At 40.2% G+C, this 57,671-nt stretch carries 55 protein-coding genes and 1 tRNA gene (1 of these 56 running past the window's edge); 48 read left to right on the top strand and 8 right to left on the bottom strand.

All coding sequences use genetic code 11. The features are described from left to right. From JOD18_RS16880 to JOD18_RS24655, 5 genes are all read left to right on the top strand, one after another. Positions 1 to 1,423, top strand: partial view of a phage tail protein gene (locus JOD18_RS16880; protein ID WP_338029559.1) — the 3' portion only. The gene continues 707 nt to the left of window position 1, outside the view; only the last 1,423 of its 2,130 coding nucleotides appear in the window; the start codon falls outside the window, past its left edge; the stop codon is at positions 1,421 to 1,423. Continuing rightward, the gene (locus JOD18_RS16875; protein WP_204670289.1) at positions 1,423 to 1,605 is read left to right on the top strand and encodes a hypothetical protein; all 183 of its coding nucleotides are present in this window, start codon (positions 1,423 to 1,425) and stop codon (positions 1,603 to 1,605) included. Before JOD18_RS16880 ends, JOD18_RS16875 begins: the two co-directional genes overlap by 1 nt. Positions 1,606 to 1,640: 35 nt before the next feature. Continuing rightward, on the top strand, positions 1,641 to 1,928 hold the full coding sequence (locus tag JOD18_RS16870) for a hemolysin XhlA family protein (protein WP_204670288.1): 288 nt from the start codon (positions 1,641 to 1,643) through the stop codon (positions 1,926 to 1,928). Positions 1,929 to 1,940: 12 nt separating this feature from the next. Continuing rightward, complete coding sequence (locus JOD18_RS16865; protein WP_204670287.1) at positions 1,941 to 2,168, top strand: phage holin; 228 nt, start codon at positions 1,941 to 1,943, stop codon at positions 2,166 to 2,168. A 98-nt stretch (positions 2,169 to 2,266) separates the two neighbouring features. Then, positions 2,267 to 3,049: a M15 family metallopeptidase gene (locus JOD18_RS24655; RefSeq protein WP_275583033.1), complete on the top strand. Its 783-nt coding sequence runs from the start codon at positions 2,267 to 2,269 to the stop codon at positions 3,047 to 3,049. A gap of 75 nt (positions 3,050 to 3,124) precedes the next feature. On the opposite strand, the gene JOD18_RS16855 is transcribed toward JOD18_RS24655, so the two are convergent. Beyond that, the gene (locus JOD18_RS16855; protein ID WP_204670285.1) at positions 3,125 to 4,147 is read right to left on the bottom strand and encodes a YheC/YheD family protein; all 1,023 of its coding nucleotides are present in this window, start codon (positions 4,145 to 4,147) and stop codon (positions 3,125 to 3,127) included. A 162-nt stretch (positions 4,148 to 4,309) separates the two neighbouring features. On the opposite strand from JOD18_RS16855, the gene JOD18_RS16850 reads away from it, so the two are divergent. Then, on the top strand, positions 4,310 to 4,588 hold the full coding sequence (locus JOD18_RS16850; protein ID WP_204670284.1) for a hypothetical protein: 279 nt from the start codon (positions 4,310 to 4,312) through the stop codon (positions 4,586 to 4,588). Here the strand turns inward: JOD18_RS16850 and JOD18_RS16845 are convergent. Beyond that, a complete protein-coding gene (locus JOD18_RS16845; RefSeq protein ID WP_204670283.1) occupies positions 4,575 to 4,961 on the bottom strand; it encodes a YhjD family protein in 387 nt (128 codons plus the stop codon). The genes JOD18_RS16850 and JOD18_RS16845 overlap by 14 nt on opposite strands. Before the next feature lie 370 nt (positions 4,962 to 5,331). Between JOD18_RS16845 and lspA the strand changes: the two genes are divergently transcribed. The 11 genes from lspA (at position 5,332) to pyrE (ending at position 17,255) form a co-directional block, all read left to right on the top strand. Next, positions 5,332 to 5,805 (top strand): signal peptidase II, encoded by a 474-nt coding sequence (gene lspA / locus JOD18_RS16840; protein ID WP_204670282.1) that lies wholly within the window; start codon positions 5,332 to 5,334, stop codon positions 5,803 to 5,805. Next, positions 5,802 to 6,716 carry an RluA family pseudouridine synthase gene (locus JOD18_RS16835; protein ID WP_204670281.1) on the top strand — a complete coding sequence of 305 codons (915 nt, stop codon included), beginning with the start codon at positions 5,802 to 5,804 and terminating at the stop codon, positions 6,714 to 6,716. The genes lspA and JOD18_RS16835 overlap by 4 nt, the downstream gene beginning before the upstream one ends. A 200-nt stretch (positions 6,717 to 6,916) precedes the next feature. After that, positions 6,917 to 7,462, top strand: coding sequence for a bifunctional pyr operon transcriptional regulator/uracil phosphoribosyltransferase PyrR (gene pyrR, locus JOD18_RS16830; RefSeq protein ID WP_204670311.1), 546 nt, complete (start codon positions 6,917 to 6,919; stop codon positions 7,460 to 7,462). Between the two features lie 131 nt (positions 7,463 to 7,593). Next, positions 7,594 to 8,487, top strand: a complete 894-nt coding sequence (locus JOD18_RS16825; RefSeq protein ID WP_204670280.1) for an aspartate carbamoyltransferase catalytic subunit — start codon at positions 7,594 to 7,596, stop codon at positions 8,485 to 8,487. A gap of 219 nt (positions 8,488 to 8,706) precedes the next feature. Continuing rightward, positions 8,707 to 9,987 carry a dihydroorotase gene (locus JOD18_RS16820; RefSeq protein WP_204670279.1) on the top strand — a complete coding sequence of 427 codons (1,281 nt, stop codon included), beginning with the start codon at positions 8,707 to 8,709 and terminating at the stop codon, positions 9,985 to 9,987. Continuing rightward, positions 9,984 to 11,072 (top strand): carbamoyl phosphate synthase small subunit, encoded by a 1,089-nt coding sequence (locus JOD18_RS16815; protein WP_204670278.1) that lies wholly within the window; start codon positions 9,984 to 9,986, stop codon positions 11,070 to 11,072. Before JOD18_RS16820 ends, JOD18_RS16815 begins: the two co-directional genes overlap by 4 nt. Next, positions 11,072 to 14,272 (top strand): carbamoyl-phosphate synthase large subunit, encoded by a 3,201-nt coding sequence (gene carB, locus JOD18_RS16810; protein WP_204670277.1) that lies wholly within the window; start codon positions 11,072 to 11,074, stop codon positions 14,270 to 14,272. The genes JOD18_RS16815 and carB overlap by 1 nt, the downstream gene beginning before the upstream one ends. Continuing rightward, a complete protein-coding gene (locus JOD18_RS16805; RefSeq protein WP_204670276.1) occupies positions 14,269 to 15,030 on the top strand; it encodes a dihydroorotate dehydrogenase electron transfer subunit in 762 nt (253 codons plus the stop codon). Before carB ends, JOD18_RS16805 begins: the two co-directional genes overlap by 4 nt. Next, the gene (locus JOD18_RS16800; protein ID WP_204670275.1) at positions 15,027 to 15,938 is read left to right on the top strand and encodes a dihydroorotate dehydrogenase; all 912 of its coding nucleotides are present in this window, start codon (positions 15,027 to 15,029) and stop codon (positions 15,936 to 15,938) included. Before JOD18_RS16805 ends, JOD18_RS16800 begins: the two co-directional genes overlap by 4 nt. Next, complete coding sequence (gene pyrF / locus JOD18_RS16795) at positions 15,935 to 16,639, top strand: orotidine-5'-phosphate decarboxylase (RefSeq protein WP_204670274.1); 705 nt, start codon at positions 15,935 to 15,937, stop codon at positions 16,637 to 16,639. Before JOD18_RS16800 ends, pyrF begins: the two co-directional genes overlap by 4 nt. Continuing rightward, complete coding sequence (pyrE, locus tag JOD18_RS16790; RefSeq protein ID WP_204670273.1) at positions 16,632 to 17,255, top strand: orotate phosphoribosyltransferase; 624 nt, start codon at positions 16,632 to 16,634, stop codon at positions 17,253 to 17,255. Before pyrF ends, pyrE begins: the two co-directional genes overlap by 8 nt. A 270-nt stretch (positions 17,256 to 17,525) precedes the next feature. On the opposite strand, the gene JOD18_RS16785 is transcribed toward pyrE, so the two are convergent. Both JOD18_RS16785 and JOD18_RS16780 read right to left on the bottom strand, forming a co-directional pair. Continuing rightward, on the bottom strand, positions 17,526 to 19,331 hold the full coding sequence (locus JOD18_RS16785; protein ID WP_204670272.1) for an ABC transporter ATP-binding protein: 1,806 nt from the start codon (positions 19,329 to 19,331) through the stop codon (positions 17,526 to 17,528). Continuing rightward, positions 19,321 to 21,045 (bottom strand): ABC transporter ATP-binding protein, encoded by a 1,725-nt coding sequence (locus JOD18_RS16780; protein WP_204670271.1) that lies wholly within the window; start codon positions 21,043 to 21,045, stop codon positions 19,321 to 19,323. The genes JOD18_RS16785 and JOD18_RS16780 overlap by 11 nt, the downstream gene beginning before the upstream one ends. 370 nt (positions 21,046 to 21,415) lie before the next feature. Between JOD18_RS16780 and JOD18_RS16775 the strand changes: the two genes are divergently transcribed. Continuing rightward, positions 21,416 to 22,651 (top strand): Bcr/CflA family efflux MFS transporter, encoded by a 1,236-nt coding sequence (locus JOD18_RS16775; RefSeq protein WP_204670270.1) that lies wholly within the window; start codon positions 21,416 to 21,418, stop codon positions 22,649 to 22,651. 173 nt (positions 22,652 to 22,824) lie between these two features. Here the strand turns inward: JOD18_RS16775 and JOD18_RS16770 are convergent, their stop codons facing one another. Continuing rightward, positions 22,825 to 23,118 (bottom strand): DUF378 domain-containing protein, encoded by a 294-nt coding sequence (locus JOD18_RS16770; RefSeq protein ID WP_204670269.1) that lies wholly within the window; start codon positions 23,116 to 23,118, stop codon positions 22,825 to 22,827. A 548-nt stretch (positions 23,119 to 23,666) separates the two neighbouring features. On the opposite strand from JOD18_RS16770, the gene JOD18_RS16765 reads away from it, so the two are divergent. Next, positions 23,667 to 23,739: transfer RNA gene (locus tag JOD18_RS16765), tRNA-Val, on the top strand. Between the two features lie 782 nt (positions 23,740 to 24,521). Here JOD18_RS16765 and JOD18_RS16755 read toward each other — a convergent pair. Then, positions 24,522 to 26,231, bottom strand: coding sequence for an Rqc2 family fibronectin-binding protein (locus JOD18_RS16755; RefSeq protein WP_204670268.1), 1,710 nt, complete (start codon positions 26,229 to 26,231; stop codon positions 24,522 to 24,524). 140 nt (positions 26,232 to 26,371) lie between these two features. On the opposite strand from JOD18_RS16755, the gene JOD18_RS16750 reads away from it, so the two are divergent. The 14 genes from JOD18_RS16750 to spoVM all read left to right on the top strand — a co-directional run bounded on the left by JOD18_RS16750 (position 26,372) and on the right by spoVM (position 40,022). After that, positions 26,372 to 27,241 (top strand): YicC/YloC family endoribonuclease, encoded by an 870-nt coding sequence (locus JOD18_RS16750; protein ID WP_239588182.1) that lies wholly within the window; start codon positions 26,372 to 26,374, stop codon positions 27,239 to 27,241. 160 nt (positions 27,242 to 27,401) lie between these two features. Then, on the top strand, positions 27,402 to 27,662 hold the full coding sequence (remA, locus tag JOD18_RS16745; RefSeq protein ID WP_204670266.1) for an extracellular matrix/biofilm regulator RemA: 261 nt from the start codon (positions 27,402 to 27,404) through the stop codon (positions 27,660 to 27,662). A gap of 268 nt (positions 27,663 to 27,930) precedes the next feature. Further along, entirely contained in the window at positions 27,931 to 28,554 is a 624-nt protein-coding gene (gene gmk, locus JOD18_RS16740) for a guanylate kinase (RefSeq protein WP_204670265.1), read from the top strand. Continuing rightward, the gene (gene rpoZ / locus JOD18_RS16735) at positions 28,551 to 28,769 is read left to right on the top strand and encodes a DNA-directed RNA polymerase subunit omega (protein WP_204670264.1); all 219 of its coding nucleotides are present in this window, start codon (positions 28,551 to 28,553) and stop codon (positions 28,767 to 28,769) included. Before gmk ends, rpoZ begins: the two co-directional genes overlap by 4 nt. A gap of 124 nt (positions 28,770 to 28,893) precedes the next feature. After that, on the top strand, positions 28,894 to 30,093 hold the full coding sequence (gene coaBC, locus JOD18_RS16730) for a bifunctional phosphopantothenoylcysteine decarboxylase/phosphopantothenate--cysteine ligase CoaBC (RefSeq protein WP_204670263.1): 1,200 nt from the start codon (positions 28,894 to 28,896) through the stop codon (positions 30,091 to 30,093). A 2-nt stretch (positions 30,094 to 30,095) separates the two neighbouring features. Beyond that, the gene (gene priA, locus JOD18_RS16725) at positions 30,096 to 32,504 is read left to right on the top strand and encodes a primosomal protein N' (RefSeq protein WP_204670262.1); all 2,409 of its coding nucleotides are present in this window, start codon (positions 30,096 to 30,098) and stop codon (positions 32,502 to 32,504) included. Positions 32,505 to 32,516: 12 nt separating this feature from the next. Continuing rightward, positions 32,517 to 33,458, top strand: a complete 942-nt coding sequence (fmt, locus tag JOD18_RS16720; protein ID WP_204670261.1) for a methionyl-tRNA formyltransferase — start codon at positions 32,517 to 32,519, stop codon at positions 33,456 to 33,458. After that, entirely contained in the window at positions 33,451 to 34,803 is a 1,353-nt protein-coding gene (rsmB, locus tag JOD18_RS16715; RefSeq protein ID WP_204670260.1) for a 16S rRNA (cytosine(967)-C(5))-methyltransferase RsmB, read from the top strand. Before fmt ends, rsmB begins: the two co-directional genes overlap by 8 nt. A 17-nt stretch (positions 34,804 to 34,820) precedes the next feature. Further along, positions 34,821 to 35,576, top strand: a complete 756-nt coding sequence (locus JOD18_RS16710; protein WP_204670259.1) for a Stp1/IreP family PP2C-type Ser/Thr phosphatase — start codon at positions 34,821 to 34,823, stop codon at positions 35,574 to 35,576. Next, positions 35,570 to 37,561: a Stk1 family PASTA domain-containing Ser/Thr kinase gene (gene pknB, locus JOD18_RS16705; protein ID WP_204670258.1), complete on the top strand. Its 1,992-nt coding sequence runs from the start codon at positions 35,570 to 35,572 to the stop codon at positions 37,559 to 37,561. Before JOD18_RS16710 ends, pknB begins: the two co-directional genes overlap by 7 nt. Next, positions 37,562 to 38,443 (top strand): ribosome small subunit-dependent GTPase A, encoded by an 882-nt coding sequence (gene rsgA, locus JOD18_RS16700; RefSeq protein WP_204670257.1) that lies wholly within the window; start codon positions 37,562 to 37,564, stop codon positions 38,441 to 38,443. 1 nt (position 38,444) lies between these two features. Beyond that, complete coding sequence (gene rpe, locus JOD18_RS16695; RefSeq protein ID WP_204670256.1) at positions 38,445 to 39,098, top strand: ribulose-phosphate 3-epimerase; 654 nt, start codon at positions 38,445 to 38,447, stop codon at positions 39,096 to 39,098. Between the two features lie 27 nt (positions 39,099 to 39,125). Continuing rightward, positions 39,126 to 39,764 carry a thiamine diphosphokinase gene (locus JOD18_RS16690; RefSeq protein WP_204670255.1) on the top strand — a complete coding sequence of 213 codons (639 nt, stop codon included), beginning with the start codon at positions 39,126 to 39,128 and terminating at the stop codon, positions 39,762 to 39,764. Positions 39,765 to 39,935: 171 nt separating this feature from the next. Beyond that, entirely contained in the window at positions 39,936 to 40,022 is an 87-nt protein-coding gene (gene spoVM, locus JOD18_RS25045; RefSeq protein ID WP_420827808.1) for a stage V sporulation protein SpoVM, read from the top strand. A gap of 348 nt (positions 40,023 to 40,370) precedes the next feature. On the opposite strand, the gene rpmB is transcribed toward spoVM, so the two are convergent. Next, positions 40,371 to 40,559, bottom strand: a complete 189-nt coding sequence (rpmB, locus tag JOD18_RS16680) for a 50S ribosomal protein L28 (RefSeq protein ID WP_204670253.1) — start codon at positions 40,557 to 40,559, stop codon at positions 40,371 to 40,373. Between the two features lie 361 nt (positions 40,560 to 40,920). On the opposite strand from rpmB, the gene JOD18_RS16675 reads away from it, so the two are divergent. The 9 genes from JOD18_RS16675 to rnc all read left to right on the top strand — a co-directional run bounded on the left by JOD18_RS16675 (position 40,921) and on the right by rnc (position 49,725). Then, entirely contained in the window at positions 40,921 to 41,283 is a 363-nt protein-coding gene (locus JOD18_RS16675; protein ID WP_204670252.1) for an Asp23/Gls24 family envelope stress response protein, read from the top strand. A 37-nt stretch (positions 41,284 to 41,320) separates the two neighbouring features. Then, a complete protein-coding gene (locus tag JOD18_RS16670) occupies positions 41,321 to 42,979 on the top strand; it encodes a DAK2 domain-containing protein (protein WP_204670251.1) in 1,659 nt (552 codons plus the stop codon). A 145-nt stretch (positions 42,980 to 43,124) separates the two neighbouring features. Next, a complete protein-coding gene (gene recG, locus JOD18_RS16665; protein ID WP_204670310.1) occupies positions 43,125 to 45,158 on the top strand; it encodes an ATP-dependent DNA helicase RecG in 2,034 nt (677 codons plus the stop codon). 101 nt (positions 45,159 to 45,259) lie between these two features. Beyond that, a complete protein-coding gene (gene fapR, locus JOD18_RS16660; RefSeq protein ID WP_204670250.1) occupies positions 45,260 to 45,841 on the top strand; it encodes a transcription factor FapR in 582 nt (193 codons plus the stop codon). Continuing rightward, positions 45,838 to 46,842, top strand: coding sequence for a phosphate acyltransferase PlsX (plsX, locus tag JOD18_RS16655; protein WP_204670249.1), 1,005 nt, complete (start codon positions 45,838 to 45,840; stop codon positions 46,840 to 46,842). The genes fapR and plsX overlap by 4 nt, the downstream gene beginning before the upstream one ends. A 3-nt stretch (positions 46,843 to 46,845) precedes the next feature. Next, the gene (gene fabD, locus JOD18_RS16650; protein ID WP_204670248.1) at positions 46,846 to 47,790 is read left to right on the top strand and encodes an ACP S-malonyltransferase; all 945 of its coding nucleotides are present in this window, start codon (positions 46,846 to 46,848) and stop codon (positions 47,788 to 47,790) included. Positions 47,791 to 47,793: 3 nt separating this feature from the next. Further along, positions 47,794 to 48,534 (top strand): 3-oxoacyl-[acyl-carrier-protein] reductase, encoded by a 741-nt coding sequence (fabG, locus tag JOD18_RS16645; protein WP_204670247.1) that lies wholly within the window; start codon positions 47,794 to 47,796, stop codon positions 48,532 to 48,534. Positions 48,535 to 48,682: 148 nt separating this feature from the next. After that, on the top strand, positions 48,683 to 48,916 hold the full coding sequence (gene acpP / locus JOD18_RS16640; protein ID WP_204670246.1) for an acyl carrier protein: 234 nt from the start codon (positions 48,683 to 48,685) through the stop codon (positions 48,914 to 48,916). 125 nt (positions 48,917 to 49,041) lie between these two features. Further along, positions 49,042 to 49,725, top strand: coding sequence for a ribonuclease III (gene rnc, locus JOD18_RS16635; protein WP_204670245.1), 684 nt, complete (start codon positions 49,042 to 49,044; stop codon positions 49,723 to 49,725). 402 nt (positions 49,726 to 50,127) lie between these two features. Here rnc and JOD18_RS16630 read toward each other — a convergent pair whose 3' ends face one another. After that, complete coding sequence (locus JOD18_RS16630) at positions 50,128 to 50,349, bottom strand: DUF1128 family protein (RefSeq protein ID WP_204670244.1); 222 nt, start codon at positions 50,347 to 50,349, stop codon at positions 50,128 to 50,130. A 136-nt stretch (positions 50,350 to 50,485) separates the two neighbouring features. Here JOD18_RS16630 and smc point away from each other — a divergent pair, with 136 nt between their 5' ends. The 6 genes from smc to JOD18_RS16600 all read left to right on the top strand — a co-directional run bounded on the left by smc (position 50,486) and on the right by JOD18_RS16600 (position 57,534). Beyond that, entirely contained in the window at positions 50,486 to 54,052 is a 3,567-nt protein-coding gene (gene smc, locus JOD18_RS16625) for a chromosome segregation protein SMC (RefSeq protein ID WP_204670243.1), read from the top strand. 12 nt (positions 54,053 to 54,064) lie between these two features. Continuing rightward, positions 54,065 to 55,060 (top strand): signal recognition particle-docking protein FtsY, encoded by a 996-nt coding sequence (gene ftsY / locus JOD18_RS16620; protein ID WP_204670242.1) that lies wholly within the window; start codon positions 54,065 to 54,067, stop codon positions 55,058 to 55,060. 177 nt (positions 55,061 to 55,237) lie between these two features. Continuing rightward, on the top strand, positions 55,238 to 55,564 hold the full coding sequence (locus JOD18_RS16615; RefSeq protein ID WP_204670241.1) for a putative DNA-binding protein: 327 nt from the start codon (positions 55,238 to 55,240) through the stop codon (positions 55,562 to 55,564). 12 nt (positions 55,565 to 55,576) lie between these two features. Beyond that, positions 55,577 to 56,938, top strand: coding sequence for a signal recognition particle protein (gene ffh, locus JOD18_RS16610; RefSeq protein WP_204670240.1), 1,362 nt, complete (start codon positions 55,577 to 55,579; stop codon positions 56,936 to 56,938). A 78-nt stretch (positions 56,939 to 57,016) separates the two neighbouring features. Then, positions 57,017 to 57,289 (top strand): 30S ribosomal protein S16, encoded by a 273-nt coding sequence (gene rpsP, locus JOD18_RS16605; RefSeq protein ID WP_204670239.1) that lies wholly within the window; start codon positions 57,017 to 57,019, stop codon positions 57,287 to 57,289. A gap of 14 nt (positions 57,290 to 57,303) precedes the next feature. Then, complete coding sequence (locus JOD18_RS16600; protein ID WP_204670238.1) at positions 57,304 to 57,534, top strand: KH domain-containing protein; 231 nt, start codon at positions 57,304 to 57,306, stop codon at positions 57,532 to 57,534. The last annotated feature ends 137 nt before the right edge of the window (positions 57,535 to 57,671 follow it).

Raw genomic sequence — 57,671 nt, 5'->3', positions numbered from 1 at the left:
CAGGCAACCAGGAGAAGAAATCAGGGAAATGGTCTGGGTTGATCAACGTTTTACAGATGTCGAATCTTTAAAAGCCAGTGCTCAGGCAATGTTAGACAAGTGGAAAGTGCCACAGGTCACATGGAAAGTATCAGCTGCAGACGTGTCTAGAATCACTGGCCTGTCCATTGATAAATTTAAAGTAGGTAAAGTGGTTAGGTTGCAGTTGAATGACTATCCAGATGTTGATTTGCGAATCATGAAAGAAACCAAAAAAGATATAGCCGGAGATCCGGGGGATGTTCAACTTGAAATTGGAAATGTGCGAGAAGACTTATCCACTACTAATTCCGATCTGGAAAGGCGCCAGCAGATCAATGAATTATATTCACAAGGTGCAACGAATATTTTCAATTTCACTTACCAGGATAATTGCGATGATGAGATTCCGGCCATTATCCCATTTTATATTGACGATGATGTTGTGAACATCAACACAGTAGAACTAACTTACCGTACTAAAAAGTTTCGTGCTTATTCTCAGGCTACACATGGTGGGGGCTCTATTGTCACATCTACAAAAGATGGTGGATCTATCATTCAATCTACGGAAGATGGTGGCGGAATCGTTAAAGCTACAGGCGGCGGGGGAGCCATTGTAAAATCCACTAGCGCGGGTGGTGCGACAGTGCAGTCTACATCCAGTGGAGGTTCAACCGTCCAATCTACTACTTCTGGTGGCGGGACGACAGCGACATCAAGTAGTGGTGGGGGTACTAGCACTTCCACTCAAAGTGGCGGGGGTAGTAATCAAACTAGTTCCCAAAATAGTTCTTATCCAATAGTTGCCTTTGATAGCGGATTAGATCAAGACGGTGATCCCGCACCAGCTGGCAGGCACTTTCATAGAGTGACTGTGCCAACAACTTTGTTAAATCATACGCACAGCGTCTCTATTCCTGCACACAGCCATAGTTTTTCTACACCAAACCATACGCACAGTGTGAGCATACCAAACCATAGCCATGATGTTAGCATTCCAAATCACAGGCACGATGTGACAATTCCAGACCATACTCATGAGATAGAGTTACCTAATCACACCCATGAGATAGATCTACCAGACCATACTCATGAAATTAAGGTTCCAGATCACACCCATGAGATAGAATTACCGGATCATATTCATGACGTCAAACATGAAATTATTGAGTTGGACACTATGCCGGACACAGTAGCTATAAAAGTAGATGGTAATATCGTACCTATCACAAGCACAAGTGGAGATAGAATTGATCTAGTGGATTATATGAATAAGGACAATAGTGGTAAAATAACTCGAGGTCGTCATGAAGTTGAAATTTTACCTGCAGGATTGGCAAGAATCGAAGCAGATTTAATATTACGTGTATTTATTCAATCCCAATTAGGAGGGAATTTTTAATGGTTAAGTTAAATATAACCACGCATAGCGGCGATGATGACATTGTAGAAGTTGAAGAATATAGTGCAGTTGAAATAGCTAAACAAGTGAATGACCATGATATACATGCCATTGCCATTGGTGATATTGTATATAGCAGGATTGATGTTAAGAACATAAAACCTGTTTACGAAGCCGAGTAGGCTTATTTTTTATGACTTAATGTAGGGGGTTGGATATGACAAAAAATGAGGAGATGGGAGACATGGACGCTTGGAAGGAGAGAATGCAACAAGATGTTAGCGAACTGAAAAGCAATTACCATCTTATGAAAAAAGATGTTGAAGATTTACAGCGTAACGACATACGGCAAGACAGTCAGATTGAGTCAATGCAAGAAAAACTGAACGCTATACAAGATGATACCAATTGGATTAGACGCAAGATTACAGGTGCGTTTATAACAGCCTTAGTTACAGCTATTGTAGCCGGTATTGTAGGCATTGCGATATCTAATATATTTTAAGGGGGTGATATCATGCAACCAGCAATTGTACGATTGGTAGTATTAATCATATTGTTAGCCAATCAAGCTTTAATCACTTTGGGGTGGGAACCTTTTCCTTTTAGTGAGGAAGAAATCTATACAGGGGTATCTACTGTAGCAACTATCGTAATGACGCTATACGCTTGGTGGAAGGATAATCCAGTTTCGAGGAAAGCCCGATACAATGAGGAATATTTAAAAGAGCAAGGTCTTAAATAAAGTCAATCCAAGACGGGTTGGCTTTTTCTATTTTTAAAGGAGGAACTTATATGTCAACAGTATCAGTAAACACCTTAATTGATAGGTCAGTACGCAACATGGGAGCAGTGCACGCTGTTGTAAAAGATACAGCTATTGAAGTGATCAAAAGGGCTTATAAGGAAGGTATTAGAGTGCAAATCTCATCCGGTTATCGTTCTAATGCTGAACAACAAAAGCTGTTCAACCAAGGACGAACCACTCCAGGAAATATTGTCACCAACGCAAGACCAGGTCAATCCATGCATAACTATGGTCTAGCAGTTGATTATTTCCTAGTCAGCAAAAACGGCAAAACTGCCTTATGGGATGTCAATAAAAATTGGCGTCGTGTAGCAACTATCGCCAAGTCACTAGGATTCGAGTGGGGAGGGGATTGGTCAGGATTCAAGGACTATCCGCATCTGCAGATGACGGGCGGTTTGTCTTTATCTCAATTACAAGCTGGTAAGAAACCTAACTTAAAATCAAAGGTAGGAGGTAGCAAACCGGCACCAAGCAAGCCTAGCAAGGCTAAAATCGCTGAGGATGGTTTGTGGGGTAAAGCGACAACACGTGCATTACAGCAAGCGCTAGGCACGCCAGTAGATGGCATTATCAGCGCTCAATCTCGCAATGCTGTTACACAGGCATTAATTAGTACTGTGAGATACGGTAATGGCGGTAGCCAAATGGTACGAGCCCTGCAACGCAAAGTAGGATCAAAAGTAGATGGCTATCTCGGTCCTGCCACAATTAGAGCACTACAAAAGCACCTTGGCACACCTGTAGATGGTAAGATCAGCAATCCGTCGTTGATGGTTACACGGTTACAGCAGCGATTAAATGCAGGTACGTTTTAATTTATATTGATGTTAGCTTATGTCTATAGATATGTAGAAAACCCTCGCAGATAAGTTGCGAGGGTTCTTTTTTTATTATCTCGAATATTGAACATTCATTTTGACAGATTGGCTATATACATATCTATAATAATTAACTCTTGCTTCGGCGTCTTCTGCAAAAAAATACTTTGCTCCAGGATAAGTATTGACTTCGAACAACCACACTTTTCCGATTTTATCAATGCCTAAATCAAAGGCAAGAGCGTCAATGGAACGATTGTAAAGTGATTGGAATCTCGTAGGAAGGCTTTTGCTTAATCTGTTTAATTCTCGTTTTACAGATTCCCATTTATCATCGAATTGAGCCTTTAAAAAAGCGTTGACTTCACTCACTCCGCCACCTTGGTTTATGTTTGAAGTAATCGCGTTTCCTATGCCTATTTTGGGATAAATGCACACAGTAGACCACTTACCCTCGGCATTTTTTCGGGTATGTATTCTAACATCAAATGGATGACCTTCTCTTGTTGTAGAGTCGATATAAGGTTGACATATGTACGATCTATCAGTGATTAGTTTATTGAATTCTAAGGAAAATTCTAGTTCATTATATATAATTTCGTTCGAATCAGTTGTAATTTGATAATTTTCGTTAATCTTTTCTACCGAATACACATTTCTTCCTTGATTACTTACTGAGGGTTTTAGCAGTACTTTTCCATACAACTCCACAGCCGATTTAACGTCATTATCTGTTTCTATTGATTTATATGGAATTAGCACGTCGTTAAAATTTCCGCTCTTTTCCATCATTCGGAATACTTTTTTCTTTGATCCCAATCGTTTGGTGGTTAAAAAACCTTGTTCTTCTAAAGATTCGTATATGTGTCGGTGTCGTTCTCTCATCGGTTCGTTGTCTATCACGTCCGGATAACTCGTCTCTTTACGAATCCACTTGCCTTTAATTAAAAACTGTCCGTTAATTTTTTGCCTAGATAAATCGACATCTTCTGGTGTGAAATAGAAGAAATCTATGCCATAATGACCACACACATATGCAATCGATCTAGCTAGAAATGTCGGTTTTTCAGGAAATCTTAACATACCTACTCTCATGAAAACCCTTCCTTTCAATTGTTTACATTTATTGTATCGTATTTTTCCGATAAATACCATTGAAAATTTAATTGTTTATCTGGAATATAAAGTCGGTCAATAAAATCATGGAAGGATTTTTATGCTTTTTGTCAAATATTATGAAGAGAGGAGGGAATTGAAATGATATCACGAAAAAACAGAAATAGGTTCAGCATTGAAACAGATATAGATAGGGAAGCCGGACTTATCTTGATTAAGGCGTATGATAAGGAATTGAATCGCAATTGGTTTGTATTTGAAAATGACGTACATAAATTGAGTGAGGAACACGAGGATTTGAAACAATACATATTATTCAAGTGGCATGGTATTAAAAGTGGAAAGTATCAAGTAGAAGGTTTTGACATAGAAAACTACATTGACTTTCCACCGTTGGGATTTAAGCCTACACTTCAGTAGGCCTTTTTCCTTTTAAATCCACAGATTCAAACAAATCTTCTATAATCGTCAATACTTTCTTTCTAATCGCAGGATTATAATAACTGCGCTTTTCTTCTTTATTGTTTACGAAATAAGTATATACTGTAAAATCTCGCCTTTGACCAGAACGCTCCACTTTCAATCCATGATCTCTCATTGTTATTTTTAACACTTGTCGTTCTTCCTTCGCCATCTCTATAGCTGATTCTAACAAACGAATGTAGGGATCGCTGATACGAAATACTTGCTCATTATGAATCTTCATTAAATCGCCTTGCAGCGTCTTTATGGCCAATGACAAAAATAAATATCGGCTGATTATCTTATATTCTTCATCAGATATATACTGCATGATACTCACCCCTTACGACAAGAACGTTTGTTCTTATTATACGCTGTAAACTAAATTTAATCAATGAAAATAATTAGATTGCCCTCTCATCAGTTTTATTCATGGTATATTTAACCGTAACTACTTTTCCATAAAAAATAGGCAGTCTAATCGCTGCCTATTTGACATCTACCCACGTATTTTTTTGTCCCAACTTAGCCCCAAACTAGCCCCAAATTGATTATTTAATATGCAATATCTTGCGTTTGTGCTTTTAGGTGAATCGCATTTAAACATTGATATAACAAGGGTCAATGAATTGTTTGTTCTTTACTATACTTTTCACACTTGCTATAATGTGAAGGTGTGAATTAACTTGCGGAGGTATATTATGTGGAAAGTATACATTATTGCATTAGCTGTTATTATCGTTGATCAATTAACGAAGTGGTCTATCGTCGTTAATATGGAATTAGGAGAACGCATTCCTGTGATAGAATCGTTCTTTTACATAACGTCTCATCGCAATCAAGGAGCGGCCTGGGGAATTTTGGAGGGGCAGATGACATTTTTTTATATTATTACGGTGATTGTCATTGGTTTCATCCTTTATTATGCTTATAAACATGCAAAAGATAACAAATTCTTGGGAATAGCGCTTGGCTTCATTCTTGGAGGAACAATTGGCAACTTTATCGATCGTGTCTTTAGGCAAGAAGTGGTTGACTTCTTTGATTTCTACATTTTTAACTATAATTTCCCAATCTTTAACATAGCCGATTCCTCACTTGTTGTAGGTGTGATACTGATTTTTATCTTAACATTTATGGAGGAAAGAAATAAGAAGAAGGAGCAAACGAAATGAGCCAGTCTAAATATGTTATTCAAGAACAGGATCAAGGAGTAAGAATTGACAAGCTGCTGGTTGAAATAACAGAAGATGTGTCTCGTTCCCAAATTAAAACCTGGCTGGATCAAAAGTTAGTAACAGTCAATGGTAAACCGGTGAAAGCCAATTACAAAAGTCAACTAGGGGATGTGGTGGAATGGCAGATACCTGAACCAGAACCATTGGAAGTAGAAGCAAGAGATCTCCCCATCGATATTATTTATGAGGATAAAGACATTTTGGTTATCAATAAAACCAGCGGGATGGTCGTTCATCCGTCTGCAGGGCATCAAGAGGATACATTAGTAAATGCATTATTATATCACTGTCAAGACTTGTCAGGGATTAATGGAGTAAAACGGCCTGGGATTGTCCACCGGATTGATAAGGATACCAGTGGATTGTTAGTGGTAGCCAAACATGATCAAGCCCATGAACGGCTTGCTGAGCAGTTAAAAGATCGGAAAATCAAGCGTGAGTATCAGGCGATTGTTCATGGTGATATTCCGCATGACTTCGGGACGATCGATGCCCCGATTGGACGCAGTGAGAAAAATCGCCAGTTGATGGATGTGACCGAGAAAGGTAAGCCTGCCGTTACACACTTTGAAGTAAAAGAACGGCTGCCTGGGAATTTCACATTAATCAGCTGCAAATTAGAGACAGGACGAACCCACCAAATTCGTGTCCATATGAAATATATCGGTTATCCATTAGTTGGTGATCCAAAGTATGGGCAGCGTAAGACGATAGATGTAGATGGTCAAGCTTTGCACGCCTTTCGATTAAGCTTTCTGCATCCTATTACAGGAGAGCAGATGGAATTTGAAGCTGCACTGCCTGACAAATTTGTTAAAGTGTTGGAGAATATCCGCCAAAACTATTGACTTCAATGTCGCTTTTTGACATAATATAAACAATATCATAATGACCTTTAAAGGCAGTCCCGTGAGACTGAAAAGGAATCGGATGAGTATATGCTAGGAGTATGCTCTTAAACCCTTATTCACTTACGGTGGATAAGGGTTTTTTGTATCGAAAAGTTATCCTTAGAGGTCGATAACCAAAAGGAGTGAGGGTTTTCATGATGACCAAGAAAGCAAATGTACTCGATGCTGCTGCAATGAGACGTGCACTAACTAGAATCGCTCATGAAATCTTAGAACGAAACAAAGGGGTCGAAGGACTGATTCTTGTTGGTATCAAAACAAGGGGAGTTCCTATTGCCAAACGCCTGCAAGAACGCATTCAAGAGATTGAAGGTGTGAAGGTTCCTACCGTAGAATTAGATATCACACTTTATCGTGATGACTTATCCTATGTCGATGAGAAAAAGGAGCCGCAGCTGAATGTAAAAGAGATTAATGAACAGCTGACTGGCAAAAAGGTTATTTTGGTAGACGATGTGTTATATACTGGCAGAACGGTAAGGGCGGCGATGGATGCCGTGATGGATCAAGGCAGACCATCACAAATTCAGCTCGCTGTTTTAGTGGATAGAGGGCATCGTGAATTACCAATTAGAGCTGATTTTATTGGCAAGAATATTCCGACATCCCATAGTGAAATTATTATGGTAGAATTAGCGGAAATTGATCAGCAAGACAGTGTCAATATTTATGAAAGTGAATAAAGGACCTTTAAGCGAGTACAGAGTTGCTTGCAAGGTCGCAGCATGAGCGTGTGTGATATGACACGTTTGCCTCTCTGCGTCCTTGCAGAGAGGCTTTTTGAGTTGAATACAAATTAGAGGGGGAACAATGGATGAAGCATTTTGTGACGATGAAAGATCAATCAGAAGAAATCATACTTCAATTAGTGAAACGAGCAGATCAAATAAGTCAAAAAGGGATTCCTCCTTTAGAAAAACAATATTTCGCTGCCAATCTGTTCTTTGAACCGAGTACACGTACAAAGATGAGCTTTATTGTAGCTGAGCGCAGATTGGGAATTGAGCCACTTGATTTTATGGCAGAGACATCGAGTGTATTAAAAGGAGAGAGCATATATGATACAGCGAAAACCTTTGAATCCATCGGTGCTAATTTTATTGTGATTAGACATACTCAAGAGAATGTAGCAAGTCAGCTGGCCAGGTCACTGAATATTCCAGTGATTAATGCTGGTGACGGAACGGGTGAACACCCAACACAATGCTTATTAGATCTAGTCACGATTTATCAGGAATTACAACAATTTAAGGGTTTGAAAATAGTGATTGCAGGGGATATAAAACACAGTCGTGTCGCTAGATCGAATGCATTTGCATTATCTACATTGGGCTGTGAGGTATTACTGACAGGTAAAGAAGAATGGCGGGATGACCGTCTGCCTTACCGATATGTGACCATGGATGAAGCTGTTGAAATTGCAGATGTCTTGATGTTGTTAAGAATCCAGCATGAACGACACGATCAACATATGGTACTAGATCAGGAAAGCTACTTAAATAAATATGGCCTTACAATAGATAGAGAGGCTAGAATGAAAGATCATGCCGTTATTTTACACCCAGCTCCTGTTAATAGAGGTGTAGAAATAGATAGCAGTTTAGTAGAATGCTCACGATCCAGAATCTTTAAACAGATGCAGAATGGTGTGGCAGCAAGAATGGCAGTTATAGAATCACTTATAGAGGATGTTCAAAAAGTCCAATAAAAATGACACGGCGAATGTCGGAGTTGGCGGTAGGGGAGCTTCTACTAAGATCACCCACATCGTGTGGGTAACGTAGAAGTCAACACCTCCTGTGCAAGTCCGCTACTCACGTATTAAAAGCATACGCTCCGTGGCTCAAAGTCTGCGCCGCCTTGAACTTCTTGGTCCTTTTTACCGAACTTTTTGAACAGTCACTTATAAACTAAGGAGGAAATAACCATGAAAAAGCTTGTAAAAAATGTAAATCGTATCTTAGATAACGGAAGTATCGAACCAGTAGAGATCCTTATGGATGGCAATGTGATTCAAGCAATTGGGCAAGACTTATCCGCAGAACAGGCGGAAGTTATTGATGGAAAAGGCCATGTCGTTGTCCCTGGATTTGTAGATGTTCATGTTCACTTAAGAGAGCCTGGCGGAGAAGCAAAAGAAACGATTGCAACAGGTACAAAGGCTGCTGCCCGCGGCGGATATACGACGGTATGTGCAATGCCAAATACACAGCCAACACCAGATTCCGTGGAGGTCTTAAATCAAGTGAAACAAAGAATTAAGGATACAGCATTTATTCGTGTGTTACCATATGCCTCCATAACGCAGCGGTTAGTTGGTGAGACATTAACAGATATGAAAGCATTAAAAGAAGCTGGGGCATTTGCTTATACCGATGATGGAGTTGGTGTGCAATCCGCTGATATGATGTTACAAGCAATGGAACGAGCGGCAGCCATTAATATGCCGATCGTGGCTCATTGTGAAGAAAATACGTTAATCCATGATGGTGTCATGCATGATGGTGAAGTAAGCAAGAAACTGGGACTGCCAGGCATCCCGTCAATTTGTGAATCAGTACAAATTGCCAGAGATGTCTTGCTGGCAGAAGCGGCAAATTGCCATTATCATGTTTGTCACGTCAGTACAAAAGAATCTGTTCGGGTGATTCGTGACGCCAAGAAGGCAGGTATCCGAGTGACAGCTGAGGTAACCCCGCACCATTTATTATTAGATGAACAGGCGATCTATGAAGATGACGCAAATTTTAAAATGAATCCACCATTACGGGCACAAGAAGATAAACAAGCATTAATTGACGGCTTATTAGACGGCACTATCGACTTTATTGCAACCGATCATGCCCCACATACCGAGGCAGAAAAGGCAAATGGAATGGGAGAGGCACCATTTGGGATAGTGGGATTTGAAACAGCTTTTTCCCTATTACACACTCATTTAGTCAAGAAAGGTGTCTTTAGCTTAAAACAATTAATTGATTGGCTGACGGTAAAACCTGCCGATACATTTAACTTGCCATATGGCCGCATCGAAGTTGGTCATTCCGCTGATTTAACATTGCTTGATTTAGAAACAGAAACAACAATTGATAAACAAACATTTGAATCTAAAGGGAAGAATACACCTTTTGACAGCTGGAAAGTAACAGGAAAACCAGTTATGACCATTTATCAAGGGGACAAGGTCTACGAGGAGGTAACAGAATGAAAAGACAGCTAATATTAGAAGATGGTACAATTTTTAATGGTGAGGCATTTGGCTCACTGGAAGAAAGTATAGGAGAAGTCGTTTTTAACACGGGTATGACTGGTTATCAAGAGACTTTATCAGACCCATCTTACTGCGGACAAATTGTTACGATGACTTATCCGTTGATTGGGAACTATGGAATTAATCGTGATGACTTTGAGACCATCACCCCATCCATCTTTGGCTTTGTTGTAAAAGAATATTGTGATTCGCCGTCTAACTTTCGCAGTGACGAGAATTTAGATTCTTTTCTAAAAGCAAATAATATTCCAGGTATTTCGGGTATTGATACACGAAAATTAACAAAAATTCTTCGAAAATATGGAACAATGAAAGGAATTATTACCAAGGCAGGGGCTACAGATGAGCGTGCAAGTGAAAAGCTGGCCCAAGCCATCCCTCTGACTAATCAGGTTGAAATGGTTTCCACTTTGAAACCATATGTATCCCCGGGCAGAGGCTATCGAATTGTGTTGGTGGACTTTGGGATGAAGCACGGTATTCTGCGTGAACTGACAAAGCGTAACTGTCACGTAACGGTTGTTCCTTATAACTATAGTGCTGAGAATATCATGCGCTTAAAGCCGGATGGCATTATGTTGACAAATGGTCCAGGAAATCCGAAAAATGTACCAGAAGCGATTGAGATGATTAAAGAAGTGATCCCGCATATTCCGGTGTTCGGCATTTGCTTAGGCCATCAATTGTTAGCTCTGGCATGTGGTGCGAATACAGACCGTCTCAAGTTTGGTCACCGCGGTTCCAACCATCCAGTTTATGATTTTGAAACATCACGTACTTACTTGACATCACAGAATCATGGTTATGCCGTTACTAAGGCATCGATTGAATTAACGGATTTAGAATTAACACAGATTGCTTTGAATGATAAAACGGTAGAAGGGGTAAAACACAAAGAATATCCAGCTTTCTCTGTTCAATATCACCCAGAAGCGTCTCCTGGTCCAGATGATACCAATTATCTTTTTGATCGTTTTATGAAGAACATCAAAAACTTCAAAGCACAGAAGGAGGAAGTCTAATGCCAAAAAGAACAGATATCGAAAAGATTTTAGTGATTGGTTCAGGACCAATTGTTATTGGACAAGCAGCCGAATTTGATTATTCCGGAACACAGGCTTGTCAATCGTTAAAAGAAGAAGGCTACACAGTGATCTTAGCCAACTCCAACCCAGCAACAATTATGACCGATCATACGATTGCTGATACCGTGTATATGGAGCCATTAACGGTAGAATTCCTTTCAAAAATTATCCGTAAAGAGCGTCCGGATGCGGTATTGACAACATTGGGGGGACAAACAGGCTTAAATCTGGCTGTTGCTTTAGATGAATCTGGTATTTTGGCAGAATATAATGTCGAGCTGCTAGGTTCTAAGTTAGATGCGATTCAACGTGCGGAAGACCGTGAAAAATTCAGGACCTTGATGAATGAAATCAATGAACCTGTACCTGAAAGCCAGATTGTGACTACCGTAGAAGAAGCACTGACATTTGCAGATGAAATTGGTTTTCCTTTAATTGTACGTCCAGCCTATACTCTAGGTGGAACTGGCGGCGGTATGTGCTACAACGAACAAGAATTAAAACAGATTACTCAGAATGGTTTAACATTATCACCTGTGAGTCAATGTTTGATTGAGAGAAATATTGCCGGTTTTAAAGAAATTGAATATGAAGTAATGCGAGACAAAAATGACCAAGCAATTGTGGTATGTAATATGGAAAATATTGATCCAGTAGGAATCCATACGGGCGATTCCATCGTAGTTGCGCCGTCTCAAACCCTTAGTGATCGTGAATACCAAATGCTGCGTTCAGCGTCCTTGAAGATTATTCGTGCTTTGGAAATTGAAGGTGGCTGTAATGTTCAATTAGCACTGGATCCATACAGCTTCCAGTATTATGTGATTGAAGTAAACCCACGGGTAAGCCGTTCATCTGCGCTTGCTTCTAAGGCGACAGGCTATCCAATCGCCAAGATTGCTGCCAAAATTGCAATCGGTATGACATTAGATGAAATTATGAATCCAATTACGGAAACGACTTATGCCTGCTATGAGCCGGCCTTAGATTATGTGGTAACTAAATTCCCGCGTTTTCCTTTTGATAAATTCGTGCTTGGTAACCGTACCTTAGGAACACAAATGAAGGCAACAGGAGAAGTTATGGCGATTGGCCGCAACTTTGAGGAATCATTATTAAAAGGCATCCGTTCACTGGATATCAGTGGTGAAGATTTCTATTTGGATAAGCTAGAAAATGTGGAAATAAACGAATTAAAAGAACGTCTCGTTAAGGCAGATGATGAGCGAATCTATATCCTGGCAGAAGTGCTAAGACGCGGTATGTCTGTCGAGGAAATCTTTAACTTAACGAAAATAGACCACTTTTTCTTGGATAAATTAAAAAGAATTATCGATTTTGAAACCAGATTAGCTGATATCCCGCAAAATGTGGATGTCTTGCGAGAAGCAAAAACACTCGGATTCTCTGATACACAAATTGCTCGTGTTTGGAATGTGGATGTTGATGATGTATATCAATTGCGTAAAACAGAGAATATCGTGCCCGTATACAAAATGGTTGACACTTGTGCCGCTGAATTTGAATCAGCAACTCCATATTTCTACAGTTCTTATGAAGAAGAAAATGAATCTGCAGTTTCTGATCGTAAGAAGGTCATTGTCATCGGTTCTGGCCCAATCCGAATCGGTCAAGGGATCGAGTTTGATTATGCAACGGTACACTCTGTCTTGGCATTAAAAGAATCTGGTTACGAAGCAATTATTATGAATAGCAACCCGGAAACAGTTTCTACTGACTTTAGTGTATCTGATAAGTTATATTTTGAGCCGCTAACATTAGAAGATGTTATGCACGTAGTGGAACTTGAGAAGCCAGAAGGGGTTATTGTTCAATTTGGCGGTCAAACAGCGATTAACTTGGCTGAAGGTCTGGAACGAAGAGGTGTCAAGATCCTTGGTACACCTTTAGCAGCCATTGATACGGCAGAAGACCGTGACAAGTTTGAACATTTGCTGCAAGAACTGCAAATACCACAGCCGCAAGGAAAAAGTGTGCGTCAATTGATACAAGCCAAAGAGGCAGCTGCTTCAATCGGTTATCCAGTCTTGGTACGTCCATCTTACGTTATTGGCGGCAGTCAGATGGAAATTGTTTATAATGAAGAAGAGTTAGAAAGCTACTTAGCAAAAACAAATCATATAAAGCATAAACACCCTGTATTAATTGACAAATATTTAACTGGAATTGAAGTGGAAGTAGACGCGATTAGTGATGGAGAAACAACGATTATTCCAGGTGTTATGGAGCATATCGAACGTGCCGGTGTACACTCTGGGGATTCGATTGCCGTTTACCCAACCCAGCGTCTATCAGAAGAAATTAAACAGAAATGTGTGGATACCACCATTAAAATTGCCGAAAAATTAGGCGTAAAAGGTCTGATTAATATTCAATTTGTTGTACACAAGAATGAAGTGTATGTGCTAGAGGTAAATCCAAGAGCAAGCCGTACGATTCCATTCTTAAGTAAGATTACAGGTGTAACAATGGCTAATTTGGCAACACGCTGTATTGTCGGTGAGTCCCTTGCTGATTTAGGCTATGAGAATGGATTACTTCCTGAACCAGCAACCGTTTCTGTAAAAGTACCTGTCTTCTCGTTTGAAAAACTAAGAAGTGTGGATACAATGCTTGGGCCAGAAATGAAATCAACCGGAGAAGCAATTGGACGAGACCGCACCTTGGAAAAAGCATTATATAAAGGTTTAACAGCTTCCGGTTTGAAGGTGCCAATGGGTGGTGCAGTCCTTATTACTGTAGCAGATAAAGATAAGGAAGAAGCGATCCAAATTGCCAAACGATTCTTTGAATTAGGGTTCCACCTATATGCAACAAAGGGAACTGCTAAGGCAATCCGTGATATTAACCTTCCAGTGACCGAAGTAGGAAAAGTTGGAGCAGAAGGTAAAAATGTTATTTCCATTATTGAGCAAGGCGAAGTACAAGTGGTAGTGAACTCCTTAACATCTGGTAAGAAACCTCATTCTGATGGTTTCCGTATTCGCCGGGAAGCCGTTGAACATGGTATTGCTTGTTTAACTAGTCTGGATACAGCAGAGGCGATTGTGAATGTCATTGATTCAACAACATTTACTGCGAAACCAGCAGTGGAAGGGAAGGCTATTGTACTGTGATAACCAAACAATTATTGGAAATTCAAAGCCATTTGCAGATTGCAGCGGACACATTTGAAGTCGTGTTAAAATCGCCATTGGCAGAAGAACTGCGGCCAGGCCAATTTGTGCATATTGCCTTAAAGCATCATATGCTGCGCAGGCCGGTATCGGTGGCAGGTGTAGATCTAGAGGCCGGGACATTTACGGTAATTTTCAAGATATTTGGTGAAGGTACAAGGGTGTTAAGCACGTATCAAGCTGGGGATCAATTAGATGTGATTTTGCCATGCGGCACCTATTACCCAATTGATCAGTTAGATGTAAAACAAGCCTTGATAGTAGGTGGGGGAATCGGAGTTCCTCCTCTGTACTATCTTGCCAAAACCTTGAAAGAAAAAGGGGTAGAAATCACCAGTATTCTAGGATTTCAAACAAAGGATCAAATTTTTTATGAAGAGAAATTCCAAGCAATAGGTGATACTTATATCGCTACAAACGATGGCAGCTATGGTACACAAGGCTTTGTAACAGATATTATTGAAAAAGTTAATCCAAGCTTTGATTACTTCTTTTCTTGCGGGCCAACACCAATGCTGAAGGCAGTCTCTAATCAATTAGCCGCCCATAACGGTTATATTTCATTAGAGGAGCGGATGGGCTGTGGTGTCGGAACTTGCTATGCTTGTGTAGTGCCGCTTAAAGAAGACCCACAGAAATCGAAGAAGATTTGTAAAGACGGCCCGGTGTTTAAGGCAAATGAGGTGATCTTAGGATGAGTTTAACGACAAATTTACCAGGCTTATCATTAAAAAACCCTGTCATGCCGGCTTCTGGCTGCTTCGGTTTTGGTAAGGAATACAGTCAATTTTATGATTTAAGTAAATTAGGTGCGATCATCGTGAAAGCAGCGACTGGCGAGGCTCGTTATGGCAATCCAACTCCAAGGGTCGCTGAAACAGCCAGCGGCATGCTGAATGCGATTGGTTTGCAGAACCCAGGGGTAAAAAGCATAGTGGACGAGGAATTACCTTTCCTGCGTTCATTCGATACCCCTGTTATTGCCAATGTAGCAGGAAGTACGGTCGAAGAGTATGTAAAAGTTACCAAAGAACTGAATCGCTCGGAAGACATTGCCGCAATCGAGTTAAATATTTCCTGCCCTAATGTAAAAGAAGGCGGTGTTCAGTTTGGCACTGACCCAGAACTAGCGAAAGAGGTGACTGCTCAGGTTAAGGAAGCCAGTGATTACCCCGTCTATGTCAAATTGTCACCGAATGTATCGAATATTGTCGAGATGGCTAAAACAGTTGCTGAAGCCGGTGCAGACGGTCTCTCCATGATTAATACCTTAACTGGTATGCAAATTAACTTGAAACAACGGAAGCCGATTATTGCCAATAAAACGGGTGGATTATCTGGACCAGCGATTAAGCCGATTGCGATTCGAATGATTTATGAAGTACGCCAAGCAGTAGATATTTCAATTATCGGAATGGGCGGCATCATGACAGCTGATGACGTGTTAGAATTTTTATTGGCAGGTGCCAATGCAGTGGCAGTCGGAACAGCTAATTTCCAGAATCCGATGGCATGTCCTGAAATTATAGATGCTTTGCCAGCAGTTCTGGAGAAATACGGATTCAGCTCGGTAGAAGAAGCAATCGGGAAGGGGCATATCGGATGAAGCAGCCATTTTTTGTAGCATTAGATTTTCGTACGGCTCAAGAAGCACAAGATTTTATTACCCAGCATCAACTGGAAGGAGTTCCTGTTAAAGTTGGGATGGAACTATTTTATCGTGAGGGGCGTACCATGATTGATTGGTTAAGAGCTCATGGTCACCCTATTTTCTTAGACTTGAAGCTTCACGATATCCCAACTACAGTCGAAAAGGCGATGTTTAATCTAGCAGATCTGGGCGTAGACATCGTAAATGTCCATGCAGCCGGGGGCACCAAAATGATTCAGGCAGCGAAAAGAGGCTTAGCTGCCGGTGCCAAAACGAAGATTCCAAAGTTAATCGCGGTAACAGTACTTACGTCTATGGATCAATTTACTTTAGAAAACGAGCTATATGTGAAACAGCCATTAGAAGAGGCTGTAAAGCGTCTAGCCTTGCTAACGAAGGAAAGCGAAGCAGATGGTGTGGTGTGTTCTGCCCATGAAGTACCGATTATAAAGGAGACATGCGGCGAAGACTTTTTGACTGTTACACCAGGAATTCGTCTGTTAGATTCCAGTAAAGATGATCAGCAGCGTGTGGCAACACCACAGTTAGCCAAGCAATTAGGAGCCGACTATCTGGTAATTGGCAGAAGTATTACCCAGGCAGCCAATCCAAAAGAAAATTATCAACGAGTAACAGAGGAGTGGAATAATGGTTAAAGCGACAGAGATGGCAAATGCTTTATATGAAATAGAGGCAATTCAAATTCGTCCCGATCGTTCTTTTGTTTGGACATCCGGTATTCATTCACCGATTTATTGTGATAATCGGTTAACGATGTCATATCCAAAGGTAAGAAAACAAATTGCAGAACAATTTGCGGCGCTTATTGAAGAGATGGATGAGAAGCCAGATGTGATTGCCGGCTGTGCGACAGCAGGTATTCCTCATGCAGCATGGTTAGCGGAATATTTAGATTTGCCGATGGTGTATGTGCGTTCCAAGCCTAAAGGCCATGGCAAAGGCAACCAAATCGAAGGGAAAATTCAACCGGGGGATAAGGTGATTGTGATTGAAGACCTTATTTCTACCGGAGGTTCTTCTTTGCAAAGTGCCTTAGTACTTCAAGAAGCCGGTGCAGCAGTATTAGGTGTATTAGCTATCTTCAGCTATGGACTAACCAAAGCAGATGAGCAATTTGCCACTGCGAAGATTCCATTCCAAACGATTACAAACTTTAATATTCTGGCTGATGCATTAGTAGAAAAAGGGGAAATAACCGAAGCAGAGAAACTAGATTTATTAGCATGGCGCGATGACCTTGGGAAATCATAAATGAAATATTTCCCGGGCAACCGCATAAAATAGGGTAATTCATCAAATGGAGCCAAAAATCGGCTCCGTTTTTTGTTTTGTAGTAGAAGGAAACAGATTTGGCATTGAATCTGTCGTTTTATGCAATATTTGAACATAGTGGTGAGTGAGCATTAAGTCGTGTAAATGGCCAGCAAATAGCCTGTAAATGTCATTGGTCATTAACCTCTCCCATGACTGGCCAGAAAGAGTTTGCAAGCGGCCGAAATTGGATTGTTTGAGCAACCACTACTATTGATGTAATTGATAATAATTTCCTTTCTTATGCATCAGATTTTCATGACTGCCTTGTTCAATGATTTTTCCGTTTTCTAACATAATGATTTTATCTGCCTCACGAATTGTATTTAAGCGATGGGCAATAACAAAACTGGTTCTGCCTTGCATCAGTCGTTTTAATGCTTCTTGTATACGTAATTCAGTGACGGTATCAATATTACTGGTAGCCTCGTCTAGTATTAATATTTTCGGTTCAGCTAACAAGGCACGAGCAATCGTTAATAATTGTTTCTGTCCTTGACTTATCCCGCTGCCGTCTTGATCTAATATAGTGTCATAACCATTTGGCAGCCGTAAGATAAAGTCATGGGCATTCGCATTCTGAGCAGCTTGTTCTACCTGCTGGTCTGTTGCATCTAGCTTTCCATAACGAATATTTTCCCGAATCGTCCCGTGAAAGAGAAAGGCATCTTGCAGGACAAATGCCATTTGTTTTCGCAGGCTGGGACGCTTAATCATTTTAATATCTTGACCATCCAATGTAATCGAACCACTATCATAGTTGTAAAAACGGGAAATTAAATTAACAATGGTTGTCTTGCCAGCTCCGGTATGTCCTACCAATGCTACGGTTTCACCTGGCTTTGCTTCAAAGGAAATACCGGATAAGGTCTCTTGTGAGCCATAGCCAAACGAAACGTTATTAAATACAACATGTCCTTTTGTATCTGTAATTTCATGCGCTTCTGCCTCATCTAAGTCTTCCTGGCTCTCATCCATTACTTGAAAAACCCGCTCCCCGCCAGCGATCGCAGATAATAATAAATTGAATTGGTTTGATAATTCATTCAATGGCCGGGTAAACTGTCGCGCATATTCAGTAAAGATGACAATGGTTCCTACCGTGACAAGGGCGGTATCAGAAGTAATCACAAGCAGACCGCCAACCAATGCAATCAAACCAAAACTGAGAAAATTAAGCATATTCATCACTTTAGGAATAAATCCGGAAATATTCTGAGCCCAGAAGCCGGTATTTTGTAACTCCTTATTGCGTTTTTCGAATTCACTAACGACATAGTCTTCTTGTGAGTATGTTTTAACGACATGCTGACCTGAGACAATTTCCTCCACATAACCATTGACTTCACCCAGATGCTGTTGTTGCAGTTTATACAATGGCCCTGTCCGATTGGTAATCCAGCGCATTGCTATATACATTACCGGGATAATCGACATCGCTACGACAGTCAGGATTGGGCTTAGATACAGCATCACTACAACCGTTCCCGCCAATGTTAATACACTGGAGAATATTTGAATAACAGACTGGTTTAAGGTGTTATTGATATTGTCGATATCGTTAGTCAGCCGGCTCATTAGTTCTCCATGCTGGCGCTTATCAAAATAAGAAATCGGCAATCGATGAAATTGTTCAAAAAGCTGCCGCCTTAGAGTGTGTACCGTGTTTTGAGCAATATCAACCATCCAAAAGTTTTGCAGAAACAGTGCAGCTGATTGAACAGCATAAACAGCTATTAAGCCTAGTAACAGAGGAACTAATCCTGTTACTTGTTGAGTCACAATAAAATCATCAATGGCAGTACCTACTAAATAAGGACCTAGTAGGGCAAAAATCGAGCTGATAAGTACCATAATAATTACCAATGTTAAAAGGCCCTTCTGCAAGGCGAGGTAGCGCCACATTCTAAATAAAGTAGCCTTCATATTTTTGGCCTTTTTCCTTTGATTGGCATCGACGTTGGTCAAGTCGACCCGCTCATACTGAAAGGCGGCTTTTAATGAATTATTTCGCATGTTCAACCTCCTTTTCTGCTTGTGATATGGCAATTGCCTGATACAGTTCGGATTGTTCTAACAATTGCTCGTGTGTACCAAGATCTAAAATCCTTCCTTGATCTAATAAGAGGATATTATCTGATTTTTTCATGGTTGAAATTTTTTGCGTAATAATAAATACAGTACATTGATAACCTTCCAAGGCTTGTAAGAGTTTGGCTTCCGTTGCCAAGTCAAGTGCACTGGTACTGTCGTCTAACATCAAAATTTTTGGTTTGCGAACCAAGGCTCGGGCAATAGAAATCCGCTGTTTTTGTCCTCCAGACAGATTGACCCCTTTTTGCCCGACACGGGTTTGATAGCCCTGCTCTAATTGCTCAATCGTTTCATGAATTTGTGCGTCCTTGGCCGCTTGGATGACTTCTTTCATCGTAGCATCCCTTTTTCCAAAGGCGATATTATCGTAAATGGATCCCGTAAATAATAATGGCGATTGTGGTACATATCCAATCTGATCTCGTAATTCCTTGGCAGGATAGTTATCAATTGGGACATCATCTAAATAAATCGTCCCTTTAGATGGCTGATAGAGCCTTGGTATTAATTGAAACAAGGATGTTTTTCCTGACCCAGTTGCCCCAATAATCGCAAGTCGTTCGCCTGGTAAAACAGTAAAATGAATATTTTTCAGTGTCTCTGTTTCCATGTTAGGATAACGAAAATCTACATGCTCGTAGCGGATCTTTCCTTTCATTGACAGAGAACGTCCGGTTGCAGCGGAAGCAGGTTCTTGCTCAAGAGAAAATACTTCCTCGATACGGCCGATAGATGCCTTTGTATGGGAGATAGCCATAATGATAAAGGAAAACATCGAAATCGACATTGAGACACGCAAGGCATAGTTTACCATCGTGACGACCTCGCCAACATTGGCTTGCCCAGCTATAGTTTGGGCATTCCCGAACCAAATAATAAAGATTAAGCTTACATTCATCACTAATAATAAGATAGGGCCAGTAGATTCCACGATACGAAATGTCTTCTTTGTCGTATTGGCAAGTGTTGTATTGGCTTGATCGAATCGTGCCTCTTCAAAATCTTTTCGTGAAAAGGCCTTTATAAGCCGCATGCCAGCAAGATTTTCTTGCATGACACGGTTGACCCCGTCAATCTTTTCTTGAACTCTTCGAAACAGCTTGCTTGTCACTTTCAGCACCCATAAGAGAAAAAGTATCAATAAAGGAACGGTGATCAGAAAAATAGACGCCAGGCGTGCATTGACAATAAAGGCCATGATAACCCCGCCTAATACAATTAACGGAGCCTTTGCCATAATCCGCAGTCCCATAAATATCATATTTTGAATCTGCCGGATATCATTGGTAAACCGAGTCACCAATGTGGATGTTGGATATTGGCTAAGGTCAGCAAAAGAGAATTGTTGAATCTTTTTGAATAATCCTTGTCTGATATCGTAACCGAAACCAAAACTGACATGAGAAGAGAAGAAGGAATTCAGGATACCTGCTATAAACGAAAGCAGGGCTAATCCTATCATGAGACTGCCCCAGAAGATAATATTTCCCATATCTTGTTGAACTACCCCTTGGTTAATTATTAATCCAAGAAATAATGGTAATGATAATTCCACTGATAATTCGATTAACATAAGGGAAAAAGCTACCCCTGCGGGAAGTTTATAAGCTTTTAAATAAGTTAATACATTACGCAAAGACTATCCACCTACCATCCTGTTTGAAAAATTTTTACCTTATATGGAAAATAAAAATGATGAGTATAGAAGTAAAATGAAGCTTCGATAATAGACCGAGTATTCTCTAAATTGTATGTAAGCACTTTTATTTTATTATAAGTCGAAAGGGAGTGGGGAATCCAGTATTATTATTTCGTTTATCGAAATAAATAAAGAAAAAAGGAGTGTAGCTGGCTAAAAAACGATGATGGACGTGGAGTGTATGGTTACCATGCTGCGAGTCAGCGGTTAATCCGGTTCTAAGTTTTGCAGTATAAATGCTGAGTTTAATAGCTATACTTCCATGGTCATCTTCCCGTATAATAGAATTGTTGGGAAGGTGATCGAGATGTCAGCGAAAACGAAATCGTTAACCGGGAAGAAGAGAATTGGATTAGCGCTATTACTTGCTTTATTAGGAATGATCGGCCCGTTTAATATTGATATGTATCTTCCTAGTTTTCCAATGATTGCAGATGATTTTTCTGCACGTGCTTCTTTGGTTCAGTTAAGCCTAACTGCTTGTTTAATAGGATTAGCAGTAGGACAATTAGTGATTGGCCCTATTAGTGATTCCATGGGACGAAGAAAACCATTACTTATCGGTTTAGCATTATTTGCAGTGGCTTCATTGATTTGTGCTGTCGCACCTAATATTATCGTACTGATTATTGCCAGGTTTCTGCAAGGATTCTTTGGTGCAGCCGGAATCGTGCTATCAAGGGCAATGGTAAGGGATAAATTTTCCGGTCGGGAGTTAACCCAATTCTTTGCCTTATTGATGGTTATCAATGCGGTAGCTCCAATGGTGGCACCTATTAGTGGAGGAGCGGTATTGCTTATGCCATTTGCAACATGGCATACAATCTTTTTATTTTTGTGCCTGTTTGGTATTTTTCTAGTAGCTTTGGTATGGTTTAAGTTAGAGGAGTCATTGCCTGTTTCCAGACGCCAGCCTGCTTCGATTGTCGGGACGCTCAAAACGATGGGTTCCTTATTGTTGGATAAGAGTTTTATCGGCTATGCCATAGTGGTTTGTTTTGTCCAAGGCGGGACTTTTGCCTATGTTGCCGGAACACCATTTGTCTATCAAAACTTATATAATGTGTCACCACAAATATTCAGTTTATTATTTGGTGTAAATGGTTTAGCTATTATTTCCGGGAATTTTCTAGTCGGAAAATTAAGTGACTACATATCCGAAAGAACCTTATTACGTACAGGCGTGATTGTGTCTTTAAGTGCCAATACGATTTTATTAATTATGACCATTATCGAAGGTCCATTATTTATGATCGTACTGCCCATCTTTATTCATATGTTTACAATTGGGCTTGTCTTAACAAGTTCCTTTTCTTTAGCCATGAAGGATCAAGCTAATAATGCCGGAAGTGCCAGCGCCATACTGGGGATGTCACCAATGTTGATGGGCTCGATTATTGCACCGATCGTCGGTTTAGACGAAACTACGGCTATTCCAATGGGAGCAGCATTATTTACCACCTCACTTGTTGGTTTTATTGCCTTTTTTACTTTAACAAAGCCATCGAAACAAGAAAGAGTAGAGACAGAAACAGAAGTATAATTAATCAGTTTAGAACCCGAATACAATCAGCAATTTTGGCAGGATTTGAATTTGGGGAAAAATAGTAAATGCGCATTCAAAACATGTAAAGAAGCATACTTAATGATTAAAGCCCTCACACTTGTGGGGGCTTTAACATTATCTAAGTTGACTCAATGATTTAAAATAATGGATCACTTCTCTTTATTGTTGGTAAATTCAGTAGGGTCATTTTCTTTCGCGAACTCAGTCGAGTAGTCTAAGTTTTTTCCTCTTATAATTTCTCTTTCATCTTTATCTGTAACAAACAATAAAGGCAAGCAACATAAAGCACTGATCCCTACCAATGTATAGATGATTCGGGATAGTATCGAATCTTGACCTCCAAATATGGATGCAACTAAATCAAATTGAAATAATCCAATTAATGCCCAGTTTAGTCCACCGATAATTAATAATACTAAAGCAATACGTTGTATTGTATTCATTAAAATCGCCTCCTTTTTTTAGAATAATGACCACCCTTATTATTCGTTTATTTTGCTTAGTTATACACTCCAGATTAGGTTAATAAAATTACTAAATGTCAATGACCAGATCGCTATAAAATTATCCCAAAAACAACATCGTGAAAATGTATTTGAATTTACGGAAGAGGAATGGTAAGACACATTTGAACTATTGGAAAAGGTTAAGGGTTATCTAAATGAAAAATATCAACCTGATGGATATAATATCGCTTGGAACTCAGAAGCCGCGGCAGGTCAGCATCTATTCATTGTCACCTACATATTATTCCTCGATTTAGTGACAAACCTTTGGTCGGTTAAGATTTATTAAGTTTTATCGGCACATCAGATAATAAAAGGGAAAAAACAAGGACAAGTGGGTTGAGAAATGATATATAAAATAAATAGTGACCACAAAAAATATTTCTTATTGGCCACTATGTTGTCTCTTGCTTCTCTATAGCTACTTATTGTATAATAAAACAAGTTGAATAAGGACTATTCAAACAATTATTTACTCCCATCATGATTCCGTAGCTCAGCTGGGAGAGCGCTACCTTGACAGGGTAGAAGTCGTTGGTTCGAGTCCAATCGGAATCATTTATAAAAGCAGTTCATAGAGAGACTTCCTCTCTAATTGCTCTGAGGCACATTACAATTATTAATGTGTCTCTTTTCGTTTTAAAAAATTTTTTCATATGTGAGAAGTGATAATGCAGGCGATGGATTCAAAATTAGGTACATATATTAATTAATATTTGGAGTTGTGTGACTTTTACGGGGTTATTCAAGTCATAAAAGAAGAAAAAGTACATTTTGAAAGCGTGTACAAATATTCAAGTATCGAGTTTGGAATCAAAAATGCTATAAGTTCATGTTTCTCGATCGCCTCGATGTCTAAGCAGTTTACTGCCTTTGCTGTTATGCTCCTGCATTCGATCAAAAGCCAGCTCCTTAAGGCTTGAAAAGATAAGATAACCCCGGCATCTGATCAAAAGCCCATTCCATGGTGCCTGAAGAGATCGAATAGCCTTCTTAGAGGGGGGAACAGAAATGGAGCTCTCGTCGTTACACTTTTTCAACCATATGTCATCTGCTTTTGTGTGGCGTCAAGAAAAAGATTGGTGCACCATGTAGTGTCCATTGTGCACCAGTACCTTTGCGATATTAAATTAGAAACGGAACAATTATGATGCTGAACAATCTGTTTCTTTTGTTCTATGAGCATAATGCCAGCCGTAATTCACCTCCTCAACAGAGAAGAGGGTTTATAGCTGTTAACTTATTCGGCGATATAACGAACAAGGTAGCGCACCTCTATTGCTTTTCAAGTGTCTCAAAGCTATAACGTCTGTAAGAACGCCACTGCAGACAGTTTAGCGTTATTTCTTTTTCAACTGCGCAATAAAACCAGCATCAGGTGTGACAAACAATGTTTTCTGATTATCATATGTGACAAATCCTGGCTTTGCACCATTTGGTTTCTTCACATGCCGGATTAACGTATAATCAACAGGGACAGAGGAAGAGTGTTTAGATTTACTGAAATTTGCCGCCAGCTGAGCTGCCTCTTGTAAGGTGTCTTCACTAGGATTAGTGGATCTAATAACGACATGGGAGCCTGGGATATCTTTTGTATGCAGCCATACCTCATCTTTTCGTGCCAAACGGTTAGTTAAATATTCATTCTGTTTATTATTTTTCCCAACCAAAATTTCGGTGCCGTCAGAAGATAGATAGCTTTCTGGAGTCGGCTTGACAGTTTTTTTCTTTTGTTTCAGGTTGGATGATTTTCTCTTTAAATAGCCTTGTTCCTGAAGTTCTTCCCTAATTTCCTCAATATCTTGTTCACGTGCCGACTCAATCTGTTCGATAATCTCCTCTAAATAAGCAATCTCTTTATACGTTTTTTGTTTCTCTTCTTCCACCATTTGCTTGGATTTTTTCAGTTTTTGATATCGTTTAAAAAGGGCTTGGGCGTTTTCACTGGGAGATTTATGTTCATTTAACTTAATGATTCGCGGTTTTTGTTCCGGATCATAATAGTCAATGACCTCCACCTCTTTGTCTCCTTTTTTGACCAAATGCATATGAGCCGTTAATAATTCTCCTTCAAGCTGGTAATTATCCGCATGTGCGGCTTCTTCAAGTGTTTGATCTAATTTTACTAACTTGCGTTGATTCTTTTTCAGTTCATTTGTTAAAAAGCGAGACAAGTCCCCGGCTTTCTGTTTGACACGATCTCGTTCAGCTTTGCCAGAATAAAAGCTGTCTAACATGGCGCTGATCGTTTCGAAAGCAGTTATCTCCCCGGTTTTGTTTAATAAGGGTAAGACATAGAAAAATTCCTTCTTCCCTTGGGAAATATAAGGTTGATAATGATGTTCGATAATTTGTTGCTGTACATCAAGAAATGCCTGTTTATAGGCTTCGGCACTGCCTAAGTTGGCCAACGAAACAATTTCTTGAGCAAGAACGGTAGAGACACCCATATAGGTGCTAACAATCTGTTTATCAAGCTTTCCAGCATTAAAGTCTAATTTACGAATAAACGTATCTCCCTCTGCAGTCAATGGATTGATTTTATCTTGAGTTGGAGGCTGGACATAAGTGCTCCCCGGCAAAATCGAACGATGCCTGTTCTGGGCATGTGACACATGTTTAATACTATCAAGAATTACCTGTTTTTCATGATCTAATAAAATGATATTACTATGTTTCCCCATTATCTCAATGACTAATGTCTTCAGGCTCTTATCGCCGATTTCATTCTTTGTTTGAAAATGAATGTGAATAATCCGCTCATTTTCTATTTGTTCTACTGATTCAATAAAACTGCCATTTAAGTATTTACGCAGCATCATACAATACATCGATGGTTCAGATGGATTGTGATAACTGTCTGCTGTTAAATGAATTCTTGCATAACTGGAATGAGCACTAATTAATAATTGTTTATTCTTTCCATATTGCCTGACCGTAAACAGTAACTCTGTATCGGTTGGCTGATATATTTTTAACACACGTGCAGACGTTAATTCTTCCTGCAATTCATGTGTAATGGCTCGCGTTACTACACCGTCAAATACCATGTTATCACCTCAATTTATCATTATAGCATATTATCTAAACAGAGACGGCTTGCAAAGAATTATTTGTATTTACTTGTTTACCTTTGGTAGGATATATATGGATTACTATTGATGATGGATGTGATAGAGAGATGTTGAGCATGACAGGGTTTGGCAGGGAAGAGTATCGCTCTGAAGGATTGACTATACAAGTAGAGGTCAAGGCAGTTAATCACCGCTATCTGGACATTACTTTTCAAATGCCTTCTTTTCTCTTCCCGATTGAAAATCAATTAAAGCAGATCGTACAGCAGCATGTCAAACGCGGCAAAGTGTCTGTTTCATTGCATATCTCAGGGGCAAGTGTTAGTCCGCAAATAGTAGAGACGAACTGGGACTTGGCGAAGCAATATATGGAACAGCTGGAGAAATTACAGAGCACGTACCGATTAACAGGTGACATCACGATAGAGCTGTTGGCTGGTTTTCCAGATGTTTTTCAACTGCAAGAACAAGAAGCAGACTATTCGAGTGTAGAATCCAAGGTAGTACATGTGTTAGAGTCTGCCGTAAATCAGCTCCACGATATGCGGCAAAAGGAAGGGGATGTATTAGCGAAAGACATACAGGAGCGTGTGAAAAAGATGGAAGAAAAAATAAAATTGTTGGGTGAACGGCGAAAAATTGTTATAATAGAATACCAAGAGCGAATAATGAGCCGTATCAAGCAATATCTTGAACATACGCCTGTTTACGATGAAACAAGAATGCTTACAGAAGTCGCCCTTTTAGCAGAAAAGGGTGATGTTACGGAAGAAATCACGCGAATAGGGAGTCATTTAGATCAATTCCAAGAGATCGTCAAAGAAAGAAAACCAATTGGCAGAAAATTAGATTTTATTGTGCAAGAACTAAATCGTGAATTAAACACGATCGGTTCCAAGTCAAATGATCCTTGGATCAGTGAACAAATTGTGTACTTGAAAAGCGAAACAGAAAAAATCAAAGAGCAAATTCAAAATATTGAATAATGATTGTTCTAAATCGGACAATTGGCAGAGAACAAAGGCAAAGGGAAAAACATAACTTTAACTATCTTAGGCAATGATAAGTCAAGTTTTTCTTTATATTGCTTCTGTTTTTAAAGACAGTCGCTTTTGCTTTTCTAAATATTATAAGGGGGAACTTGAAGTGAACTTGAAATTAATCAATATCGGTTTTGGAAATGTGGTATCCGCTAATAGAGTAATTTCTATTGTTTCACCAGAGTCAGCACCAATTAAACGTATTATTACGGTTGCAAGGGACAATAATAAACTAGTAGATGCTACATATGGCAGAAGAACAAGGGCGGTTATTATTACGGATAGTGATCATGTTGTATTATCGGCTGTGCAGCCGGAAACAGTAGGACAGCGAGTGCTTAGTCACGAAGAAATCAACGAAGATTAATAGAGGATGTTCAAAAAGCCCAATAAAAATGACACGGCGAATGTCGGAGTTGGCGATAGAGGAACCTCAACTAAGATTACCCGCATCTTGTGGGTAACGCAGAAGTCAACACAGCCTGCGCAAGTCCGTTACTCAAACTGGCGCTGCCTTGAACTTTCGACGCACACGATGTGCTAGTATCGGTGTTGCAACAGGACGTTGCGAACTTAACCGATGATGGTCATTTTTATCGAACCTTTTGAACACGCACCAATTAGGAGGAAATATGTTGATAGAAGAGAAGGGAATATTATTTATACTTTCCGGTCCATCTGGAGTAGGGAAAGGCACAGTAAGGAAGGCTTTATTTGAACAGGATACTAATTTGAAATACTCCATTTCCATGACGACCAGAGCTATGCGGGCAGGAGAAAAAGAAGGTATAGATTACTTCTACCGCACAAGAGAACAATTTGAGGAAATGATTCAGCAGGGAAAAATGTTAGAGTATGCTGAATATGTCGGCAACTATTATGGGACACCACGGGAATATGTGGAGGAAACGATAGAGCAAGGTCATGATGTATTTCTGGAAATTGAAGTGCAAGGAGCCATGCAAGTAAAGAAGAATTTTCCTCAAGGTGTGTTTATTTTCTTAATACCGCCAAGCCTGGAAGAGTTAAAGAATCGCATTGTAGACCGAGGCACAGAAACAGAGGATCTGATTACGAATCGCTTGATTGAAGCGCGTAACGAAATCGAAATGATGGATTATTATGATTACGTAGTCGTAAATGACAATGTCGACACTGCAGTGAAAAAGGTCCAGGCTATTGTTCAAAGCGAACATTGCAAACGAGAAAGAGTAGCAAAACAATATAATAAAGTATTATTGGAGGTAGATGATAAATGATTTTAGAACCATCCATCGATAAGTTACAAACTCGTATTAATTCCAAATATACGTTAGTGACATTGGCTGCCCGACGTGCCCGTCAGATTCAAGTGAATGATTCCCATTTAGTAGAATCACCAAAAGCGGCAACATATGTAGGGCTTGCCTTGGAAGAGATTTTGGATGAGAAGCTGACAGTTGATCCAGATCAAGAGCAGCTTGTTAATGAATAAGGAATGATCATAAGCCAAGGGCAGTATGCTCTCAAAAATGGCTTGTACAGTGATAAAAGAATCTTCCCTCGCATTGCTTAGGCTTGCGAGGGTTTCTTCTATCAGCTTGAAGGAGGTAGTGGAAATGCTAAAAGGAAAAAAGATACTTTTAGGTGTATCTGGCGGGATTGCCGTTTACAAAGCCGTAGCACTGACAAGTAAACTGACACAGGCAGGTGCAGAGGTCAAGGTTATCATGACCGATCATGCGGCTGAGTTTGTGACACCATTGACGTTTCAAGCCATCTCAAGAAATCCTGTTTATACCGATACCTTTGATGAAAAGGATCCGGCAAAAATTGCTCATATTGATTTGGCCGATTGGGCTGATCTAGTGGTATTGGCTCCTGCCACGGCTAACCTGCTGGGAAAACTGGCTAATGGTATCGCAGATGATATGCTGACAACCACTTTATTAGCAACAGAGGCAGATATCTATGTCGCCCCAGCTATGAATGTTCATATGTATCAGCATCCAGCAGTGATTCAAAATATGACGGCTTTAGCAGCTTGGGGTTATCGTTTTATTGAGCCAGGTGACGGCTATTTGGCTTGCGGTTATGTTGGCAAAGGCAGATTAGAAGAACCAGAGCAAATCGTACGTGTATTAGAGAAGGATAACAATCGTTCTAATAAGTGGGCTGGTAAAAAGGTACTTGTTACGGCAGGCCCGACAAGGGAACCGATCGATCCAGTTCGTTATTTCACCAATTATTCTTCTGGAAAAATGGGTTATGCCTTAGCACAAAAAGCGGCTGAACAAGGGGCTGAAGTTTATTTAGTCTCTGGACCTACCCATTTAACTGTCCCGCCTTTGGTAGAACATATTCCGGTAACGACAGCACAGGAAATGTTTGCAGAAGTTACCGAGCGATTTGCTGAGATGGATCTCGTGATTAAAACGGCAGCGGTAGCAGACTATCGACCAAAAGCGGTTCTGGATCAGAAGATGAAAAAACAGAAGCAGGAATGGTCAGTTGAGATGGAACGTAATGTGGATATCCTCCAATATCTTGGGGAGCACAAACAACAACAGTTCCTGGTGGGATTTGCTGCTGAAACACAAGATATTAAGAATTATGGAAAAGATAAGCTAGAGCGTAAACATTTAGATGCGATTGTTTTAAATGATGTCAGCCGTCGTGATATTGGTTTTGATTCTGATCAAAATGAGGTTATTTTTATGACCAAAGATGGAACAGAACAAGCAATTAAGCAAGCGAGTAAACTAGAAATTGCTGAACAAGTCATTGGACTAATTGATGATCAAATAAGGAAGGGTTAAATATGTTGATTGCGCAAGTAATCGTAGATGTCCCCACCAATCAGACCAATCATACTTTTGATTACCTAATCCCTCCGCCATTAGAAGATATTGTGGAGAAGGGAATGCGTGTGTCGGTGCCATTTGGACCTCGTAAGGTGATGGGGTTTGTGCTGGATGTTGTTTCTCAATCTGAGTGGGACAAGCTGAAGGACATTGATGAAGTGTTAGATATTCACCCTATTTTAACAGAAGAATTGTTAGAACTGGGCAAGTGGATTAGTGAACAGACGACTAGTTTCTATATTCAAACCTTTCAAGCCATGTTGCCGCAAGTGCTGAAAGCCAGTTACAAAAAAGAAATTGAAGCATTAACAGAGGTAGATCTATCACCGGCATTCCAGCAGCTATTTGCTGGACGAGCGGTGATAGACTACCAAGAATTTATCGAACGAAATGGTGATCATAAGCAATTACTCGAGGAAGTAAATCAAGGTCATCTTCACATAAATTACATTGTCAAATCGAAAGAGACAAATAAAACAAAAACTTTCGTTGCACCAAATAAAGACCTGTTGATATTAGAAGAAGCAATAGAGGATATCTCTGCACGGGCAAAGAAACAAAAAGAGATTATCGAATATTTTATCCAATATCCGGAACCGATCGAAAAACAGGAATTGTTTAAAAAGTTGCAAACAACATCCTCCACCGTAAATCAATTAATTAAGAAAGACCTTCTAAAAACAGTAGAGAAAAAGGTCTACAGAGATCCTTTTCAAGCCGAACATTTTCAGCGAACAGAGCCATTACCTCTCAGCAAACAACAGCAAGAGGCGTTGGATCCAATCCATCAGGCCATCGATCAAGCAGAAAACGAGGTGTTTCTGTTACACGGGGTGACAGGGAGCGGGAAGACAGAAGTCTATCTACAAGCGATTGCCAAGGTGATTGAGCAGGGACAAGAGGCAATTGTGTTAGTCCCTGAGATTTCATTGACCCCGCAAATGGTCCAGCGCTTTAAAGGAAGATTTGGTTCACAGGTTGCTGTCTTACATAGCGCCTTATCACCTGGTGAGAAATTTGATGAATGGACGAAGATTCATAAGAAAGAGGTGAAGGTAGTAGTTGGTGCAAGGTCTGCTATCTTTGCCCCTTTTGAAAACATAGGCATTATTATAATTGATGAAGAACACGAAACCAGTTATAAACAGGATGAACAACCTCGTTACCATGCACGAGAGATAGCCAAATGGCGAGGTACTTTTCACCATTGTCCTATTGTATTAGGCAGTGCTACCCCTATGCTGGAATCATATGCACGAGCTAAAAAGGGTGTCTACCATTTGCTGAATATGCCAGACCGAATGAACAATACGGAGATGCCTCCAGTGGAGGTTGTCGATATGCGTGATGAACTGCATGCAGGAAATCGCTCCATGTTTTCGCGAAGGCTGCTGGAAGCTATTCAAACACGAATAGACCGAGGGGAACAAGTTGTTTTATTTCTTAACCGCAGAGGCTATTCTACTTTTGTGATGTGTCGGGAATGTGGGGAAGTGATGAAGTGTCCGAACTGTGATATTGCCTTAACCTATCATAAGAGTTCCCACCAGTTGAAGTGTCACTATTGTGATTATCAGGTGCCAATGGTTAAAGAGTGTACATCGTGCGGCAGCAACACGATCCGCTATTTTGGTACAGGTACACAGAAGGTAGAGGAGTCATTGAAAGAACATATCCCTGAAGCAACAGTTATCCGTATGGATGTGGATACCACCCGTCGGAAAGGTTCCCATAAACGTTTGTTAGAACAATTTGGCCAGGGAAAGGCACAAATTTTATTAGGTACACAAATGATTGCCAAAGGTTTGGACTTTGCCAATGTGACCTTAGTAGGTGTACTAGCCATTGATACGATGCTGCATTTGCCAGATTTTCGTTCCTCTGAAAAAACTTTTCAGCTGCTTACCCAAGTAAGCGGTCGGGCAGGCAGACACAAATTGCCTGGTGAAGTAGTCATTCAGACATATACACCGGAACATTACAGCATCGAGTATGCGAGCCAATATAATTATCAACAGTTCTTTTCACAGGAAATGGAAATGAGGCGTAGCTTTGGTTATCCGCCTTATTATTATCTGACATTGATCACGGTCACACATGCCAATGCATTCAAGGCAGAAGAGGTGACTCGCACGATTTGTAAGCTGTTATTTAAGCATTTATCACCAGATGCCAGAGTCTTAGGGCCAACTCCTTCTCCAATGGTTCGTATAAATAATAGATATCGTTATCAGTGCATGGTAAAATATAAGGATGAACCAAATCAAAGAGATATCATTCGAAAAATCCAGCAACATTATAATGAAGAGGTACACCGAGATAACCTTACTATTCAGGTTGACTTTGAACCGTACTCATTCATGTAAAGGAGCAATAAAATGAAAAAAGTAATATTTATGGGCACGCCTGATTTTGCTGTACCAGTGCTAGAGCGCGTTATTGCAGAAGGCTACCATGTGGATTTAGTCGTTACACAGCCAGACAGACCCAAAGGCAGAAAGAGAATATTAACACCGCCACCAGTTAAAGTAGCTGCGGAAGCACATCAGATTCCTGTCTTCCAACCAGAAAAAATCAAAGATAATTATCAAGAGATACAAGATCGACAGCCAGATCTTATTATTACAGCAGCATTCGGCCAGTTGCTTCCTAAAGGACTGTTAGAAATTCCAGTATTGGGATGTATTAATGTTCACGCCTCTCTCTTACCTAAACTTAGAGGCGGCGCACCAATCCACTATGCGATCTTGGAAGGGCATAAACAAACAGGTATTACGATCATGTATATGGCGGAGAAACTGGACGCCGGAGATATAATTAGCCAGCAGGCAATCGATATTGCCGATCAGGATGATGTAGGCTCCCTTCATGACAAATTAGCAGTTGTCGGTGCCGATTTACTGGCAGAGACCCTGCCGGTGATTTTTGCTGGTGAAGCTAATCGTGTGGCACAAGATGACGCAGAGGCAACATTTGCTCCAAATATTAAGCGTGAACAGGAAAAAATTAATTGGCACCGATCACAACAGCAAGTCTATAACCAAATCAGAGGACTACACCCATGGCCTGTTTCGTTTACAACATGGCAAGGGAACGTACTGAAGGTATATCGGGCAGAGCGGTCAGAACATACAGCCGATCAAGCTCCTGGTACAGTCTTAACTGTTAATGAGGAAGGTATTGAGGTCGCTGTAGGGGATCAACAAGCGATTGTATTGAAAGAAATACAGCCGGCAGGTAAGAAGAAGATGGCAGCAGCTGATTTTTACCGTGGGATAGGCAGTAATATGCGCGTGGGAGAGATATTGGGTAATGAGTGATTATAATGTAAGGCAATTAGCTTTAGATGTTTTAGTACGGATTGGTGACCAAGGAGGTTACAGTCACTTGCTCATTGATCAATTATTGAAAAAACATCGATTAGAATCGAGAGACAGTGCCTTGCTGACAGAATTAGTGTATGGCACCTTGCAGCGGAAACTAACCTTGTCCTATGATTTAGATCATTTTGTACCAGCCAAAAAGAAGGTAGACCGCTGGGTGAAATGGCTGATTTGGCTGACTTTTTACCAAATGAAGTATTTGGATCGGGTACCTGATCATGCGGCTATTCATCAAGCTGTTGAAATTGCTAAGTACAAAGGGCATAAAGGAATCGCTAATTTTGTTAATGGTGTCCTTCGTTCTGCTCAACGTCAAGGTTTTCCTGACTATCAGAAAATCAGTGAGGAAGGGAAGCGAATCAGTGTAGAGACCAGTCACCCAGAATGGCTGGTGCAACGATGGCTTCAGCAATATGGCCGCACTATTACCGAAAAGATGTGCCAGATCAATATGACGCATAAACAGATATCTATACGTGTGCAGCCATTACGAATAGCACGTGAAGAGTTAATGATCCGCCTTCAAGCTGACGGATTAACCGTAGAGCCATCCGTTGTTTCTCCACAAGGAATCATTGTCAATAAAGGGAATGTATTAAAGCAAAAAGGATTGGCAGAAGGCCTTTTTACTATACAAGATGAAAGTTCAATGCTGGTAGCAGAATTAATGGACCTGTCACCAGAAATGACGATTTTAGATGCTTGCAGTGCACCTGGCGGTAAGGCTACTCATATAGCAGAGAAAATGATTGATCAAGGTGTGATCTATGCCTATGATCTTCATCAAAAAAAGGTAAGACTTGTCCAGCAGAAGGCAGAATTACTTGGGTTAACGTCTATTCAGACTAATGCCTCAGACGCCAGAATGTTACAAACACTGCATCAAGCAGAGACCTTTGACCGCATTCTGATTGATGCACCATGTTCCGGCTTAGGTGTACTAAGAAGCAAACCTGATATTCGCTATCATAAAACCGAACAAGATGTGATACAATTAGCTAGAATTCAAGGTGAGATACTGGAACAAGTGGAACCGCTGTTGAAAAAGGGCGGCAAACTTATATACAGTACGTGTACGGTCGATAAAGAGGAAAATGAACAGGTTATTCAAGCCTTTCTGCAACAGCACGAAAATTATCAGGTTGATCCGGCATTTTTTATGGAATTGCCTGAGTTCTTGCAGCGAAGTTCAGGAAGAACGGCATATGGTTTGCAAATATTTCCTCAAGATTTAAATAGTGATGGATTCTTTATCACTCGCCTAGTAAGGGCAGACCGCTAAAGAAAGAGGTGTGAAAGATGGAGTGTTGGTTCCAAACAGATAAAGGAAAAGTAAGAGAATTAAATGAGGATGCGGTGAACATTTTTGCGAATGACAATGTCGTATTAGCTATTGTTGCCGATGGAATGGGCGGTCATCAGGCAGGTGATGTGGCAAGTAAGTTAGCCGTTAATAATCTTGGGGATTATTGGAGCGAGCTGACTAATCAGCTGGAAGTAGATTCTTTAAAGGACTGGCTGAAAACCACTATCCAAAAAGTGAACCATCTCATATATGATCAATCCCAAGCAAATCATGCTTATCAAGGAATGGGAACGACGATTGTAGCGGCTATTTGTTTAAAAGAGACGCTCATTATTGGTCATGTGGGAGACAGCAGGGCTTACCTGATGAATCCTTCCGAGTATAAGCAGGTAACAGATGATCATTCCTTAGTAGGAGAGCTTGTCCGCACAGGTCAGTTGTCAGAAGAGGATGCCCAGGTTCACCCGAAACGAAATATTATATTAAAAGCACTAGGGACAGAATCTGAAATTGAGCCAGATATTTACCATATAACTTGGCAGGAAGATGAAACACTGCTTCTTTGTTCTGATGGTTTATCTAATAAGGTATCGGACGAAGAGATGCATGAAATTGTAATGAATACACCAGATGAAGAAGTAAGTGAAAAGCTGGTGCAATTAGCTAATGATCGGGGTGGCGAAGATAACATCACACTAGCTATTGTGAAGAATGACGCAGAAGGTGAAGTTGGTGAACCGTCATGTTAGAAGGTAAGTTACTTAATGAGCGCTACGAGATTATTAAATTAATTGGCGGCGGAGGTATGGCGAACGTATACTTAGGCAACGACACTATCTTAGAACGTCAAGTAGCGATTAAAGTACTCAAACTGGAGTATGCCAATGATCAAGAGTTTATTACCCGATTTCACCGCGAAGCTCAAGCGGCAACCAGTCTTTCACACCCTAATATCGTCAATATCTTTGATGTGGGTGAGGAAGACCAAATCTATTATATGGTGATGGAATATGTAGATGGGATGACACTCAAGCAATACATACAATTACATGCACCAATTGAAGTAGAAGAGGTAATAGATATTATGACACAGATTACCTCTGCAATTGCTCATGCACATGCAAACGAATTGGTTCACCGTGATATTAAACCGCAAAATATCCTAATTGACGCCTATGGACAGGTGAAGGTGACTGATTTCGGTATAGCGGTGGCCTTAAGTGCTACGGCCTTGACCCAAACTAATTCAGTGATGGGATCTGTGCATTATCTATCGCCAGAACAGGCTCGCGGAGGCAAGGCGAATAAGAAATCTGATATATATTCTTTAGGTATTGTATTGTTTGAATTATTAACTGGTAAATTACCGTTTTTCGGTCAATCACCGGTATCGATCGCGCTCAAACATTTACAGTCAGACACACCGTCTGTAAGAGAGTTGAATCCAAGGATTCCGCAATCGGTAGAAAACATTGTCCTGAAGGCTATGGCAAAGGACCCTTTGCATAGATATGCTTCTGTGATCGAAATGGAAGATGACTTAGCACACTCGCTTGATCCTGATCGTCTGAATGAGCCAAGATATGAACCGCCTGTATCAGAAGATACAATTACAAAGGCTATACCAATTATCAAGGAAAACCAAGTCCAAGAAGATCAGATGAATGATGATAAAACAATGGCAATAAAACAAGATACCCAGAAGGTAGAGGCAGTTAATACAGAAAAGCCTAAGAAAAAACGAAGGAAAAAGACTTTTATCTGGGTAACCAGTCTATTTGTGATTTTATTTGGTGCGATTCTGTTGGCCTTATTTGTCTTACCAGAGTTGTTTCAGCCCAAGGATGTCACGATTCCAGATGTAACAGGTGAACCTTATGACGTAGTGCATGAACAACTAACCAATCTGAAGTTAAATGTGGTGAAACAAGACGAAACAGATGAAGAAATAGAAGAGAATAATGTTATTAGAACGAGTCCAGCAGCAGACGAAGTGATAAAAGAAGGACAGGATATTAAGGTCTTTGTCAGTCAAGGACCTCAGACAGTTGAATTTGATGATTATGTAGGCAGAGATTATGAACAAGTCAAGGAACTGCTGGAAGCGGAAGACTTCAATGTGCGTAATTATGAGGAGTTTTCAGATCAGCCGGAAGGAGAAATTATTAGTCAAATTCAGCCTTCCCCTGGCCAAGAGGTTGTGCCGCGAGAGACCAATGTTATCTTTGAGGTTAGTAAGGGGCCTGAGAAAATTAGCTTAAATCGTTTGATAGGTTTGCCGCTTGATGAGGCACAAACTTATTTGGACGATAATGAGTTAGTTGCCAAGGTAGACGAAGAATATAATGAAGATGTAGAGGAAGGACATGTGATCGAACAAAGCCCAGCCTCCAATCAACAGATAGAAAAAGGTACAGAAGTAGAACTAGTGGTTTCCTTAGGACCTGAACCGCAGTCTCCTGTTACACATACGGTGAATTTTACAATTCCGTACACAGGGGAAATGGATGAAGAAACAGATGAGCCTATCCCGCAAGAAGTTAGTATTTTTGTAGAGGATATGGATCACGATGGTTCGGAGCCTTATCAAGACCCAGAACAAATTACGGAAGAAACAACATTTTCGATTGAACTGGTCATTGCCCCAGACGAAGAAGGTTCTTATCGAATTGAACGTGATGGCGAGGTCATCGTTGAAAGAACACTAACATACGAGGATGTAGAGGGTGAGTAGATGCCAAAAGGCAAGATTATTAAAGCACTCAGCGGTTTCTATTATGTACAGTACGAGGGCGGTGTTGTCCAATGTCGAGGCAGAGGTGTATTTAGGCAGAAGAAAATTACACCGTTAGTTGGTGATCATGTAGAGTTTGAATATGAGAACGCTGAGGAAGGTTATATATTAGCCATCGACACACGTGATAATGAGTTAGTGCGTCCGCCTGTTGCCAATGTAGATCAAGCAATTATCGTAACGTCTGTCAAAGAACCAGAGGTCAGCCTGCATCTGTTAGACAAGTTTCTAGTTTTGGTAGAAGCTAAAGCGATAACCCCTTTATTATTTTTTACGAAGATGGACTTACTGGGAGAACAGAAAACACAACAATTAAAAGAAGAATTGGGCTATTATCAAAAGATAGGATATGAGGTGCAATTCTTGTCCACCCAAGATGAAGAATTGGAGCAGCAAGTAGCTCCTTTTCTTCGAGATCGAGTTTCTGTTTTTGCTGGCCAATCAGGGGTAGGAAAGACATCGTTGCTCAATAAAATGATTCCTGATCTGGACTTGGAAACAAATGTAATTTCCGAGAGTTTAGGAAGGGGAAAGCACACGACTCGACATGTAGAATTGATACCATTCCACCAGGGCCTTGTCGCGGATACACCAGGTTTTAGCTCGCTTGACTTTAGTGATATAGAATTGGAGGACTTACCTGGATGTTTCCCTGATTTTGTCGAGATACAAGATCAATGTAAGTTCAGGGGGTGTTTACACGTACGTGAACCGAAGTGTGCCGTGAAAGGCGCAGTAGAACAGCAGCAGATTCCCGAACAAAGATATCAACATTATCTGCAGTTTGTAGAAGAAATACAGAATAGAAAGCCGAGGTATTAGTATGCATACGAAGATAGCACCTTCGATTTTATCAGCTGATTTTTCTAAATTGAAAGAAGAAGTGGAAGACGCAGCAGCAGGGGGGGCAGACTATATCCATGTCGATATAATGGATGGTCATTTTGTGCCGAACATTACATTTGGTCCACTGGTATTAGCTGCAATTCGGCCATTCACAGACCTTACTATGGATGTTCATTTAATGATAGAGAACCCGGATCAGTATATAGAGGCCTTTGCAAAGGCTGGCGCAGATATTATTTCGGTGCATGTCGAGACATGTGTTCATCTCCATCGAACCATTCATAGGATTAAGGAATTGGGTGTGAAGGCAGGTGTTGTCGTCAACCCGGCCACACCGGCAGAAATGATTAAACCAATCCTGAAAGATGTAGATTTAGTTCTGTTTATGACAGTGAATCCAGGCTTTGGCGGTCAAGTATTTATTCCAGAGGTACTGGATAAAGTAAAGCAAGCTGTACAATGGCGCAAAGAATTAGCATTGTCATTTGAAATAGAAGTGGATGGCGGTGTGAATGCAGACACAGCCAAACAATGTGTTGAAGCAGGAGTTGATGTATTAGTGGCTGGCAGTGCAATTTTCAATGAAGCTGATCGCAAAGCTGCCATTGATAAAATAAAAAATTCGCTTTAGATTCTTTGATAGAGAGGTTGTCATATATTGAAAATAGGTATCGTAGCAGGCGGTCCTGAGGAGAGTTTAGCTTCTTTGGACCTTTATCAAGATGAGGTAGATATCTGGATCGCAGCTGACGCCGGCGCAGTCTATCTGTTGCAAAATAACTTACCAATCAAAGTTGCAATAGGAGACTTTGACTCTATCTCCGAAGAACAAAGGCAGCTAGTAAAGGAAAAGGCGGAAAATTTCCGCCAATATCCTGATGAAAAGAATGAAACAGATTTAGAATTGGCAGTGGAAACAGCTATCAATTACCAACCTGCTTCCATTCTGCTGTTCGGTGTAACGGCAGGCAGACTGGATCATGAATTAGCCAATATCCAATTACTCTACCGCTTATTAGAGCGCGGGATTGACGTTACGATTATAGACCGTCATAATCAATTACGAATGTTTCATTCCGGGACTTATAAGATTGCGGCGAAACCTCATGAATTAATTTCCTTTATCCCACTATCTCCAGCTGTCAAAGGATTAAAACTAACAGGTTTTTATTATCCTTTGGATGATTATACACTGACGTGGGGAAGTACACGCTGTATTTCTAATCAAATTATTGAGGATTATGGTACTTTTTCCTTTGAAGACGGCATATTAATAATGATAAAGAGTATGGAATGAAGGGAAGCTTTCCTACGACAAGAGTTGTTTCTTGCTCTGTGTCAGCGGAACAAATCAGAATGTTAACAAAATGGTGAGGGATACAGCAACTATTTGTGGCTAGTATCATATACTGTAGTAGTATTCTATGATTTCCATAAAACAGCCAAGTCTTTTGGAGGAGGGGTATGCGTGAGATTCTATACAATTAAACTTCCAAGGTATATCGGTGGATTTATTCGCGCGTTATTGGGTAACGGCAAAAGTAACAAAAAATGAAAAAGAGCTAGGCTGCCAAGATAAGAAGCAGTGACTATGCAAATCGCTATCCATAGGGTTTTATTATGCCCGTGATAAAGTGGTGGGATAATGAAAAAAGGCTCTCTTGTAAGAGAAGCCTTTTTTCATGGTCTAGGAAATTATAAAATACTTGCTTGTGGATAACTATTTGCAAACGAATAGCCACGTCTAGCTTCGAGCGCCCAGCAACTAGCGCAACTTCCCTCAGCTTCGTACGATAAGTTAACATCGGCTCCTTACGTCGCCGTGTTGCTTTATCTCCTACGCTTCAGTCCAGTTCGTACGTTGCTAAACGGGCGCTCTGCGCTTTTGTTCTTATTTGGAAATTTATACGCGTTCTATTTTGCCGGATTTAAGCGCACGAGCAGATACGTATACACGTTTAGGTTTACCGTCAACCATGATTCTTACTTTCTGTACGTTTGCTTTCCATTTACGTTTGCTAGCATTTAATGCGTGTGAACGATTATTTCCAGAAGTCGTTTTACGACCTGTTACTACACATTTACGTCCCATGTTTGTTCCCTCCTACTACACTAACTCTTGTTCATACTAAAATAATTTATCATAGTTTGCGTGATAATGCAATGAGAATGTGACGTAAGTTTTTCTGTAAACAGTATGGATAGAAGCGTTGGCAGACGAAGACATGTAACGTGGGTGGGATAGCAAGAAGTTCGGAAATATTAATAAGATTGCTTGACATAGCTGTTATTTTGCTACATTCTATAATGGAATAACTATTTCTGTAGAGCGAAACGCTTCCTTTTAAAAAAATATCGCTGTCTTTCAAACAGTTGAGCGATGGTCGTATTGGTTTTATGCAGAAGATAGAATGATCATACGTATATTTCCTACCAGATGAGGAGGATAAATAATGTCTATTGAACTAAAAATGAAAGAAGGCTTAGTGACGATTACCAATGAGGTGATTGCAACCATTGCCGGCGGTGCAGCAATAGAGTGCTATGGTATCGTTGGTATGGCTTCAAAAAAACAATTACGCGATGGAATTGCTGAGATTTTACGCAAAGAAAATTTTGCGAAAGGTGTAATTGTACGCCAAGATAATGAAGATATCCATATTGATATGTATATTATTGTCGGGTATGGAACCAAAATTTCAGAGGTAGCCCATAATGTACAATCACAAGTAAAATATAACCTGGAAAAGACACTAGGCCTGCAAATTAAATCTATCAATATTTATATACAAGGTGTACGGGTGATTCAGGATTAAGATCAGTTAGAGAAGGAACAGAGGGAGGAACGAGCCAGTGACTATGAAGAATATCGATGGTGCCATGTTTGCAAGTATGTTGCTTACAGGTGCACACCATCTAGCAAAAAATGCGGAAAAAATAGATGCTCTTAATGTGTTTCCAGTACCAGATGGAGATACAGGAACAAATATGAATTTATCGATTACTTCAGGAGCAAATGAAGTAAAGAAAACTGCCCAGGATCATGTAGGTGCGGTGGCCAATGCCTTTGCAAAGGGGCTATTAATGGGTGCAAGAGGAAACTCAGGGGTGATCTTGTCTCAATTATTTAGAGGATTTGCCAAGACGATTGAAGGGCAGAAGGATTTAGATACGGCTGGATTCGTAGCTGCATTGGAGGGTGGTGTCAAAACCGCCTATAAAGCGGTAATGAAGCCTGTAGAAGGAACCATTCTTACGGTGGCAAAGGATACAGCCAAAGAGACGAAACAGATAGCAGAATCAGTGGATGATATGGTTGTTTTGGTGGAACAAATGGTGGAAGCCTCCAAAAAATCATTAAAACGCACACCAGAGCTGCTTCCGGTCTTGAAAGAAGTTGGTGTAGTAGATAGCGGCGGGCAAGGGTTAGTTGTCATTTATGAAGGTTTTTTAGCTGCCTTAAAAGGGGAAGAGCTACCTGTACATTCACACAGCGACACGATGGACTTGGAAGATTTGGTGAATGCAGAACATCATAAACAAGTCCATGATTTCATGAATACAGAAGAGATCAAATTTGGTTACTGTACCGAATTTATGGTTCGCTTTGAAGAAGAGAAACTAAAGACACATCCATATAATGAAGAGGAATTCAGACAAGAATTAAGCGAGCATGGCGACTCTTTGTTAGTCGTTTCAGATGATGAAATTGTGAAGGTACATATCCATGCTGAATATCCAGGTGATGTTTTCAACTTAGGGCAGCGATTCGGCAGTTTCATTCACTTAAAGGCAGAGAATATGCGTGAACAGCATGCCAATATTGTCAATAAGGAAGAAAAGAAAGCCAAGCAACCATTTGGCATTGTTACAGTTGCAGTTGGTGAGGGCTTAACGGAATTGTTGAAAAGCATTGGGGCAACGGTTGTTCTGCAAGGCGGACAAACCATGAATCCAAGCACACAAGATCTAGCTAATGCAGTAAAAGAAGCGAATGCAGAGAACGTACTCATTCTGCCTAACAATAAAAATATTGTGATGGCAGCTGAACAAGCGGCAGAAATTGCAGAAGTAAATGTGGCAGTGGTACCAACGAAAACCATTCCACAAGGTATGGCCGCTTTACTTGCTTATAATCCAGCCATGTCATTAGCAGAAAATAAGGAAACGATGACAGAGGCCTGTCAACAAGTCAAGACAGGACAAGTGACTTATGCCGTGCGTGATACACAAATTGACGGAATAACCATAGAAAATGGGCATTACATGGGGCTGGCAGACGGCAAAATCAAAGTTTCCAATGCCAATAAACAGCAAGTGATAGAAGGCCTGTTATCAGAGATGATCGATGTCGATGAGGATGAGATTGTCACGATTATTCGTGGAGAAGATACAACAGCAGACGAAGCAGAGGCGATTGTAGCTTATATCGAACACCATTATGAAGATATCGAAGTCGAATTACATGATGGTGGCCAAGCCGTGTATTCTTATATCTTCTCGATTGAATAAAGCAATCCCTTGCAGCGGATGAGATCTCTGCGCTGACAAATAATCCATGTATGATAATATCAAGCTCTATCCGTTATAGTGGTAGAGCTTTTTTCCACATAGTACAATAGTAACAGATACTGCATGTAAGTGAGAGTGAGTAATGATGAGAAATATTCCTGTACAACAAATAAACAGTGTAGGGCCTAAGCTGGCGGAGAAACTATCTGATATTAACATTCATACTTTAGAGGACTTACTGGGCTATTTCCCTAATCGTTATGATCACTATGAACAAAAGCCCTTGCAAGATCTTGTTCATAACGAGAAGGTAACCATTGTCGGGGAAGTGATCAATGAACCAGTTGTCAACTTCTATCAGAGGGGAAAGTCACGCTTGATGGTAACATTACGTGTAGATGGTGCAGTGGTGAAAGGGTTGCTTTTTAATCGTTCGTTTGCCAAGAAGCACTTTATACCTGGAGAAACGGTATCTGTAAATGGTAAGTGGGATCAGCACCGGCTGCAAATCACTATCGATAGCTATAAGAAAGGTAACACCAGTGAGACAAGCCCTATTACACCGATATATTCTTCTAAAGGAGATATCAAAAACAGCCAGTTACAGAAGGTTGTCAAACAGGCTTTAGCTGATTTTTATCAAGAAATCGACGAGTTCTTGCCGGAAAGTCTGTTAGCTTCCTATAAATTGCCTCATCGCAGAGAAGGGTTACAGCATATACATTTTCCTGATAGCTTTCAACAGTTAAAACATGCCAAGCGGCGATTTATTTATGAAGAACTATTAATGTTTCAATTAAAAATGCAATTATATCGTAAACGAAATCGGGAAGAGACACAAGGAAATGCACAACAAATCGACCAGCCAAAGGTTAATCAAATGATCCAATCGATGCCTTTTATACTTACGTCTGCTCAAAGTAAGGCACTAGAAGAAATATTGAACGATTTACAGTCTCCGTATCGAATGAATCGATTGCTCCAAGGGGATGTTGGTTCTGGAAAGACCGCTGTAGCGGTAATCAGTATGTATGCTACGGTGACATCAGGTAAACAGGCCGCATTAATGGTTCCTACCGAGATATTGGCAGAACAACATGAAGAATCATTAAAACAACTCTTACCTGACACGGTCGTGATTCGCCGCCTAACCGGTTCGGTGAAAGGAAAGAAACGGCGAGAGATTCTAGAAGAGTTAGAATCAGGCAGTTGTGATATATTAATTGGGACACATGCTCTCATCCAAGACGATGTTAACTTTGCCCAATTATCTTATGTGATTATCGATGAACAGCATCGCTTCGGTGTTCAGCAACGCAATACCTTACGTGAAAAAGGGGTATTAGCAGATATTCTGTTTATGACGGCTACCCCGATACCGCGGACATTGTCAATTACTACATTTGGTGATATGGATGTATCTAAAATAGATGAGATGCCCAAAGGGAGAAAGCCGATCGAAACTTATTGGGTCAAGCATAATATGTTTAAACGAACAATTAATTTCGTCTATAAAGAAGTAAAGCAGGGTGCACAAGCCTATATTATTTGTCCATTAATAGAAGAATCTGATAAATTAGATATTCAGAATGCCTTAGATTTATTTCATCAATTACAAGAAGTATTAAAGGATAAAGCAACAGTTGGCTTAATGCATGGCAGACTTTCAACCGATGAAAAGGCACAAGTAATGGATGATTTTGCTGCTAATAGAGTGCAAATCCTTGTGTCCACTACTGTTGTCGAAGTTGGTGTGAATGTACCTAACGCCACGGTTATGATTATCCAAGATGCCGATCGGTTTGGATTGTCACAATTACATCAATTACGCGGCCGTGTAGGAAGAGGTAGCAAACAAAGTTATTGTATTTTGGTAGCAGATCCCAAAGGGGAATTGGGTAAGGAAAGAATGCGGATTATGACGGAAACATCTGATGGTTTCCTGCTTGCCGAAAAGGATCTGGAATTACGCGGTCCTGGTGATATTTTTGGGGTTAAACAGAGTGGTTTACCAGAATTCAAGTTAGCTGATTTGGTTCATGATTATCGCGCCTTAGAAACAGCTCGGGCAGATGCGGTGGATATGATAGATAATGAACGTTGGAATGATTCCGCATATCAAGCCTTATTTCACTATTTGGCAGAAGAAGTAGATATTGCACGACAATTATTGAACTAACAAGACTTGCATAATTTGCACTGGTATTATATATTACTATTAGTACCTAGTCATAAAACGTTGTATAAAGAATGACTGGTTAACGGACGGAGTGTAAGTTGATGAGAAGATCCAAAAAAGAAAGGCAAGCTATTTTGCGTGATACCATCAAGGCAAAGCCGTTTATTACAGATGAAGCCCTAGCGCAGCAATTTAAAGTCAGTATTCAAACTATTCGATTGGACAGAATGGAGCTCAACATCCCAGAATTACGTGAACGGATTAAATCGGTAGCCACTGATAATTGGAATGAGACTGTAAAGGCACTGCCAATTGATGAAATCATAGGAGAAATTATTGATTTGGAGTTAGATGAACGGGCTATTTCTATTTTAGAGATAACCTCAGACCTTGTCTTTTCCCGAAATAAAATAGCACGGGGGCACCACTTGTTTGCTCAGGCTAATTCATTAGCTGTAGCTGTTATTAATGACCCGTTAGCCTTGACGGCAAATGCTGATATTAAGTTTACTCGTCAGGTAGTGGAAGGAGAGCGGGTAATTGCCAAGGCACGTGTGGTGGATACAGACAAACAGAAACGTACAGTGGTAGAAGTAAACAGTCAGGTAGATAATGAAACAGTGTTTACTGGTATCTTTGAAATGTATCGATCGAATCAGGAGAAAGAAGGGGAGCAGCTATGAGAATAGCGATTGACGCTATGGGTGGAGATCACGCACCAAAGGAGATTGTTTTAGGTGCACTACAAGCAGTGAAAGAATTTAATGAGTTACAAATAACCTTAATAGGTAATGAAGCTGACATAAAGAAGCATTTGGAAGAACACCCGGCGATCTCAATTATTCATACAGAGGAAAAAATAACCAGTGAAGATGAGCCAGTTAAAGCCGTACGTAAGAAAAAACAAGCCTCCCTTGTCCTGATGGCACAGGAAGTCAAAGAGGGACGGGCTGACGCTTGTATCTCAGCAGGGAACACTGGTGCATTAATGAGTGCAGGTTTGTTTATTGTCGGCAGAATCAAAGGCATTGATCGCCCTGCCTTAAGTCCTACGCTGCCAACTGTAGATGGTAAAGGATTTTTGCTGCTTGATGTAGGAGCAAATGTTGATGCAAAACCTCAGCACATACAACAATATGGTTTAATGGGTTCGATCTACATGGAAAAAGTGGGTCAAGTCAACCAGCCTAAAGTTGGCTTATTAAATGTAGGAACAGAAAGCGGCAAAGGGAACGATTTAACTAAAAAGGCTTTTGAACTGCTTTCTGAATTGCCGATTAATTTTATTGGTAATGTCGAAGCACGAGACTTATTGAGTGGGGTTGCAGATGTGGTTGTAACCGATGGCTTTAGCGGCAACATAGCCTTAAAAACAACAGAGGGTACTGCAATGACACTGTTCTCCATGGTAAAGCAAAAATTAATGACCAATACCAAAACAAAGATTGCAGCCGCATTAGCAAAGAATGAACTGAGGGGGCTGAAAGATCAATTAGATTATTCAGAGTATGGCGGTGCTGCCTTATTTGGACTAGCTGCCCCTGTAGTGAAGGCACACGGTTCCTCTAACCGTCAGGCCATTTTCCATGCAATTCGGCAAACCATACATATTGTCGAGAAAGATGTAATTAGCACCATTGAATCAGAAGTAAAACAGGTAAAAGCTTCAGTTGAGGAGGAATGATCTATGAAAAAAGCAGCATTTATCTATCCGGGTCAAGGCTCACAAACAGTTGGCATGGGAAAGGATTTATATGATAACTTTGATCAAGTGAAATCATTATTTAATGAGGCGAATGAACACCTTGGCTTTGATTTGACATCGATTATGTTTGAAGGGCCTGAACAGGAACTTACCAAGACGGAACATACACAACCAGCCTTGCTGTTAGTGAGTGCGGCTATTACGGCACTTTTAGAAGAACAAGGAATCAAGCCTGTTGTAACAAGTGGTCACAGCTTAGGAGAGTACAGTGCATTAGTTGCTGCCCATGCCTTAAAGGTAGAAGATGCAGTTCGTCTAGTTAATCAGCGAGGTAAACTGATGGAGCATGCCTATCCTGCAGGTAAAGGTGCAATGGCTGCTGTATTAGGCTTAGATCAAGAGGTATTACAAGCTGCATTAGAGGATATCCAAAAAGACAGTAAAGAAATCGTTGAGGTAGCCAATTTAAATTGCCCAGGCCAAATTGTTATTTCTGGGACAAGAGCAGCGATTGACCTAGCTGTTGAACGTTTAAAAGAAGCAGGAGCAAAACGGGTATTACCGCTTTCTGTTAGTGGTCCGTTCCATTCCAGTTTAATGAAACCCGCTGCAGAAGATTTGCAGACGGCAATTGATGAGCTAACATGGTCTGATGCCGAGATACCAGTCTATGCCAATGTGACCGCAGAAAAAGTAACCGATCAACAGCAAATTAAACAATTATTAGTGGAACAACTATATTCCCCTGTTCGCTTCCAAGAAATCTTAGAACAGCTTTTGGCAGAAGATTTGGATGCGATTGTGGAGGTAGGAAGCGGTAAGGTCTTGACAGGGCTTGTAAAGAAGGTGAACAGAAGAGCTACCACTTTCTCTGTTCAAGATGCCCCATCATTACAGGCGTTCATAGATTGGATGAAGGAGGAATAAATAATGGTAAACGGACAAGTCGTATTAATTACCGGAGCTTCACGCGGAATTGGTCGAGAAATCGCACTTACTTTTGCTAGAAATGGCGCCAAAGTCGTGGTAAACTACTCTGGTAGCGAAGGTAAAGCGCAAGCTGTTGTAGACGAGATCATCGCTGACGGTGGAGAAGCCATCAAGATCAAAGCAAATGTCAGCAAAGAAGAAGAAGTCAAGGCAATGGTCAAGGAAACGATAAAGACTTTCGGCAGTCTTGATGTATTAGTAAATAATGCAGGAATTACAAGAGATAATTTATTAATGCGCATGAGTGAAGCGGATTTTGATGATGTGATTGATATTAATTTGAAAGGTGTATTTTTATGCACAAAGGCTGTGACACGTCAGATGATGAAACAGAAAAGCGGACGGATTATCAATGTATCTTCTGTTGTAGGCGTGAGTGGTAATCCTGGCCAAGCCAATTATGTATCGGCTAAGGCCGGTGTCATAGGTTTAACCAAGACTACGGCGAAGGAATTAGCAGCGCGAAATATTCTTGTAAATGCGATCGCTCCAGGATTTATCTCTACCGATATGACAGATAAGTTAACAGAAGAGCAAAGGGAGCAAATGCTGGCATTAATTCCGTTAAATAAATTGGGAGAAGCAAAAGATGTAGCCAATGTAGCTCTTTTCCTAGCCTCAGAGCAGTCTAACTATATTACTGGACAAACTATCCAAGTTGATGGCGGTATGGTAATGTAACAAATGCCGCAGGGAATCTTCCAGCAGGAAGGGATAACTCATGCTATTAGCAGGATTCACTTAAGTTTTATCTTACCTTGACTAAAAAACAGAAGCTTTTAGATGAAGGTACTATGGTAATCATTACCTTGAAAGGAGGTGACGTGACATGGCAGATACTTTCGAAAAAGTAAAACAAATCGTTGTCGATCGTCTTGATGTAGATGAAGATAAAGTAACTTTGGAAGCTTCGTTTAAAGATGACTTAGAAGCTGATTCTCTTGATGTAGTAGAATTGGTAATGGAGTTAGAAGACGAGTTCGATTTAGAAATAGCAGATGAAGAAGCAGAAAAAATTGCTACAGTAGGTGATGCTGTAAATTACATAGACAGCAAACAATAAACTGTAAGAAAAAAAGAGGCTTTTTATGAAATGCCTCTTTTTTTCTCATCCATTTCACGCATAAATAGCTTTGAAAATAGTAAAACTTTTGATATAAAGGAAATAGAAGCTGGTAGGTGAAGAAGGTGTCTGATTTTACAAAGTTACAAAATCAATTAGGAATCCACTTTAAGAATGAGAAGCTATTGTATCAAGCATTTACCCATTCATCATATGTGAATGAGCACCGGAAAAAGAATATATTAGATAATGAGCGCCTGGAATTCCTTGGTGATGCCGTATTGGAATTAGGTGTCTCCCAATATTTATACCGCAAATACCATGAGCTTGCAGAAGGAGACTTAACCAAGCTGCGTGCCTCGATTGTTTGTGAGCCTGCATTGGTGAAGTTTGCGGACTCGTTAGATTTCAGCAGCTATGTATTATTAGGTAAAGGAGAAGAGATGACAGGAGGGCGTAATCGGCCAGCATTACTGGCAGATGTATTTGAAGCATTTATTGGTGCGCTGTATTTAGATCAAGGTTATGAAGCTGTTATCCAATTCTTAGAAAACCACGTATATCCTGAAATCTCTACCGGTGCTTTTTCTCATACGATGGATTATAAAAGTCAATTACAAGAGACCATCCAACAGCATAAAAATAAGCTGATAGAATATGCGATTGTAGATGAGAAAGGCCCTGCCCATGACCGCGAGTTCTTTGCTGTCGTTACCATTAACAGCAAAATAGTTGGAAAAGGGGTAGGAAGGACAAAGAAAGAAGCGGAACAACGAGCAGCCAAGCAGGCACTGGACCGTTTATCATGATGATAGCTGTATTTACAACAAAATGTGAAGATATAGAAAACCAGTGGTCCCTTCAGAACGCTGGTTTTTTATAATATAAAAAAGGGGCGTGTAACGCTCCAGAGATAGGCTCCGCTAGCCATAAGGAAGTGCATATTCTATTCCAAAAGTTAGCGAAAAGATGGGGAAGGTTGCGGATGTCAGGGAATCATTCTATCTATCTTTTGGAAAGAAATAAACATAATAGAGAACAGAGGATGGGAGCGGAGAGAAGTCGACTCCTGCAGGAAAGGTGGAAAGCGACTTCTCGTAGCGGACATCCCACCTGGCTAAGAAGTAAAGGACCAGTGTATTTGGCTTTTTTTATAGCTTAAGAAAAAGAAATAGACAAAAGGAAACAGTTCCTCCTTGTCTATTCCGGCGTTATTTGCGATATTTTTTTAATTCATCAATAAAGGCGTGGGTTTCTGCTACAGTGAGTTGTCCTTTATATTCTAATAAATCATATAGTTCCTTTAATTCCGTGTAATTTTCTAGTTTATAATCTTTGGGCTGCATTAGCGCTTCATTTACAACTTGTAACATTTTACCCATTTCGTGAATCAAGTATTCTAAATTTTCCTTTGACTTTTCCTCTAAGTTCATTTCCAAACACTCCTAATGTCATATTTAATAAAACTTTCTTCTCTAACTCTAGTCTTTATGATAAAATAAATGAATTGAAAAGCAAAGAGTAAATTACTATCTATTCGATAGATGATAATAATTAGGAGTTTTATACATGTATTTAAAACAATTAGATACAGTCGGTTTTAAATCATTTGCAGAACGCATTAAGGTCGATTTTGTACCTGGTGTAACAGCAGTTGTTGGACCGAACGGAAGTGGAAAAAGTAATATCACCGATGCTATTCGCTGGGTGTTAGGGGAACAATCTGCCAAATCATTGCGTGGATCTAAGATGGAGGATATTATCTTTCAAGGCAGTGATTCACGAAAGCCGCTAAATGTGGCAGAAGTGACCCTTACCTTGGATAATTCTGATAATAGGCTGCCAGTCGATTATCAGGAGGTTAGTGTGACAAGACGGGTATACCGTTCTGGTGAGAGTGAATTTTTGATTAATAAACAGCCGTGCCGATTAAAAGATATTACCGAACTTTTCATGGATTCAGGACTAGGCAGAGAAGCCTTCTCCATTATTAGTCAAGGGAAAGTGGAAGAAATCCTTAGTTCAAAGTCAGAAGAACGACGTGTGATTTTCGAAGAAGCGGCAGGTGTATTGAAGTATAAGAACCGTAAGAAACAAGCGGAATATAAATTAGCGGAAACACAAGAGAATCTCAATCGTGTGGAAGATATTATTTATGAAATTAATGGCCAGTTGGAACCATTAGAACAACAGGCGGCTATTGCGAAGGAGTATGTTGCCCAAAAAGAACGCCTTACCAATGTGGAGGTAGGCTTGTTGGTAAAAGAAATCAACTTATTACATGCGGATTTGGAAGCATTGCTGGAACAAATGAAACAGGAAAAACAGCAATTACAAGATAAGCAGCAATGGATGGCGAAACAAGAGGCAGAAAATCAGCAATTAAAAGATAAAGTGCAAAAATATGATGAAGATATCAACCGCCTACATGAATCACTGCTAGTTTTGACACAGGAGTTAGAAAATCTAGAAGGTAACAAAAAGATTTTCCGGGAACGTCTGCACCATTTCGAAGAAAACAAGGCAAATTTAGAAAAAGAAATAGCTGAAAATGAGCAGAAGGAACAGACATTAGCCAACAATCTAGAGGCGGATAAGGAAAGACTGTCCCAGTTAAAACAAGAACAACAGCAATTAACAAAACAGATAAAGGCGATTGAGGGGCAGCTGGAGCAAGGGAAAAATACGATCGAGCAAGATATTGAATCACTAAAAGCAGACTACATCGAACTGCTGAATGAACAAGCAGCGAAACGAAATGAACAGGGTTCGATTGAACAGCAATTGGAAAAAATGGAAGGCAGACAAAGTGTAGATTCTTCCAAATGGCAGCAGCTGGATGAAGAACGTGTGGCCTTACAACAGACAGTAACACAAAAAGAAGAAGACTTTCAGCAGGATGAACAAACATTACAGAAACTTCAAGCCGATTATGCTGCGATTGATCGTAAGATGATAGCTGAAACCAAGCTGTTAGAAGACATGCAGCAACGTCTCTATAAAGGCTATCAAATGGTAGAAAACCTCAAATCGAAAAAAGAGATGCTGGAAGACTTAAAGGAAGATTTTCAAGGTTTCTATCATGGTGTGAAAGAGGTATTGAAGGCAAGGGAACAGCAACAGTTAACCGGTGTTCATGGAGCTATTCCTGAGTTAATCGAGTTTGAAGAGCAATATGTGGATGCGATCGAGACCGCTCTTGGTGCACAGGCACAGCATATCGTTGTAGATACAGAGCAATCCGCTCGTCAGGCGATTGGCTGGTTAAAGAAAATGAACAAGGGCAGGGCAACTTTTTTACCAATTGAGGCAATGAGACCGAAACAAATTCCAAGTAATGCCTTGCATATTCTTCAGCAAGAACAGGAATTTGTAGGAATCGCAGTTGATTTGATCAAGTATGATGACAGGTATCATCCTGTTATGCAGGCTTTGTTAGGAAATGTTGTCATTACAGAAACATTGCAAGCGGCTAATAAGCTGGCCCAAATGACTGGCCGAAAGTACCGAATTGTCACATTAGACGGCGATGTTGTGAATCCAGGCGGATCCATGTCTGGTGGAGCAAAGAAAAAAAACAATCAATCCTTATTTACAAGGGATCGTGAATTAAAGACTTTGACGGCCAAATATGGCGAATATCAAACGAGAGTTCGTGATTATGAACAACAGATACAAACCCAGAAGCAAGATCTGGAAGAACGAAAGCAAGAGAAACAAAAGATAGAAAAACAACTAGAAGAACTGCAAGAAAAAGTACAAACAGCAAAGAGTGTTTATACAGAAGCAAAGGTATCGCTTGATTATTTGAATAACCAGTTGTCGATCTATGACCAAGATAAAATCCAGCAAGAAAGAGATCGAAAACAATTAGAATCACAGCGGGTAGCGATTGATCAAGATTTAACCCGTCTTACGGAGGAAGTAACTGCTTTAAATGCGGAAATTGAACGTCTGACAAGTGAACATAAGAACTTCGTCGAGAAGGAGCAAGAGCTGCAGAAACAGCTGCATGAATTGGCGATTCAGCAAGCAGAACGGAAGAGTCAATGGACGAACCAAACAGAGAAGGTGCATTATACTGAATCTGAGTTAACATCTGTGATGGCGGCCATTCAACAGAAGCAGCATCAGTTACAGCAGCTTATTCATGTCAAAGATAGTCAACAGACAGAAGAAGAAATTGATCAAGATATTCAATTGAAACGAACAGAGAAGGAATCATTGCAGCAAGAAGTCAAACAGATCCGTCAAAAGCGTGCAGATACACAGCAGCATGTCGTTACACTTGAAGAATCACTAAAACAAGCTAAACAAGAAGAAAATAACTTACTACAGTCGATTCAACAATTAGAGTTACAGCATAATCGCAAGGATATTGACTTGGAACATCGCTTACAACGCTTGGAGACGGAATACCTGATGACGTTTGAGAAGGCACAGTCAGATTTTGATCAGCCAGATGACTTGGAACAAGCGAAACAACAGGTCAAGTTAATTAAACGGTCTATCGATGAATTAGGTACAATCAATATGGGAGCGATTGAAGAATACGACCGGATTCAGGAACGCTATCAATTTCTGACCACCCAGCAAAATGATTTGGTAGAGGCAAAACGAACCCTTTATGAAATTATTGCCGAGATGGACCAGGAGATGTCTATTCGTTTTGATGAAACTTTCTCACAAATTAAAGAACAGTTTAGTATTGTCTTTCAGCGCTTATTTGGTGGTGGACATGCCGAATTGAAACTAACCAATCCCAACCAGTTATTAGAAACTGGAGTGGATATTATCGCACAGCCTCCAGGTAAGAAACTGCAGCAATTAGGCCTGCTCTCAGGCGGGGAACGCGCTTTAACGGCAATTGCTTTATTGTTTGCGATTCTGCGTATTCGCCCTGTTCCTTTTTGTGTACTCGATGAAGTGGAGGCAGCTTTAGACGAGGCAAATGTATCCCGCTTTGCCCAATATTTAAAAAACTATAGTAAACATACACAGTTTATTGTAATTACACACCGAAAAGGTACGATGGAAGAAGCAGATGTGTTATATGGGGTAACTATGCAAGAATCTGGCGTCTCACGCTTAGTCTCTGTGAAATTGGAAGAGGCACCTGAGTTACTAGAAGCATAAGGAGGAATATCGATGAGCTTTTTAAAAAAATGGAAAGAAAAATTCACATCAAAAGAAAAACAAGAAGAAGTTTCTGGAAAATATAAAGAAGGCTTGAGTAAAACGCGAAAGTCCTTTTCAGAGAAAATAAATGATCTGGTAGCACGTTACCGTAAAGTGGATGAAGAATTCTTTGAAGACTTAGAAGAAATTCTTATTTCCGCTGATGTTGGTGTATCAACGGTAATGGAACTAATCGAAGAATTAGAAATGGAAGTCAAAAGGCGTAATATTAAGGATACATCAGAGGTAAAACAAGTGATCTCCGAAAAATTAGTTGAGATCTATCAAGGAGATGATGACGGGGATGAGAATATCAGCTTGAATATCCAAGCAGATGAACTAACCGTTATCTTGTTTGTTGGGGTAAATGGTGTTGGAAAGACTACTACTATTGGCAAATTGGCTCATCAGTTGAAGTCTGAAGGCAAAGAAGTATTATTGACGGCAGGCGATACCTTCCGGGCTGGAGCGATTGAACAGTTAAATGAATGGGGAAAACGTGTAGGTGTCGATGTCATCAAACACAGTGAAGGCAGTGATCCAGCCGCGGTGATTTATGATGGTATTCGTGCCGCTAAATCTCGTAATGTCGATGTTTTATTATGTGATACAGCCGGACGCTTGCAAAATAAAGTCAATTTGATGAATGAATTAGCCAAGGTTAAACGTGTCATCGAACGTGAGATTCCCAATGCTCCTCATGAAGTGTTACTAGTCTTGGATGCAACAACTGGTCAAAATGCGCTTAGTCAAGCCAAAACCTTCGCACAGGCCACAGATGTCTCCGGAATTGTGTTAACGAAATTAGATGGAACGGCCAAAGGCGGTATCGTTCTGGCTATTCGCAATGAACTTGGCATTCCAGTTAAGCTTGTAGGTTTAGGAGAGAAGGTAACTGATTTGGAGCCATTCGATGCTCATGCCTTTGTTTATGGTTTATTTGCCGATATCTTAGAAGAAGAGTAAAGGCTGATTTTGATCAGTGAGTGAAACTGCTTTCTTGCTAGAGGAACGAAACTATCCAGGCTGTTTGCTAAAGAATGGCACCGAATTAACATCGTGATAGACCTTTGGCTTGACAGTACAGCTCTTCGGTAGGTAGACTAAAGTGTAAAGGTATTTTACTTAACGAGGTGTCCTTATATGTTGGAGAAAACGACAAGGATTAATGCTTTATATGATTTTTATCAAAAGTTGCTGACGGAGAAACAGCGTAATTATATGGAAATGTATTACTTAGAGGACTTTTCTTTAGGAGAAATCTCAGAAAGCTCACATGTCTCTAGACAAGCAATCTATGATAATATTCGTCGTACAGAGCAAATGTTAGAGGAGTATGAAGGCAAGTTAGGTTTATATCAGAAATTTCTAGAACGTCAACAGCTTGTAAAAGAATTGTTGACGTTGGCAGAGCAATACGATGATCCGAACCTTGTAGAGAAGATTGAACAGATTAATGATATTGAATAGGGGGCGTCCATTGTGGCATTTGAAGGTTTAGCCGACCGCCTGCAGAGTACCATTCAGAAGATTAAGGGTAAAGGTAAGGTAACAGAACAAGATGTCAAAGAAATGACCAGAGAAGTTCGTCTGGCTTTGTTAGAGGCTGATGTTAACTTCAAAGTTGTGAAAGACTTTGTTAAAAAAATAAAAGAGCGCGCCGTTGGCCAGGAGGTAATGGAAAGTTTAACACCAGGCCAACAGGTTATTAAGGTTGTAAAAGAGGAACTAACAGCGTTAATGGGCGGAGATGAGAGTAAAATTGCTGTAGCCGACCGTCCGCCAACCGTGATTATGATGGTAGGTTTACAAGGGGCTGGTAAGACAACTACCTCAGGTAAATTAGCCAATTTACTGCGCAAAAAGTATAATCGCAAGCCATTACTAGTAGCTGCCGATGTTTACCGTCCAGCAGCCATTGATCAATTGGAGACTTTAGGAAAACAATTGAATATGCCGGTATATTCGGAAGGAACCGAAGCGAATCCAGTGGATATTGCAAATAAAGCCGTGAAATATGCCAAACAAGAGCACTTAGATTATGTTTTGATTGATACCGCTGGTCGTCTGCATGTGGATAATGATTTGATGGATGAATTAATTCAAATTAAGAATAATGTCAACCCAGATGAGATTTTTCTAGTTGTCGATTCGATGACAGGGCAAGATGCCGTCAATGTAGCTGAAAGTTTTAATGAACAATTGGATGTAACAGGTGTTGTCCTTACGAAACTTGATGGGGACACACGTGGCGGTGCAGCTCTCTCGATTAAGGCTGTTACCGATAAGCCGATTAAATTTACTGGGATGGGAGAAAAACTAGACCAATTAGAGGTATTTCATCCAGAACGGATGGCTTCGCGTATCTTAGGCATGGGTGATGTCTTATCATTAATTGAGAAGGCACAGGAAAATGTCGATGAAAAGCGGGCAAAAGAATTAGAAGAAAAGATGCGTTCTGCTTCCTTCACCTTTGATGATTTCCTAGAACAGATGGACCAAGTCAAGAACATGGGGCCTTTAGACGAATTAATGGATATGATTCCAGGGGCAAACAAGATGAAGGGTCTAAAGAATGTTGATTTTGATGAGAAACAAATTGCCCATGTTGAAGCAATTATTCAATCAATGACGGCCAAAGAACGGCAAGATCCAAGCTTGATGAATGCGAGCAGAAAAAAGCGGATTGCCAAAGGATCAGGACGCTCTGTATCAGAAGTTAACCGTTTGTTAAAGCAGTTCGATGAGATGAAGAAAATGATGAAACAAATGACTAATATGCAGCAAGGAAAGAAAGGAAAAAAGAACAAGAAGATGAAAGGATTTAATTTTCCGTTCATGTAAGGTAAAAACACTTTACAGACTAAAAATAATCTGTTACAATTCTATCTTGTGTAAGAAATTAATTTGGAGGTGTTAAATATGGCAGTAAAAATTCGTTTAAAACGTATGGGATCTAAAAGAAATCCATTCTATCGTGTAGTAGTAGCAGATTCTCGCTCTCCACGTGACGGACGTATTATCGAACAAATTGGGACTTATAATCCGGTAGCTAATCCGGCTGAAGTAAAATTAGATGCAGATAAGGCAGTTGATTGGATGTCTAAAGGTGCGAAACCAAGTGATACGGTACGTAACCTTTTCTCTTCTGAAGGCATCATGCAAAAATTCCACGAATCAAAAAATCAATCATAAAGTGATGTGATTCGATGAAAAAATTGATTGAAACAATTGTAGAACCTTTAGTTGATCACCCCGAGGACATTGTTGTAACAGAACGAGAAGAGGAAAGCAAAATTGTTTTTCATCTTCAGGTGAACGAGAACGATGTAGGCAAGGTGATTGGTAAGAATGGTCGCATTGCCAAATCAATTCGTACGGTTGTCTATGCAGCCGGTATGAAATCTAATAACAAAAAGATTTTTTTGGATATTATGTAAAAAGAGGGAGCCTATACTAACAGGCCCCTCTTTTTTATAAGGTCAGCGTACAATGTCAAATACTTTTTTTAAGTTTTTGGATAACTCTAATACACCTACCATAAATAAATTTTTTTACAAGTAGCATTTAACCAAGT

Source organism: Gracilibacillus alcaliphilus (assembly GCF_016909015.1).
Classification (GTDB): Bacteria; Bacillota; Bacilli; order Bacillales; family Amphibacillaceae; genus Gracilibacillus; species Gracilibacillus alcaliphilus.
This window is presented reverse-complemented; position numbering and strand designations above follow the sequence as displayed.

What these genes read in the sequence shown, in the direction of transcription:
- JOD18_RS16875 (WP_204670289.1), top strand. Translation starts at nt 1,423, where the DNA reads ATGGTTAAGTTAAATATAACCACGCATAGCGGCGATGATGACATTGTA.
- JOD18_RS16870 (WP_204670288.1), top strand. Translation starts at nt 1,641, where the DNA reads ATGACAAAAAATGAGGAGATGGGAGACATGGACGCTTGGAAGGAGAGA.
- JOD18_RS16865 (WP_204670287.1), top strand. Translation starts at nt 1,941, where the DNA reads ATGCAACCAGCAATTGTACGATTGGTAGTATTAATCATATTGTTAGCC.
- JOD18_RS24655 (WP_275583033.1), top strand. Translation starts at nt 2,267, where the DNA reads ATGGGAGCAGTGCACGCTGTTGTAAAAGATACAGCTATTGAAGTGATC.
- JOD18_RS16855 (WP_204670285.1), bottom strand. Translation starts at nt 4,147, where the DNA reads ATGAGAGTAGGTATGTTAAGATTTCCTGAAAAACCGACATTTCTAGCT.
- JOD18_RS16850 (WP_204670284.1), top strand. Translation starts at nt 4,310, where the DNA reads ATGATATCACGAAAAAACAGAAATAGGTTCAGCATTGAAACAGATATA.
- JOD18_RS16845 (WP_204670283.1), bottom strand. Translation starts at nt 4,961, where the DNA reads ATGCAGTATATATCTGATGAAGAATATAAGATAATCAGCCGATATTTA.
- lspA (WP_204670282.1), top strand. Translation starts at nt 5,332, where the DNA reads ATGTGGAAAGTATACATTATTGCATTAGCTGTTATTATCGTTGATCAA.
- JOD18_RS16835 (WP_204670281.1), top strand. Translation starts at nt 5,802, where the DNA reads ATGAGCCAGTCTAAATATGTTATTCAAGAACAGGATCAAGGAGTAAGA.
- pyrR (WP_204670311.1), top strand. Translation starts at nt 6,917, where the DNA reads ATGACCAAGAAAGCAAATGTACTCGATGCTGCTGCAATGAGACGTGCA.
- JOD18_RS16825 (WP_204670280.1), top strand. Translation starts at nt 7,594, where the DNA reads ATGAAGCATTTTGTGACGATGAAAGATCAATCAGAAGAAATCATACTT.
- JOD18_RS16820 (WP_204670279.1), top strand. Translation starts at nt 8,707, where the DNA reads ATGAAAAAGCTTGTAAAAAATGTAAATCGTATCTTAGATAACGGAAGT.
- JOD18_RS16815 (WP_204670278.1), top strand. Translation starts at nt 9,984, where the DNA reads ATGAAAAGACAGCTAATATTAGAAGATGGTACAATTTTTAATGGTGAG.
- carB (WP_204670277.1), top strand. Translation starts at nt 11,072, where the DNA reads ATGCCAAAAAGAACAGATATCGAAAAGATTTTAGTGATTGGTTCAGGA.
- JOD18_RS16800 (WP_204670275.1), top strand. Translation starts at nt 15,027, where the DNA reads ATGAGTTTAACGACAAATTTACCAGGCTTATCATTAAAAAACCCTGTC.
- pyrF (WP_204670274.1), top strand. Translation starts at nt 15,935, where the DNA reads ATGAAGCAGCCATTTTTTGTAGCATTAGATTTTCGTACGGCTCAAGAA.
- pyrE (WP_204670273.1), top strand. Translation starts at nt 16,632, where the DNA reads ATGGTTAAAGCGACAGAGATGGCAAATGCTTTATATGAAATAGAGGCA.
- JOD18_RS16785 (WP_204670272.1), bottom strand. Translation starts at nt 19,331, where the DNA reads ATGCGAAATAATTCATTAAAAGCCGCCTTTCAGTATGAGCGGGTCGAC.
- JOD18_RS16775 (WP_204670270.1), top strand. Translation starts at nt 21,416, where the DNA reads ATGTCAGCGAAAACGAAATCGTTAACCGGGAAGAAGAGAATTGGATTA.
- JOD18_RS16770 (WP_204670269.1), bottom strand. Translation starts at nt 23,118, where the DNA reads ATGAATACAATACAACGTATTGCTTTAGTATTATTAATTATCGGTGGA.
- JOD18_RS16755 (WP_204670268.1), bottom strand. Translation starts at nt 26,231, where the DNA reads ATGGTATTTGACGGTGTAGTAACGCGAGCCATTACACATGAATTGCAG.
- JOD18_RS16750 (WP_239588182.1), top strand. Translation starts at nt 26,372, where the DNA reads ATGACAGGGTTTGGCAGGGAAGAGTATCGCTCTGAAGGATTGACTATA.
- rpoZ (WP_204670264.1), top strand. Translation starts at nt 28,551, where the DNA reads ATGATTTTAGAACCATCCATCGATAAGTTACAAACTCGTATTAATTCC.
- coaBC (WP_204670263.1), top strand. Translation starts at nt 28,894, where the DNA reads ATGCTAAAAGGAAAAAAGATACTTTTAGGTGTATCTGGCGGGATTGCC.
- priA (WP_204670262.1), top strand. Translation starts at nt 30,096, where the DNA reads ATGTTGATTGCGCAAGTAATCGTAGATGTCCCCACCAATCAGACCAAT.
- fmt (WP_204670261.1), top strand. Translation starts at nt 32,517, where the DNA reads ATGAAAAAAGTAATATTTATGGGCACGCCTGATTTTGCTGTACCAGTG.
- rsmB (WP_204670260.1), top strand. Translation starts at nt 33,451, where the DNA reads ATGAGTGATTATAATGTAAGGCAATTAGCTTTAGATGTTTTAGTACGG.
- JOD18_RS16710 (WP_204670259.1), top strand. Translation starts at nt 34,821, where the DNA reads ATGGAGTGTTGGTTCCAAACAGATAAAGGAAAAGTAAGAGAATTAAAT.
- pknB (WP_204670258.1), top strand. Translation starts at nt 35,570, where the DNA reads ATGTTAGAAGGTAAGTTACTTAATGAGCGCTACGAGATTATTAAATTA.
- rsgA (WP_204670257.1), top strand. Translation starts at nt 37,562, where the DNA reads ATGCCAAAAGGCAAGATTATTAAAGCACTCAGCGGTTTCTATTATGTA.
- rpe (WP_204670256.1), top strand. Translation starts at nt 38,445, where the DNA reads ATGCATACGAAGATAGCACCTTCGATTTTATCAGCTGATTTTTCTAAA.
- rpmB (WP_204670253.1), bottom strand. Translation starts at nt 40,559, where the DNA reads ATGGGACGTAAATGTGTAGTAACAGGTCGTAAAACGACTTCTGGAAAT.
- JOD18_RS16675 (WP_204670252.1), top strand. Translation starts at nt 40,921, where the DNA reads ATGTCTATTGAACTAAAAATGAAAGAAGGCTTAGTGACGATTACCAAT.
- recG (WP_204670310.1), top strand. Translation starts at nt 43,125, where the DNA reads ATGAGAAATATTCCTGTACAACAAATAAACAGTGTAGGGCCTAAGCTG.
- fapR (WP_204670250.1), top strand. Translation starts at nt 45,260, where the DNA reads ATGAGAAGATCCAAAAAAGAAAGGCAAGCTATTTTGCGTGATACCATC.
- plsX (WP_204670249.1), top strand. Translation starts at nt 45,838, where the DNA reads ATGAGAATAGCGATTGACGCTATGGGTGGAGATCACGCACCAAAGGAG.
- fabD (WP_204670248.1), top strand. Translation starts at nt 46,846, where the DNA reads ATGAAAAAAGCAGCATTTATCTATCCGGGTCAAGGCTCACAAACAGTT.
- fabG (WP_204670247.1), top strand. Translation starts at nt 47,794, where the DNA reads ATGGTAAACGGACAAGTCGTATTAATTACCGGAGCTTCACGCGGAATT.
- acpP (WP_204670246.1), top strand. Translation starts at nt 48,683, where the DNA reads ATGGCAGATACTTTCGAAAAAGTAAAACAAATCGTTGTCGATCGTCTT.
- JOD18_RS16630 (WP_204670244.1), bottom strand. Translation starts at nt 50,349, where the DNA reads ATGAACTTAGAGGAAAAGTCAAAGGAAAATTTAGAATACTTGATTCAC.
- smc (WP_204670243.1), top strand. Translation starts at nt 50,486, where the DNA reads ATGTATTTAAAACAATTAGATACAGTCGGTTTTAAATCATTTGCAGAA.
- ftsY (WP_204670242.1), top strand. Translation starts at nt 54,065, where the DNA reads ATGAGCTTTTTAAAAAAATGGAAAGAAAAATTCACATCAAAAGAAAAA.
- JOD18_RS16615 (WP_204670241.1), top strand. Translation starts at nt 55,238, where the DNA reads ATGTTGGAGAAAACGACAAGGATTAATGCTTTATATGATTTTTATCAA.
- rpsP (WP_204670239.1), top strand. Translation starts at nt 57,017, where the DNA reads ATGGCAGTAAAAATTCGTTTAAAACGTATGGGATCTAAAAGAAATCCA.
- JOD18_RS16600 (WP_204670238.1), top strand. Translation starts at nt 57,304, where the DNA reads ATGAAAAAATTGATTGAAACAATTGTAGAACCTTTAGTTGATCACCCC.